This is a genomic window from Cupriavidus phytohabitans, assembly GCF_017815025.1.
In the GTDB taxonomy this organism is placed as follows: domain Bacteria; phylum Pseudomonadota; class Gammaproteobacteria; order Burkholderiales; family Burkholderiaceae; genus Cupriavidus.
The window spans coordinates 57,040-112,653 of the sequence record NZ_JAGIQB010000001.1 but is presented as its reverse complement, the minus strand read 5'-3'; the positions used below and the strand labels follow the sequence as shown (position 1 = coordinate 112,653).

At 66.0% G+C, this 55,614-nt stretch carries 53 protein-coding genes (1 of these 53 only partly in view); 24 read left to right on the top strand and 29 right to left on the bottom strand.

Annotated features, from left to right (window positions below):
* Together J8I34_RS00535 and J8I34_RS00530 are read right to left on the bottom strand one after the other, a co-directional pair.
* On the bottom strand, window positions 1–517 hold the 5' portion of the coding sequence (locus J8I34_RS00535; protein ID WP_035877074.1) for an ABC transporter substrate-binding protein. The gene continues 419 nt to the left of window position 1, outside the view; 517 of the gene's 936 nt are visible here — the first part of the coding sequence; its start codon is at window positions 515–517; its stop codon lies beyond the left edge, outside the window.
* A 368-nt stretch (window positions 518–885) separates the two neighbouring features.
* Window positions 886–1,872, bottom strand: a complete 987-nt coding sequence (locus J8I34_RS00530) for an NAD-dependent epimerase/dehydratase family protein (RefSeq protein ID WP_029046005.1) — start codon at window positions 1,870–1,872, stop codon at window positions 886–888.
* A gap of 9 nt (window positions 1,873–1,881) precedes the next feature.
* Between J8I34_RS00530 and J8I34_RS00525 the strand changes: the two genes are divergently transcribed.
* Both J8I34_RS00525 and J8I34_RS00520 read left to right on the top strand, forming a co-directional pair.
* The gene (locus tag J8I34_RS00525) at window positions 1,882–2,940 is read left to right on the top strand and encodes a CDP-6-deoxy-delta-3,4-glucoseen reductase (protein ID WP_209805118.1); all 1,059 of its coding nucleotides are present in this window, start codon (window positions 1,882–1,884) and stop codon (window positions 2,938–2,940) included.
* A 289-nt stretch (window positions 2,941–3,229) separates the two neighbouring features.
* Window positions 3,230–4,417 carry an acetylornithine transaminase gene (locus tag J8I34_RS00520; RefSeq protein ID WP_029046003.1) on the top strand — a complete coding sequence of 396 codons (1,188 nt, stop codon included), beginning with the start codon at window positions 3,230–3,232 and terminating at the stop codon, window positions 4,415–4,417.
* Window positions 4,418–4,668: 251 nt separating this feature from the next.
* On the opposite strand, the gene J8I34_RS00515 is transcribed toward J8I34_RS00520, so the two are convergent.
* The 7 genes from J8I34_RS00515 to J8I34_RS00485 form a co-directional block, all read right to left on the bottom strand.
* Window positions 4,669–5,385, bottom strand: a complete 717-nt coding sequence (locus tag J8I34_RS00515) for an ABC transporter ATP-binding protein (RefSeq protein ID WP_029046002.1) — start codon at window positions 5,383–5,385, stop codon at window positions 4,669–4,671.
* A 31-nt stretch (window positions 5,386–5,416) separates the two neighbouring features.
* Complete coding sequence (locus J8I34_RS00510; RefSeq protein WP_029046001.1) at window positions 5,417–6,193, bottom strand: ABC transporter ATP-binding protein; 777 nt, start codon at window positions 6,191–6,193, stop codon at window positions 5,417–5,419.
* 13 nt (window positions 6,194–6,206) lie between these two features.
* Window positions 6,207–7,364, bottom strand: coding sequence for an ABC transporter permease subunit (locus J8I34_RS00505; RefSeq protein WP_035877072.1), 1,158 nt, complete (start codon window positions 7,362–7,364; stop codon window positions 6,207–6,209).
* Between the two features lie 13 nt (window positions 7,365–7,377).
* Window positions 7,378–8,313, bottom strand: a complete 936-nt coding sequence (locus tag J8I34_RS00500) for a branched-chain amino acid ABC transporter permease (protein WP_029045999.1) — start codon at window positions 8,311–8,313, stop codon at window positions 7,378–7,380.
* A gap of 215 nt (window positions 8,314–8,528) precedes the next feature.
* Entirely contained in the window at window positions 8,529–9,731 is a 1,203-nt protein-coding gene (locus J8I34_RS00495; RefSeq protein ID WP_029045998.1) for a branched-chain amino acid ABC transporter substrate-binding protein, read from the bottom strand.
* A 586-nt stretch (window positions 9,732–10,317) separates the two neighbouring features.
* Window positions 10,318–11,283 (bottom strand): 4-hydroxy-3-methylbut-2-enyl diphosphate reductase, encoded by a 966-nt coding sequence (gene ispH, locus J8I34_RS00490; RefSeq protein ID WP_209805117.1) that lies wholly within the window; start codon window positions 11,281–11,283, stop codon window positions 10,318–10,320.
* A gap of 37 nt (window positions 11,284–11,320) precedes the next feature.
* Window positions 11,321–11,809: an FKBP-type peptidyl-prolyl cis-trans isomerase gene (locus tag J8I34_RS00485; RefSeq protein WP_029045996.1), complete on the bottom strand. Its 489-nt coding sequence runs from the start codon at window positions 11,807–11,809 to the stop codon at window positions 11,321–11,323.
* A 112-nt stretch (window positions 11,810–11,921) separates the two neighbouring features.
* On the opposite strand from J8I34_RS00485, the gene radC reads away from it, so the two are divergent.
* The 4 genes from radC to nadB all read left to right on the top strand — a co-directional run bounded on the left by radC (window position 11,922) and on the right by nadB (window position 15,073).
* On the top strand, window positions 11,922–12,608 hold the full coding sequence (radC, locus tag J8I34_RS00480; protein ID WP_029045994.1) for a RadC family protein: 687 nt from the start codon (window positions 11,922–11,924) through the stop codon (window positions 12,606–12,608).
* 189 nt (window positions 12,609–12,797) lie between these two features.
* On the top strand, window positions 12,798–13,031 hold the full coding sequence (gene rpmB / locus J8I34_RS00475) for a 50S ribosomal protein L28 (protein ID WP_006575661.1): 234 nt from the start codon (window positions 12,798–12,800) through the stop codon (window positions 13,029–13,031).
* A 13-nt stretch (window positions 13,032–13,044) separates the two neighbouring features.
* Window positions 13,045–13,215 (top strand): 50S ribosomal protein L33, encoded by a 171-nt coding sequence (rpmG, locus tag J8I34_RS00470; protein WP_010814980.1) that lies wholly within the window; start codon window positions 13,045–13,047, stop codon window positions 13,213–13,215.
* Window positions 13,216–13,480: 265 nt separating this feature from the next.
* Window positions 13,481–15,073 (top strand): L-aspartate oxidase, encoded by a 1,593-nt coding sequence (nadB, locus tag J8I34_RS00465; protein ID WP_029045993.1) that lies wholly within the window; start codon window positions 13,481–13,483, stop codon window positions 15,071–15,073.
* 79 nt (window positions 15,074–15,152) lie between these two features.
* Here nadB and nadC read toward each other — a convergent pair whose 3' ends face one another.
* The 6 genes from nadC to purN all read right to left on the bottom strand — a co-directional run bounded on the left by nadC (window position 15,153) and on the right by purN (window position 22,393).
* Window positions 15,153–16,016: a carboxylating nicotinate-nucleotide diphosphorylase gene (nadC, locus tag J8I34_RS00460; RefSeq protein ID WP_209769420.1), complete on the bottom strand. Its 864-nt coding sequence runs from the start codon at window positions 16,014–16,016 to the stop codon at window positions 15,153–15,155.
* Window positions 16,013–17,167: a quinolinate synthase NadA gene (gene nadA, locus J8I34_RS00455; RefSeq protein ID WP_029045991.1), complete on the bottom strand. Its 1,155-nt coding sequence runs from the start codon at window positions 17,165–17,167 to the stop codon at window positions 16,013–16,015. The genes nadC and nadA overlap by 4 nt, the downstream gene beginning before the upstream one ends.
* 126 nt (window positions 17,168–17,293) lie before the next feature.
* On the bottom strand, window positions 17,294–18,484 hold the full coding sequence (locus J8I34_RS00450; protein ID WP_209769416.1) for a DesA family fatty acid desaturase: 1,191 nt from the start codon (window positions 18,482–18,484) through the stop codon (window positions 17,294–17,296).
* Between the two features lie 382 nt (window positions 18,485–18,866).
* The gene (locus J8I34_RS00445) at window positions 18,867–20,258 is read right to left on the bottom strand and encodes a mechanosensitive ion channel family protein (protein WP_209805116.1); all 1,392 of its coding nucleotides are present in this window, start codon (window positions 20,256–20,258) and stop codon (window positions 18,867–18,869) included.
* Window positions 20,259–20,315: 57 nt separating this feature from the next.
* Entirely contained in the window at window positions 20,316–21,728 is a 1,413-nt protein-coding gene (locus tag J8I34_RS00440; RefSeq protein ID WP_029045989.1) for an RsmB/NOP family class I SAM-dependent RNA methyltransferase, read from the bottom strand.
* Window positions 21,725–22,393: a phosphoribosylglycinamide formyltransferase gene (gene purN, locus J8I34_RS00435; protein WP_209805115.1), complete on the bottom strand. Its 669-nt coding sequence runs from the start codon at window positions 22,391–22,393 to the stop codon at window positions 21,725–21,727. Before purN ends, J8I34_RS00440 begins: the two co-directional genes overlap by 4 nt.
* 266 nt (window positions 22,394–22,659) lie before the next feature.
* Here purN and J8I34_RS00430 point away from each other — a divergent pair, with 266 nt between their 5' ends.
* On the top strand, window positions 22,660–23,319 hold the full coding sequence (locus tag J8I34_RS00430) for a response regulator (RefSeq protein ID WP_029045987.1): 660 nt from the start codon (window positions 22,660–22,662) through the stop codon (window positions 23,317–23,319).
* 33 nt (window positions 23,320–23,352) lie between these two features.
* On the opposite strand, the gene J8I34_RS00425 is transcribed toward J8I34_RS00430, so the two are convergent.
* The gene (locus tag J8I34_RS00425) at window positions 23,353–25,167 is read right to left on the bottom strand and encodes an ATP-binding response regulator (protein WP_209805114.1); all 1,815 of its coding nucleotides are present in this window, start codon (window positions 25,165–25,167) and stop codon (window positions 23,353–23,355) included.
* Between the two features lie 254 nt (window positions 25,168–25,421).
* Between J8I34_RS00425 and J8I34_RS00420 the strand changes: the two genes are divergently transcribed.
* The 5 genes from J8I34_RS00420 to dut all read left to right on the top strand — a co-directional run bounded on the left by J8I34_RS00420 (window position 25,422) and on the right by dut (window position 31,823).
* Complete coding sequence (locus tag J8I34_RS00420) at window positions 25,422–26,417, top strand: bifunctional riboflavin kinase/FAD synthetase (protein WP_029045985.1); 996 nt, start codon at window positions 25,422–25,424, stop codon at window positions 26,415–26,417.
* A 114-nt stretch (window positions 26,418–26,531) separates the two neighbouring features.
* On the top strand, window positions 26,532–29,423 hold the full coding sequence (gene ileS / locus J8I34_RS00415) for an isoleucine--tRNA ligase (RefSeq protein WP_209805113.1): 2,892 nt from the start codon (window positions 26,532–26,534) through the stop codon (window positions 29,421–29,423).
* A complete protein-coding gene (gene lspA / locus J8I34_RS00410) occupies window positions 29,423–29,953 on the top strand; it encodes a signal peptidase II (protein WP_029045983.1) in 531 nt (176 codons plus the stop codon). Before ileS ends, lspA begins: the two co-directional genes overlap by 1 nt.
* A 136-nt stretch (window positions 29,954–30,089) precedes the next feature.
* On the top strand, window positions 30,090–31,292 hold the full coding sequence (coaBC, locus tag J8I34_RS00405; RefSeq protein WP_209769378.1) for a bifunctional phosphopantothenoylcysteine decarboxylase/phosphopantothenate--cysteine ligase CoaBC: 1,203 nt from the start codon (window positions 30,090–30,092) through the stop codon (window positions 31,290–31,292).
* A 30-nt stretch (window positions 31,293–31,322) separates the two neighbouring features.
* Window positions 31,323–31,823 (top strand): dUTP diphosphatase, encoded by a 501-nt coding sequence (gene dut, locus J8I34_RS00400; RefSeq protein ID WP_029045981.1) that lies wholly within the window; start codon window positions 31,323–31,325, stop codon window positions 31,821–31,823.
* A 56-nt stretch (window positions 31,824–31,879) separates the two neighbouring features.
* Here the strand turns inward: dut and J8I34_RS00395 are convergent, their stop codons facing one another.
* From J8I34_RS00395 to clpS, 4 genes are all read right to left on the bottom strand, one after another.
* Window positions 31,880–32,728: a VOC family protein gene (locus J8I34_RS00395; protein ID WP_029045980.1), complete on the bottom strand. Its 849-nt coding sequence runs from the start codon at window positions 32,726–32,728 to the stop codon at window positions 31,880–31,882.
* 47 nt (window positions 32,729–32,775) lie between these two features.
* Complete coding sequence (locus J8I34_RS00390; protein WP_209805112.1) at window positions 32,776–33,774, bottom strand: tripartite tricarboxylate transporter substrate binding protein; 999 nt, start codon at window positions 33,772–33,774, stop codon at window positions 32,776–32,778.
* Between the two features lie 160 nt (window positions 33,775–33,934).
* Window positions 33,935–36,229: an ATP-dependent Clp protease ATP-binding subunit ClpA gene (gene clpA, locus J8I34_RS00385; protein ID WP_029045978.1), complete on the bottom strand. Its 2,295-nt coding sequence runs from the start codon at window positions 36,227–36,229 to the stop codon at window positions 33,935–33,937.
* Entirely contained in the window at window positions 36,226–36,552 is a 327-nt protein-coding gene (clpS, locus tag J8I34_RS00380; protein ID WP_010814998.1) for an ATP-dependent Clp protease adapter ClpS, read from the bottom strand. The genes clpA and clpS overlap by 4 nt, the downstream gene beginning before the upstream one ends.
* A gap of 531 nt (window positions 36,553–37,083) precedes the next feature.
* Here clpS and J8I34_RS00375 point away from each other — a divergent pair.
* The gene (locus J8I34_RS00375) at window positions 37,084–37,290 is read left to right on the top strand and encodes a cold-shock protein (protein ID WP_010814999.1); all 207 of its coding nucleotides are present in this window, start codon (window positions 37,084–37,086) and stop codon (window positions 37,288–37,290) included.
* A 218-nt stretch (window positions 37,291–37,508) separates the two neighbouring features.
* Here J8I34_RS00375 and J8I34_RS00370 read toward each other — a convergent pair whose 3' ends face one another.
* Window positions 37,509–37,970, bottom strand: a complete 462-nt coding sequence (locus tag J8I34_RS00370; RefSeq protein ID WP_029045977.1) for a VOC family protein — start codon at window positions 37,968–37,970, stop codon at window positions 37,509–37,511.
* 149 nt (window positions 37,971–38,119) lie between these two features.
* Window positions 38,120–39,370 (bottom strand): NADP-dependent isocitrate dehydrogenase, encoded by a 1,251-nt coding sequence (icd, locus tag J8I34_RS00365; protein ID WP_209805111.1) that lies wholly within the window; start codon window positions 39,368–39,370, stop codon window positions 38,120–38,122.
* Window positions 39,371–39,608: 238 nt separating this feature from the next.
* Here icd and J8I34_RS00360 point away from each other — a divergent pair, with 238 nt between their 5' ends.
* From J8I34_RS00360 to J8I34_RS00350, 3 genes are all read left to right on the top strand, one after another.
* Complete coding sequence (locus tag J8I34_RS00360; RefSeq protein ID WP_209805110.1) at window positions 39,609–40,250, top strand: pseudouridine synthase; 642 nt, start codon at window positions 39,609–39,611, stop codon at window positions 40,248–40,250.
* Between the two features lie 104 nt (window positions 40,251–40,354).
* Window positions 40,355–40,546, top strand: a complete 192-nt coding sequence (locus J8I34_RS00355; protein ID WP_209805109.1) for a hypothetical protein — start codon at window positions 40,355–40,357, stop codon at window positions 40,544–40,546.
* Between the two features lie 153 nt (window positions 40,547–40,699).
* Window positions 40,700–41,161: a DUF192 domain-containing protein gene (locus tag J8I34_RS00350; protein ID WP_029045974.1), complete on the top strand. Its 462-nt coding sequence runs from the start codon at window positions 40,700–40,702 to the stop codon at window positions 41,159–41,161.
* Between the two features lie 54 nt (window positions 41,162–41,215).
* Here the strand turns inward: J8I34_RS00350 and J8I34_RS00345 are convergent, their stop codons facing one another.
* Entirely contained in the window at window positions 41,216–41,701 is a 486-nt protein-coding gene (locus J8I34_RS00345) for a YajQ family cyclic di-GMP-binding protein (RefSeq protein WP_029045973.1), read from the bottom strand.
* Window positions 41,702–41,832: 131 nt separating this feature from the next.
* On the opposite strand from J8I34_RS00345, the gene murB reads away from it, so the two are divergent.
* Window positions 41,833–42,843, top strand: a complete 1,011-nt coding sequence (gene murB / locus J8I34_RS00340) for a UDP-N-acetylmuramate dehydrogenase (protein ID WP_029045972.1) — start codon at window positions 41,833–41,835, stop codon at window positions 42,841–42,843.
* Between the two features lie 27 nt (window positions 42,844–42,870).
* Here murB and ppnP read toward each other — a convergent pair whose 3' ends face one another.
* A complete protein-coding gene (gene ppnP, locus J8I34_RS00335; protein WP_029045971.1) occupies window positions 42,871–43,182 on the bottom strand; it encodes a pyrimidine/purine nucleoside phosphorylase in 312 nt (103 codons plus the stop codon).
* Between the two features lie 79 nt (window positions 43,183–43,261).
* Window positions 43,262–44,185 (bottom strand): ornithine carbamoyltransferase, encoded by a 924-nt coding sequence (argF, locus tag J8I34_RS00330; protein ID WP_209805108.1) that lies wholly within the window; start codon window positions 44,183–44,185, stop codon window positions 43,262–43,264.
* Between the two features lie 428 nt (window positions 44,186–44,613).
* On the opposite strand from argF, the gene J8I34_RS00325 reads away from it, so the two are divergent.
* Window positions 44,614–44,913, top strand: coding sequence for a DUF3579 domain-containing protein (locus J8I34_RS00325; RefSeq protein WP_029045969.1), 300 nt, complete (start codon window positions 44,614–44,616; stop codon window positions 44,911–44,913).
* A gap of 124 nt (window positions 44,914–45,037) precedes the next feature.
* Here the strand turns inward: J8I34_RS00325 and rpsT are convergent, their stop codons facing one another.
* On the bottom strand, window positions 45,038–45,304 hold the full coding sequence (gene rpsT / locus J8I34_RS00320) for a 30S ribosomal protein S20 (RefSeq protein ID WP_029045968.1): 267 nt from the start codon (window positions 45,302–45,304) through the stop codon (window positions 45,038–45,040).
* A 351-nt stretch (window positions 45,305–45,655) separates the two neighbouring features.
* Between rpsT and murJ the strand changes: the two genes are divergently transcribed.
* Both murJ and J8I34_RS00310 read left to right on the top strand, forming a co-directional pair.
* Window positions 45,656–47,206 carry a murein biosynthesis integral membrane protein MurJ gene (gene murJ / locus J8I34_RS00315; protein WP_029045967.1) on the top strand — a complete coding sequence of 517 codons (1,551 nt, stop codon included), beginning with the start codon at window positions 45,656–45,658 and terminating at the stop codon, window positions 47,204–47,206.
* A gap of 52 nt (window positions 47,207–47,258) precedes the next feature.
* On the top strand, window positions 47,259–48,107 hold the full coding sequence (locus tag J8I34_RS00310; RefSeq protein ID WP_209805107.1) for a SirB1 family protein: 849 nt from the start codon (window positions 47,259–47,261) through the stop codon (window positions 48,105–48,107).
* Window positions 48,108–48,135: 28 nt separating this feature from the next.
* On the opposite strand, the gene J8I34_RS00305 is transcribed toward J8I34_RS00310, so the two are convergent.
* Window positions 48,136–48,789 (bottom strand): VTT domain-containing protein, encoded by a 654-nt coding sequence (locus J8I34_RS00305; RefSeq protein WP_029045965.1) that lies wholly within the window; start codon window positions 48,787–48,789, stop codon window positions 48,136–48,138.
* Between the two features lie 164 nt (window positions 48,790–48,953).
* On the opposite strand from J8I34_RS00305, the gene mutL reads away from it, so the two are divergent.
* The 4 genes from mutL (at window position 48,954) to J8I34_RS00285 (ending at window position 53,347) form a co-directional block, all read left to right on the top strand.
* Entirely contained in the window at window positions 48,954–50,918 is a 1,965-nt protein-coding gene (gene mutL / locus J8I34_RS00300) for a DNA mismatch repair endonuclease MutL (protein WP_209805106.1), read from the top strand.
* A 31-nt stretch (window positions 50,919–50,949) separates the two neighbouring features.
* On the top strand, window positions 50,950–51,918 hold the full coding sequence (miaA, locus tag J8I34_RS00295) for a tRNA (adenosine(37)-N6)-dimethylallyltransferase MiaA (protein WP_029045963.1): 969 nt from the start codon (window positions 50,950–50,952) through the stop codon (window positions 51,916–51,918).
* Between the two features lie 57 nt (window positions 51,919–51,975).
* The gene (locus J8I34_RS00290; protein ID WP_051320387.1) at window positions 51,976–52,536 is read left to right on the top strand and encodes a GNAT family N-acetyltransferase; all 561 of its coding nucleotides are present in this window, start codon (window positions 51,976–51,978) and stop codon (window positions 52,534–52,536) included.
* Between the two features lie 64 nt (window positions 52,537–52,600).
* Complete coding sequence (locus J8I34_RS00285; protein ID WP_029045962.1) at window positions 52,601–53,347, top strand: GntR family transcriptional regulator; 747 nt, start codon at window positions 52,601–52,603, stop codon at window positions 53,345–53,347.
* Between the two features lie 61 nt (window positions 53,348–53,408).
* Here J8I34_RS00285 and J8I34_RS00280 read toward each other — a convergent pair whose 3' ends face one another.
* Both J8I34_RS00280 and J8I34_RS00275 read right to left on the bottom strand, forming a co-directional pair.
* Window positions 53,409–54,152 (bottom strand): aspartate/glutamate racemase family protein, encoded by a 744-nt coding sequence (locus J8I34_RS00280; RefSeq protein WP_029045961.1) that lies wholly within the window; start codon window positions 54,150–54,152, stop codon window positions 53,409–53,411.
* Between the two features lie 7 nt (window positions 54,153–54,159).
* Entirely contained in the window at window positions 54,160–55,581 is a 1,422-nt protein-coding gene (locus J8I34_RS00275) for an amidase (RefSeq protein ID WP_209805105.1), read from the bottom strand.
* Window positions 55,582–55,614 lie beyond the last annotated feature (33 nt).

Sequence of the window (55,614 nt, the reverse complement as noted above, 5' to 3'; positions counted from 1 at the left end):
TGGCGCCGTCGTTCTGGCCGGCCACGAAGGCCTGCGCCGCTGCCTGCGGCGACAGCGTCGTCGTCTTGACGTCCTTCAGCGACATGCCGTTCTTCTTCAGCATCCAGGCCAGCCCGAAGTACGGCGCGGTGCCCGGCGCATCGACGCCGATGGTCTTGCCCTTCAGGTCGGCAAAGCTCTTGACGTCGCCGCGCACGGCCAGGCCGTCGGCGCCGTAGGACTTGTCGAGCTGCACGATCTGGGTGATCGGCACGCCGTTGGCGTTCCAGGCCACATGGGTCTCGACGGTCGTGGCCGCGCACTGGATCGCACCGGCGGCCAGCGCCAGGTGGCGATCCTTCTGCGGGATCATCTTGATGTCGACCTCGACGCCGTTCTTCTTGAAGATGCCGGCCTTGTCGGCCAGCGTCAGCGGCGCGAAGCCGGTCCAGCCGCTCATGCCGAGCGTGACCTTGGTGGTCTGCGCGTGGCCGGTGCCGGCCATGGTGACTGCCGCGGCAAATAGCGCGGCCTGCATTGCCTTGCGGCCACGAACCCTGCCTTGAATCCTGCCTTGCATGCGGCTTTCCATCCTCATCGATACGCTCCTTTGGTGTGTCCGTCGACGGCAGGCCATGCTTGTGGCGCGCTCGCTTTCGGGCATTAAACAATGCCTGTATATACAAGTCAATGTAGGGCTTCCACCGAGGGACTGGACGTCACATCACCGCAGGAATCGGCGATACAGAGCGGATGTATCAACGACTACAACCGTGCCTCGGCTTGCCTCGGGTGCCGGAAGCACCGCGTTGGCGCACTGGAAGTGTTGCTGTATAGACAGGATTGACGTGACGGCAGGATGAGCAAACCCCGTGCCATGGGCACGGGATGCGACCGCAGGCGCGGTCAGGCGTCGAAGAAGGAGGCGACCGTGGGAAAGCGCAGCCGCAGCCGCAGCTCGCGCTTCAGGCGGCGGTTGTCGAGCCGGCGCGATTCGCTCATGAAGCTCAGCAGCGTCGGCTCGATCACTTCGCGCGCCTGTCCCCGCGTGATGCGCGGCGGGCGTGGCAGGCCGCGGCGGTCGGCCACCAGGTCGAAGTAGTCGGCCATGCGCAGCTCGGTATCATCGCTGGCATGGACCACCCGCTGCGGGCGGCCGCGGAACAGCGCGGCAACCATGATGCGGGCGAGGTCGTCGGCATGGATATGGCTGGTGTAGACATCGTCCTGCGGCACCAGCGCGGGCGTGCCGCGCTTGAGCCGGGCCACCGGCAGCCGCTCGGCGGCATAGATGCCCGGGATGCGCACGATGCTGGTGCGCCAGCCGGCAGCGCGGCCAAAGGCGCGCACGGCGCCCTCGGCGGCCACGCGGCGGCGCGCGCGCGCCGTCTGCGGGCGCACGGCATGGAATTCCGACACCCGCGCGCCCTGACGGTCGCCGTAGACGCCCGAGGTGCTGGCGTAGACAAACGCAGGGCGGCGAAGGCCCCGGTCGGGTAGAATGGCGGGCTCGCCGCTAAACGTGCCGCCCTGCCGCCAGGCCTTGCGGCGCAAGGCGGCGAGCAAGGCACGCGTACGCGGATCGCCCTCGCCCTGACCGGGCGGCGGCGCCAGGTCCAGCACCTGCGTGGCCAGCCCCCGCAGCCGCGCCAGCGTTGCTGGCCGGTCAAGGTCGGCCACCAGCGGCACCGCACCGGCGGCGTGCAGTTCGGCGCGGCGCGCCGGCTGCGACGTGACGGCGAACACGCGCATGCGCGACGACAGGATTCGCAGGCAGCGCGTCCCCACATCCCCGCACCCGACGATCAACAGGCGCGGACGACCAAGCCTGCGGCTGGGCTTCGGCAGGACCGGGAGGCGCGAGGGCTGCAGCATCGACTGAATTTGGCTCATAGACCGATTATGGCTTATCAAGTAACCGTCATGCCCAGTGGCCACAAGTTCGAAGTGGCCTCGGACGAAACCATCCTCGGCGCGGCCCTGCGCCACAGCATCGGCCTGCCCTACGGCTGCAAGAACGGCGCCTGCGGCTCGTGCAAGGGCCGCGTGCTGGAAGGCACCATCGTGCAGGGCGACCACGCCCCGGCCGCGCTGACCGCGCAGGAAAAAACCGAGGGCCGCGCGCTGTTCTGCTGCGCCAACGCGTCGTCCGACATTACCATTGAATGCCGCGAAGTCCACGGCGCCGGCGATATCCCGATCAAGAAGGTGCCGTGCCGCGTGACCTCGCTGGAGCGCCTGGCCGACGACGTGATCGCCATCAAGCTGCAACTGCCCGCGACCGAACGGATGCAGTACCTGGCCGGCCAGTACGTGGAATTCCTGCTGCGCGACGGCAAGCGCCGCAGCTATTCGATCGCCACGCCGCCGCACGAGGACGGCCCGATCGAACTGCATATCCGCCATATGCCGGGCGGCGCCTTCACCGACTACGTGTTCGGCGCCAAGGAAGGCGCCCCGGCGATGAAGGAACGCGATATCCTGCGCTTCGAAGGCCCGCTGGGCAGCTTCTTCCTGCGCGAGGAATCGAATGCCCCGATCATCCTGCTGGCTTCCGGCACCGGCTTCGCGCCGATCAAGGCCATCGTCGAGCATGCCGCCTACACTGGCATCACGCGCCCGATGACGCTGTACTGGGGCGGCCGCCGGCCCAAGGATTTGTACATGCACGCGCTCGCCGAGCAATGGGCGCGCGACCTGTCCAACTTCAGGTACGTGCCGGTGGTGTCCGACGCGCTGCCGGAAGACAACTGGCAGGGCCGTACCGGTTTCGTCCACCAGGCCGTGATCGCCGACCATCCCGACATGTCAGGCCACGAGGTCTACGCCTGCGGCGCGCCGGTGATGATCAACGCCGCGCGCGGCGACTTCACGCGCCAGTGCAAGCTGCACGAGGACGCCTTCTTCGCCGACTCGTTCACCTCCGAGGCCGACATGCACCCGGCCACGCCGGCAGCCTGACCGCGGCCGGCACGCCGTTCCGTCAGCGCAACAATGCCCGGGTCCGCCAAAATTCGTTTTGACACCCGGGCACATGCGCCTTATATTTGCCCGCATGCATACGACCTTCAACCGACGCCGCAGCTTCCGTACGTCGCTCCCCACCGGGGTGCCACGCGGCTGACCGTCGACTGCGTCTGTTCAGGTCAACGAGCCACGGGCAACCCCCGTGGCTTTTTGCTTTTTGCTGCTTTTTGCTTGCCCCCTCGCCCGTCCGTCCATCGTTTAAAGCCGACCCCTGGAGTCCGCCATGGCATTTGCTGAGTTTCCCGTCCAATCCCTGATGTACATCACCAACCGGCCCGAGCTCGTCTTCACTGAGGGCAAGGGTTCCTGGCTGACGGATCACAACGGCAAGCGATACCTGGACTTCGTGCAGGGCTGGGCGGTCAACTGCCTGGGCCACTCCAACCAGGGCATGATCGACGCGCTGGTCGAGCAATCGAAGAAGATCATCAACCCGAGCCCGGCCTTCTACAACGAGCCGATGCTGCGCCTGGCCAAACAGCTGACCGACCACAGCTGCTTCGACAAGGTCTTCTTCGCCAACAGCGGCGCCGAAGCCAACGAAGGCGCGATCAAGCTGGCGCGCAAATGGGGCCGCAAGCACAAGAACGGCGCCTACGAGATCATCACCATGGACCACAGCTTCCATGGCCGCACGCTCGCCACCATGAGCGCGTCGGGCAAGGCCGGCTGGGACACCATCTTCGCGCCGCAGGTGCCGGGCTTCCCCAAGGCCGAGCTGAACGACCTGGCCTCGGTCGAGAAGCTGATCACCGACAAGACCGTCGGCATCATGCTGGAACCGGTGCAGGGCGAAGGCGGCGTGATCCCCGCCACGCGCGAGTTCATGCAGGGCCTGCGCGCACTGGCCGACAAGCACAAGCTGCTGTTCATCGTCGATGAAGTGCAGGCCGGCTGCGGCCGCTGCGGCACGCTGTTCGCGTACGAGCTGTCCGGCGTCGAGCCGGACATCATGACGCTGGGCAAGGGCATCGGCGGCGGCGTGCCGCTGTCGGCGCTGCTGTGCAAGGCCGAAGTCGCCAGCTTCGAGGCCGGCGACCAGGGCGGCACCTACAACGGCAATCCGCTGATGACCGCGGTGGGCAGCGCAGTGATCGGGCAGCTGACCGCGCCGGGTTTCCTGGACGACGTCAAGGCCAAGGGCGAATACCTGAAGGAACAGCTGCTGGCGCTGTCGGGCGAGTTCGGCCTGGAGGGCGAACGTGGCGAGGGCCTGCTGCGCGCGCTGCTGCTGGGCAAGGACATCGGCCCGCAGCTGGTGGAAGAAGCGCGCGACATGGCGCCGCAGGGCCTGCTGCTGAACGCGCCGCGCGCCAACCTGCTGCGCTTCATGCCGGCGCTGAACGTCACGCGCGAAGAGATCGACCAGATGATCGGCATGCTGCGCACGCTGCTGAAGAAGCTGGCCTGATCCTTCAGGATCTGCAGACGGCAAAAAGCCTCGCATTGCGCGAGGCTTTTTGCTTTGCAGCCTGATCAGCGATCAGCGCCGCAGAGGAGTGAGGGAGAGGGCCAGCACCGCAGAACCCGCGCACACCGGCCTGGCCGGCCCGCGCGGGGCCCCGCGGCAAGGGGAAAGGCCTTGCGCCTGCGAGCGCCCGCCCTCTCCCTCACCCCTCTTGCGGCAGCGGGGTTGTCGGAATGGGAGCGGCGGCGCGCCGCTTACTCGCCCAGGTAGGCCGCCCGCACCTTGGGATCGTCCAGCATCTGCTTGGCTTCCCCGCTCATGGTGATCAGCCCGGACTCCATCACGTAGCCGCGGTGCGCGGCCTGCAACGCCAGGCGCGCGTTCTGCTCGACCAGCAGCACGGTCACGCCCTGCGCCGAGATGTCGCGCACGACCTCGAAGATCTTGTCGACCATGATTGGCGACAGGCCCATCGACGGCTCGTCCAGCAGCAGCACCTTGGGCTGGCTCATCAGCGCGCGCGCCATCGCCAGCATCTGCTGCTCGCCGCCGGACATGGTGCCCGCCAGCTGGTTGGCGCGTTCCTTCAGGCGCGGGAAGATGCCGAACATGCGGTCGACGTCAGCCTTGATGCCGGCCTCGTCGCTGCGCGTGTAGGCGCCCATCTGCAGGTTCTCGGTGATGGTCATGCGCGCGAACACGCCGCGGCCTTCCGGCACCATCGCCAGCCCTTGCTTGAGCAGCGCGTAGCTGGGCACGCCCTTGATCGACTTGCCCATGTACTCCACGTCGCCGCCGGCCCAACCCTGCAGGCCGGTGATGGCCTTCATGGTCGTGGTCTTGCCGGCGCCGTTGGCGCCGATCAGCGTGACCAGTTCACCGTCCTCGATTTCCAGGTCGATGCCCTTGACGGCCTGGATGCCGCCGTACGCGACCTTCAGGCCGGAGATCTTCAGTACTGTCTGTTTCATTGCTGGCTGTTTCATTGCTTTCCTCCCGCCATCAGTGCGCCGAGGTGCCGAGGTAGGCCTCGATCACCGCGGGGTTGTTCTGCACCTCGTGCGGCAGGCCCTGGGCAATCACCTTGCCGTAGTCCAGCACGGTCAGGCGGTTACACAGCCCCATCACCAGCTTTACGTCGTGCTCGATCAGCAGGATGGTCTTGCCGTCGTTCTTGATCTTGTCGAGCAGGCCACGCAGCTCGACCTTCTCGGTCGCGTTCATGCCCGCAGCCGGCTCGTCCAGCGCCAGCAACTTGGGCTCGGTCGCCAGCGCGCGGGCGATTTCCAGCCGGCGCTGGTGGCCGTACGACAGGTTACGCGCGGTGAAGTTGGCGTACTTGCCGATGCCGACGTAGTCGAGCAGGTCATGCGCCATGTCCTCGATGCCCTCTTCTTCGCGGCGCACCGCAGGCGGCCGGAAGATCGCGCCGAACAGGCCGGCCTTGGAGCGCACATGGCGCCCGACCATCACGTTCTCGAGCGCGGTCATCTCGCCGAACAGGCGGATGTTCTGGAACGTGCGCGCGATGCCGGCCTTGGCCACTTCATGCACGGCGGTCGGCTGGTAGGGCTTGCCGCCCAGCATGAACTCGCCCGCATCCGGCGTGTACAGCCCGGTGATCACATTGAAGAACGTGGTCTTGCCGGCGCCGTTGGGGCCGATCAGGCCATAGATCTCGCCCGGCTTGATCTGCAGGCCCACATCCGACAGCGCCTGCAGGCCGCCGAAACGCTTGTTGACCCCCTGTACCGACAGGAGGAAATCGTTGTTGCTCATGTTGTCCTCCTGGTCAGAAACGGCCCACACTGCCCGCACGGCGCACCACCGGGCGGTCTTCCTTGCGTGGCGACGGCCAGATGCCCGCCGGGCGGTACAGCATGACGCCAACCAGGGCCAGGCCGAACAACAGCTGGCGCAGCACTTCGGCATCAACGATCACATGGCCGAACAAACCGGTCTGCATCGGCTCGGCCACCACGCGCAGCAGTTCCTGGAAGCCCACCAGCAGGATGCCGCCCAGGATCACGCCCGGGATATGGCCCATGCCGCCGAGCACCACGATGGCCAGCACGTAGATCGATTCCCACAGCGTGAACGATTCCGGCGACACGAAGCCCTGGAATGCGCCGAACACCGCGCCCGAGGCGCCGCCGAACGATGCGCCCATGGCAAATGCCAGCAGCTTGATGTTGCGGGTGTTGATGCCCATGGCCTTGGCGGCGATCTCGTCCTCACGGATGGCCACGAAGGCCCGGCCGATACGCGAAGTCTGCAGCCGCAGGCACACGAACACGATCACGATGACCAGGAACACCAGCAGGTAGTAGTACATGAACACCGGCGTGAACTTCATCCCGAAAATCTCGTGCGATTTCGAGAAGTCGAAGCCGAAGATATGGACCGGATCCACCGCCGTGATGCCCTTGGGGCCATTGGTGATGTTGACCGGACGGTCCAGGTTGTTCATGAAGATGCGGATGATCTCGCCGAAGCCCAGCGTCACGATGGCAAGGTAGTCGCCGCGCAGCTTGAGCGTTGGCGCTCCCAGCAGCACGCCAAAGGTCGCGGCCACCAGGATCGCGAGCGGCAGCACGAACCACATCGACAGGTGGACGCCGGTGGGGAACAGTTGCTGGATCCACTCGAACTGGTTCGCCAGGTGCGGCGAGCCGAGCAGCGCCATCAGGTAGGCGCCTACTGCGTAGAACGCGATATAGCCCAGGTCAAGCAGGCCGGCAAAGCCCACCACGATGTTCAGGCCCAGCGCCAGCATGATGTACAGCAGCGCAAAGTCCAGCACGCGGACCCAGTAGTTGCCGCCCAGGGTCTGGACGATAAACGGCGCGCACAGCGCGACCACCAAAAAGCCAATGAGTGCGGCCAGGGTCTTGGTCGGCACCTTGGTCGGCGCCGCGACGGCGGCCGTGGATGGAATCGGGGTATTCATGGATTCGCTCTCCTCAGGCGCGGTCCGCCACGCGTTCGCCCATGATGCCGGACGGACGGAAGACGAGCACAGTGATCAGTACGATAAAGGCGAAGACGTCCTGGTAGTTCGAGCCGAACACGCCATTGGTCAGGTCACCGATATAGCCGGCACCCAGCGCCTCGATCAGGCCCAGCAGCATGCCGCCGACCATCGCGCCGGCAAGGTTGCCGATGCCACCCAGCACCGCGGCGGTGAATGCCTTCAGGCCCGGGATAAAGCCCATGTAGAAGTGGGCGTTGCCGTAGTTGGTGGCCATCATCACGCCGGCCAGCGCCGCCAGCGTGGCGCCGATCATGAAGGTGGCGGAGATGACGAAGTTGGGGTTCACGCCCATCAGGCCGGCCACCTTCTGGTTCTCGGCGGTGGCGCGCATGGCGCGGCCGAGCTTGGTGCGGTTGACCAGCGCGAGCAGGCCCGACATGACCATCACGGCCAGGCCGATGATGACCATTTCCTTGCCGGTGATGGTAGCGCCGGTCGTGCCGATGTCGATCGGTTCCGACGGCAGCAGTTGCGGGAAGGTCAGCGGGTTGCGCGACCAGATCAGCATGCCCATCGTCTGCAGGATGATGGACACGCCGATCGCGGTAATCAGCGGGGCCAGCCGTGGCGCATTGCGCAAGGGCCGGTAAGCGATACGCTCGATCGAGTAAGACAGCACTGCGCAGACCGGCATCGCAATCAGCGTCGCGATCACCAGCGTCAGCCATTCGGGCAAGCCGGGGGCAAACTTCTGCAGACCAAGAATCGCTGACAGGGCGGTCAGCGCGCCGATCATCAGGACATCGCCGTGGGCGAAGTTGATGATCCCCAGAATGCCGTAGACCATGGTGTAGCCGAGTGCGATCAGCGCATAGATGCTGCCGAGCACCAGACCGTTCACGATCTGCTGGATAAAGATATCCATGAAAACTCCTGCTTCAGTCCCTTACCTGACGGCATGGTGTGGATGCCGGGGGGGGACGATGATGTGGTGATGGGTAACGTTGCTGCAGTTTGATTGCTGGTAAGCCGCCCGCCATGCTCCATCCAGGGTAAGGATGCTTCTACATTAGGCGAGGCTAAAAAGAACGGCACCGCAAAATACTCACGGTGCCGTTCGGATGGGCCGGTAAGCCCAGATTACATCTTCACGACGTCGAGAACGGACTTCTTCTTGTCCTTGTACTCGTACAGCGTGATGGTGCCTTCCTTCATGTCGCCCTTCTCGTCGAAGGCGATGTTGCCGATCACGCCCTTGTAGTTGGTCTTGGGCATTTCGGCCAGGATGGCAGCCGGTTCGGTCGAGTTGGCGCGCTTCATGGCGTCGACGATGACCATCACCGCGTCATAGGTGAACGGCGCGTAGATCTGCACCGGCGCGTTGAAGCGTGCCTGGTAGCGCTTGGAGAAGTCCGCGCCCTGCTCCATCTTCGACAGGGCCAGGCCGGCCTCGGAGCAGATGATGTTGGTCACGGCATCGCCGGCCAGCTCGGCCACCTTGTCGGTACAGACACCGTCGCCGCCAACGATCTTGGCGCCGATGCCCAGCTCCTTGGCCTGCTTGGCGAACGGGCCGCCGGTGGCATCCATGCCGCCGTACATGATCACGTCCGGCTTCTTGCCCTTGATCTTGGTCAGAATGGCCTTGAAGTCGGTGGCCTTGTCGTTGGTGGCTTCGCGCGCCACCACGTTCACGCCAGCCGCCTTGGCGGTCTTCTCGAACTCGTCGGCCAGGCCCTTGCCATAGGCGGTGGCGTCGTCGACGATCGCCACGCTCTTGGCGTGCAGGGTCTTGGCGGCGTAATTGGCCAGTGCCGGGCCCTGCTGGGCGTCGGTGGCCACCACGCGGTAGGTGGTCTTGAAGCCTTGCTTGGTGTAGTCCGGGTTGGTGGACGAGGGCGAGATCTGGACGATGCCGGCATCGCTGTAGATCTTCGAGGCCGGGATCGACGTGCCCGAGTTCAGGTGGCCGACCACGGCGACGACCTTGGCGTCGACCAGCTTCTGTGCCACGGAGGTGCCGGTCTTCGGATCGGCGGCATCGTCTTCGCCGACCAGTTCCAGCTTGATCTTCTTGCCACCGACTTCAAGGCCGGCCTTGTTGACTTCTTCCACGGCCAGGCGGGCGCCGTTTTCGTTGTCCTTGCCAAGGTGCGCGATACCGCCGGTCAGCGGGGCCGCGTGGCCGATCTTGACGACGGTCTCGCCACCGCCCGCTGCAGGGGCTGCTGCGGCCGGCGCCGAAGAGGCCGCATCCGCCGGCTTCTCTTCCTTCTTGCCGCAAGCTGCTACCAGCGCCACTGCGGCCGCGATCGGCAGAATCTTGGCAAACGTGATTTGCATGAGTGATCTCCTAGGATTCACAAAAACAGGGATTTGCAACGCCTCCCGGACGTTTCCCTGGACCGCCTTTGTTTAGTTTCAATTTGAAACGCGCGCATTGTATCCCCTTTCTTTGCAGATGCAATACGCGACGCAACAACTCGACCGATTTACCCTTCAAATGAGCTAGGGAATTTCCCCAATGCACAGATTGGGGCAATTCCCGCTCACATGGCGGGACTGCGGCACATACTTACAAGAATCGTGCCTGCGCCGCCCCGGCGGCAGGACCAGGCGCGCGGTGCGCCACCTATAATAGGTCTTAATTAATTAGGCATTTCATTTCAAATGCGAGGCACCGATCTCTAATGTGCAGAATGTAGCGCCGCACCATAATAGGGAAAACCCCAGTTACGGGGATTACCCCTATTTTGTCGGATTCACCAGGCACGCAGTCATTCATGCATCCTGGCATTGCACTGATAATGTGCATTGCGCGTCATAAGCCGGCAAATCGTCACCGCGCGGGCATGCGCGAAAAAAAAGCGCCGCATTGCGCGGCGCTCTTGTCATGAACCAGTGCGGTGCGGGCCCGGCCCGCGGTCGCTCAGGCGGCGACGCTGGTTGGCATCAACCCCCGCGGCAGGGGAAACGCCATGTTTTCCTCGATGCCCTCCAGCCCCCGCACCTGGCGTGCACCGAGCGCGCGCAGGCGGTCTACGATCGACTGCGCCAGCGCCTCGGGCGCCGAGGCCCCGGCGGTCAGCCCGATACGGCGCTTGCCGGCGATCCATTCCGGGCGCACCTGCTCCGGCGCATCGACCATGTAGGCCGGCACGCCCAGGCGCTGCGCCAGTTCGCGCAGGCGGTTGGAATTGGAACTGTTGGGGCTGCCGACCACGATCACCACCTCGACCTGCGGCGCCATGAACTTGACAGCGTCCTGGCGGTTCTGCGTGGCATAGCAGATATCCTGCTTCTTCGGTTCGCGGATCTGCGGATAGCGCGCCTTCAGCGCGGCAACGATTTCGCGGGTTTCATCCACCGACAGCGTGGTCTGGGTCACGTAGGCAAGCCGCTCGGGGTCCGCGATCTGCAGGGTGGCGACGTCGTCGACCGTCTCGACCAGCACCATGCCGCTGTTGGCCTGGCCCATGGTGCCTTCGACCTCGGGGTGGCCGCGATGGCCGATCATCACGATCTCGCAACCCTCCGCGCGCATCTTGCCGACTTCGACATGCACCTTGGTCACCAGCGGGCAGGTTGCGTCGAACACGTGCAGGCCGCGCGCGGCGGCGTCCTCGCGCACTTCGCGCGACACGCCATGCGCGCTGAAGATGACGGTGGCGCCGGCAGGCACCTCGTCCAGCTCACGCACGAACACCGCGCCCTTGCTGCGCAGGTCGGCCACCACGTAGGCGTTGTGTACGATTTCATGGCGCACGTAGATCGGCGCGCCGAAGCGCGCGAGCGCGCGCTCGACGATCTCGATGGCGCGATCCACGCCGGCGCAGAAGCCGCGCGGCTGGGCCATCAGGATTTCGGCGTCGGGTGCGGTGGTCAGGTCAGGCATGCTGCGTATCTGGACAGGAGTCGGCACGTTGGCGTAATCAGAGGATGCCGATCAGCTGCACGTCGAACAGGATGGTCTGTCCGGCCAGCGGATGATTGAAGTCGAACAGCGCCGCGGTCTCGCCGATTTCCTTCAGCACGCCCGCGTACTTGCCGCCGCCGGGGGCGTTGAACTCGACCAGGTCGCCCGGGTTGTAGTCTTCCTCGAACGAGCTGTTCTCACGCAGCGTTGCCAGCGACACCCATTGCAGTAATTCGGGATTGCGTGGCCCGAACGCGTGCTCCGGCGCGAGCCGGTAAGTCATGCGCTCGCCTTCCGGCATGCCCAGCAGCGCCTGCTCCAGCGTGGGCGCGAGCTGGCCCTGGCCGAGCAGCAGCGTGGCGGGCTTGTCGTCGAAGGTGCTGACGACCTCGGTGCCATTCTCCAGCGAGATGCTGTAGTGCAGGGTCAGGAAAGAGTCGGCCAGGACAGTCTTGCGGCCAGCCGTGCCGCCGTCGGCTTCCGACGCGAAAGTTTGCAAATTCATGGGTGATCAACCGAGGAACAACCCGTATTGTATTCGACTGGCCCATCGCCCGCCGCGCCGGAGCCGTATACCCCTTCTAGCTCTCGGGGCGGCGGTCCAACCCCGACCGCCCATGACCATTGCCAACTGGCCCGCCTGCGAGCGGCCGCGCGAGAAACTGCTGGAATGCGGCGCCGCCGCCCTGTCCGACGCCGAACTGCTGGCTGTCTTCCTGCGCGTCGGCGCGGCCGGCAAAAGTGCCGTCGACCTCGCCCGCGAGCTGATGCACCGCTTTGGCTCGCTGACCGCCTTGTTCGCGTCCGAACCCGGTGCGCTGACGGGCATCAAGGGCATGGGCGCGGCCAAGTACGCACAATTGCAGGCGATTCCCGAACTGGCGCGGCGCGCGCTGGCTGAATCGCTGCGGCTGCCGACCGGTTTCGACTCGCGCGCGGCGGTGCACAGCTACCTGCGCCTGACGCTGGCATCGCTGCCGCATGAAGTATTCCTGTGCCTGTTCCTCGATCCGCGCAACCGCATGATTGCCAGCGAGGAACTGTTCCGGGGCACCCTGACGCGCACTGCCGTCTATCCGCGCGAGGTCGCGCGCCAGGCACTGGTGCATAATGCGGCCGGCGTGATCGTGGCGCACAACCATCCCTCCGGCACGACCGCGCCGAGCCAAAGCGACGTCCACCTGACCCGCGAGCTGGCACGAACGCTCGAACTCATCGACGTGCATCTGCTCGACCATTTCATCGTGGCGGGCCAGGAAATCCGTTCGCTGGCCGACGGTTGCGAATGCCTGCCTGGGCTGTGACGTCTGCAGCACAGTGCCGGACGAGACACAACACCCGATTCCGTCAACGCAGGGAAGGCATTGATTCACCGGCGGATTCCGGTCTATAATTTACGTTTCATTGAAGTCCCATCCGCTGCAGTCCGGGCCCGCGCGCCTTTTGTTGATCTGTTGCGAACATTGTCCACGAATAAGATTTAGGAGTGCTTCATGGCACGCGTCTGTCAAGTGACCGGGAAAGCGCCGATGGTCGGCAACAACGTTTCCCACGCAAACAACAAGACCAAGCGCCGTTTTCTGCCCAACCTGCAGAATCGTCGTTTCTTCGTTGAATCCGAAAACCGCTGGGTGAGCCTGCGCGTCTCGAACGCCGGCCTGCGCCTGATCGACAAGAAAGGCATCGACTCCGTGCTCGCCGATCTGCGCGCACGTGGCGAAGTCTAATTAGGAGCACATCATGGCAAGCAAGGGCGGCCGCGACAAGATCAAGCTGGAATCGACCGCAGGTACCGGTCACTTCTACACCACCACCAAGAACAAGCGCACGATGCCGGAAAAGATGGAGATCATGAAGTTCGATCCCGTCGCTCGCAAGCACGTCGCTTACAAGGAAACCAAGATCAAGTAATTGATCCGGTATCCCGCCAGAAAGCCCCGCCATGTTGCGGGGCTTTTTGTTGCCCGCTCGTTTCCCGCGCGACGGCGCAGGCGCGACGTTGGTCCCCGCAGGCCGCAAGAAGCGCGCCGTTCGGCACACCAGCAAGCACACGGCAACTTTCCGGCGCGATCACCGCCCAGTCGGGCCGGTTCACCGCTGCACGGCATGCCGCGCACGGTGTAGACTTTCCCGTTTCCCCCATCCGCCCGGCGCCTTCCGGCGCTCTCTCCGCACCATGAATTTCGACGTCGCCATCGTCGGCAGCGGGCTGGCCGGCCTTACGGTCGCGCTGCAACTGGCCGACACCCACCGGGTTGTCATCCTCAGCAAGCGCGCCATGACGCAGGGCGCCAGCGACTGGGCGCAGGGCGGCATCGCCGCCGTGCTTGATTCCGGCGACAGCCATGACGAGCACACGCAGGACACGCTCGTTGCCGGCGCAGGACTCTGCGACGAAGAGGCAACCCGCTTTATCGTGGAGCACGGGCGCGAAGCGATCCAGTGGCTGATCGACCGCGGCGTGCCGTTCACGCGCGACGAGCAGGCCGAACTGGGCTTCCACCTGACCCGCGAAGGCGGCCACAGCCGCCGGCGCATCATCCACGCGGCCGATGCCACCGGACACGCGGTGGTCAGCACGCTGCTGCAGCAGGCCACGCAGCATCCGAACATCACCATCCTGGAAGACCATTTCGCGATCGACCTGATCACCTCGCGCAAGATGGGACTGCCTGGCAACCGGTGCTATGGCCTTTACGTTCTCGACGACAGCACCGGCGCGGTGCACACCCTCACCGCCACGCACACGGTGCTGGCCGCGGGCGGCGCTGGCAAGGTCTACCTGTACACCACCAACCCTGACACCGCCACCGGCGACGGCATCGCGATGGCGTGGCGCGCGGGCTGCCGGGTGTCGAACATGGAGTTCATCCAGTTCCACCCCACCTGCCTGTACCACCCCTATGCCAAATCGTTCCTGATTTCCGAGGCGGTGCGCGGCGAAGGCGGGCTGCTCAAGCTGCCCGACGGCACCCGCTTCATGCCCGAACACGATGAGCGCGCCGAACTGGCACCGCGCGACGTGGTCGCGCGCGCGATCGACTTCGAGATGAAGAAGCGCGGCCTGGACTGCGTCTACCTGGACATCAGCCACCAGCCCGAAGCCTTCCTGAAAGAACACTTCCCGACGATCTACGCGCGCTGCCTGGAACTGGGCATCGACATCACGCGCGAGCCGATCCCGGTCGTCCCGGCTGCGCACTACACCTGCGGCGGCGTGGTCACCGATACCGCGGGCCGCACCGATATCGGCAACCTGTACGCAGTGGGCGAGTCTGCCTGCACCGGCCTGCATGGCGCCAACCGGCTGGCCTCCAATTCGCTGCTCGAATGCATGGTGATCGGCCGCGCCGCGGCGGAAGACATCGCCTCGAAGGACAAGGCCGGCGCGCCCAACATCACGCTGCCGGCGTGGGACGAGAGCCGCGTGTCCGATGCCGACGAGGAAGTCGTGGTGTCCCACAACTGGGATGAACTGCGCCGCATGATGTGGAACTACGTCGGCATCGTGCGCACCAGCAAGCGGCTGGAACGCGCGCAGCACCGCATCGGCCTGCTGCGCGAGGAAATCGCCGAGTACTACGCCAACTTCCGGGTCACGCGCGACCTGCTGGAACTGCGCAACCTGGTGGAGGTGGCCTCGCTGATCGTGGACAGCGCGTACTCGCGGCATGAAAGCCGCGGGCTGCATTTCAGCCGCGACTATCCGGACTCGCTGCCGAAGGCACTGCCTACGGTGATGCAGCCCTCGGCCGGCCGCAAGCGCTGAGCGCCGTCCAGCAATAAAAAAACGGGGTGCGAGCCAGAGGGCTCCACCCCGTTTTTTTTGACTTCGCGCTGGCGATGCGTCAGCGGATGATACGCAGCGAGTAATCCGTCGCGCGCACGTCCTTGGTCAATGCGCCCACCGAGATGCGGTCCACGCCGGTCTCGGCAAACGTGCGGATGGTCTCGGCATTGACGCCGCCCGACACTTCCAGCAGCGCCCTGCCCTGGTTGATCTTCACCGCGTCCTGCATCATCGGCACGGTGAAGTTGTCGATCAGCACCGACTTCGCGCCCGCGGCCAGCGCCTCTTCCAGTTCCGCCAGCGACTCCACTTCGACCTGCACCGGCGCATCGGTATCGAGCGCCTGCGCCGCCTGCATCGCGGCGGTGATGCTGCCGGCCGCGGCGATATGGTTTTCCTTGATCAGGATGCCATCGTACAGCGCCAGCCGCTGGTTCTCGCCGCCACCGACGCGCACCGCGTACTTCTGCGCCAGGCGCAAGCCTGGCAGCGTCTTGCGCGTATCCAGCACGCGCGCGCGGGTGCCGGCGATCAGGTCGGCATAGCGGCGCGTCACCGTGGCCACGCCGGACAGCAGTTGCAGGAAGTTCAGCGACGGACGTTCCGCGGTCAGCAGCGAGCGCGCCGGGCCGGTGATCTCGCACACCACGGAATCCGGCGCCATGCGGGCGCCCTCTTCCTGCAGCCAGCGCACTTCCAGCGCCGGATCGACCGCGCGCATGCAGGCGTCGAACCACGGCCGTCCGCACAGCACCGCCGCTTCGCGCACGATCACGCGCGCATGCGCGGGCTTGCCTGCCGGCACCAGCAGGCCGGTCAGGTCTCCGCTGCCGACATCCTCGGCGATGGCGGCCTGTACATTGGCTTGCAGCGCCGCCTGCAGCGCTGCGCCGTAGCTGTCGAAAATCGGATTCACGCTCATGCCGGACCGATCCCCTGGAACAGCGCCTGTTCCTGCGCCAGGTCGGACGACGGACGCACATTGCGCTTCTGCGCCGCGGCAAAATCGAGCATGCGGTTGATGCAGGTCACCGCCTTGACGCCGATGGCCGGGTCGACATGGATCTCATTGCGCCCGGTCTCCAGCACGTCGGCCAGGTTAGTCAGCGCATTCATCGCCATCCACGGGCAGTGCGCGCAACTCTTGCAGGTCGCGCTGTTGCCGGCAGTCGGCGCTTCGATGAAATGCTTGCCGGGCGCGGCCATGCGCATCTTGTGCAGGATGCCGTTGTCGGTGGCGACAATAAACTCGGTCGCGTCCAGCTTCTGCGCCGCCTCGATCAGCTGCGAGGTGGAGCCGACCACATCGGCCTGCGCTACCACATTCTCAGGCGATTCCGGGTGCACCAGGATCTTGGCGTTGGGGAATTCACGGCGCAGCAGGTCCAGCTCGATGCCCTTGAACTCATCGTGCACCAGGCACGAGCCCTGCCACAGCAGCATGTCGGCGCCGGTCTGCTTCTGGATATAGCTGCCCAGGTGCTTGTCGGGTGCCCACAGGATCTTCTTGCCCTGCGCGTGCAGGTGCTCGACGATCTTCAGCCCGATGCTCGAGGTCACCATCCAGTCCGCGCGCGCCTTCACGGCGGCACTGGTGTTGGCGTAGACCACCACGGTGCGATCCGGATGCGCGTCGCAGAAGGCGGCGAATTCGTCGGCCGGGCAGCCCAGGTCGAGCGAACAGGTCGCATCCAGGTCCGGCATCAGCACGGTCTTCTCGGGGCTGAGGATCTTGGCGGTCTCGCCCATGAAGCGCACACCCGCCACCACGAGGGTCTTGGCCTCGTGGTCGCGGCCGAAGCGGGCCATTTCGAGGGAGTCGGAGACGCAGCCCCCGGTTTCTTCGGCAAGGTCCTGCAGGTCGGCGTCGACGTAATAGTGCGCCACCAGCACCGCGTTGCGTTCCTTCAGCAAGCGGCGGATACGCGCCTTCAGCGACTGCCGCTCGTCGGGCGACAGCACCGGCGGCACCTTGGCCCAGGCATGGGCCACGCAGCTGCCGCCAGTGGCGTTTTCGGCATCCGCGAGGTTCGGCTTCTCGAACTCGACGGTCTTGATCGATTGTGGGGTCATCTCCGGGTACTCCTCTAGACCTCCGCCAACAGGGTGCGGCCGGCCAGAACATGGGGGAGTTTATCTAAAACAAAAGCCCCGCCATGGGCGGGGCTTTGTCAAACCATACGGCGCGGCCGAATTGTATCAGGCGTAGCGGCGCAGGCGCAGCGAGAAATCATGCAGCGCCTGGATACCGCTGGCCTCGGCACGGTGGCACCAGGCCTGCAGCTGCTGCAGCAGCTGCTCGCGCGTCAGGTTGGAACGGCCCCAGATGGCGGCCAGTTCACGTCGCATTTCGACGAAGGTCTGCAGCGCCTTGTTCTGCTCGACGATGCTCGCCAGTTGTTCGCGCTGCTGCGCGGCCAGCTTGGTCTCCTCGCGGTGGAACCACTTGCTGGCGGGCTTGAAGCTGCGGTACTCGGCAACACGGCCTTCCTTGAGCTTTTCCAGTTCCTGGCGGAACGCACCCTTGACGGCCTTGGCGTAGCGCGCCATCACGTCATAGCGGTTGGCGATGATGGCTTCCAGCGTATTGTGGTCGACCGGGCGGGCTTCCACCAGGCGCGCCTTGGGCGGGGTCTTCTTGACCTTGGCCAGGCCGACCGCCTGCATCGCGCGGATATAGCCCCAGCCCACGTCGAACTCATACCACTTGATCGAGAACTTGGCCGAGGTCGGGTAGGTGTGGTGGTTGTTGTGCAGCTCTTCGCCGCCGATGATCAGGCCCCACGGCGATACGTTGGTCGACGCGTCTTCGCAATCGTAGTTGCGATAGCCCCACCAGTGGCCCAGGCCATTGATGATGCCGGCGGCATGGATCGGAATCCACAGCATTTGCACAGCCCACACCGACATGCCGATCACGCCGAACAGCGCCAGGTCGATGATCAGCATCAGGCCGACGCCCTGCCAGGTGAAGCGCGAGTAGAGATTGCGCTCGATCCAGTCATTCGGGCAGCCATGGCTGAACTTGGCAATGGTTTCCTTGTTCTTGGCCTCGGCACGGTACAGCTCGGCGCCTTCCAGCAGCACCTTGCGGATGCCGCGGGTCTGCGGGCTGTGCGGATCGTCTTCCGTCTCGCACTTGGCGTGGTGCTTGCGGTGGATGGCAGTCCACTCGCGCGTGACCATGCCGGTGGTCAGCCACAGCCAGAAGCGGAAGAAATGCTGGGCGATCGGGTGCAGGTCCAGCGACCGGTGCGCCATGCAGCGGTGCAGGAAGATGGTGACGCCTGCGATGGTGATGTGCGTCATCACCAGGGTGTAGATGACGATCTCCCACCAGGCCCAATTGGCAAGGCCGTTCGCGGCCCAGTCAAGAATAGTGTCGAACAAACTGTTCTCCGTCGGTTAAACAGGGACTTTCCCGTGCAAGCCGGCTGGGCCGGTACACACAACGCGCAGAAAAAATAGCTGCGAATCCATTGATTGCGATAGCTGTCTGGCGCTCGCCATGGAACCCGAAGTCGCTCCGGGCTCCCTGGAACGCTAGTCTGGCGCCGGCCTCGGGCTGGCGGGACAAGGTACGAGCCGCTGCAATCTGGCGGCTGTCTGATGTGGGAGCGGGATGTCTCACCCCGTGACAACCCGGCATTCTACCGGATTGCCGAGGGCGCCGGCATACGCTATTTCCCGGATTTCGACGGCGAGCAACGGTTTTCGTTCCATGGGTGCCGAATTCGCCGCCCGGCGCAGCCGCCGCCCTTCCGTGAGGCCGTCAGGTGGCGTTGGCAGCCTCGGGCAAGGTGTTCGGCTTGGGCGCGCCAGGCCCCGGCATGGGCGTCTCGTGCATCACACGAAGCTCGCGCTGCGGGTACGGGATCGAAATGCCATGCTCGCGCAGCGCGCGCCAGATGGCGCGGTTCATCGCGGATTGCACCCCAAGCTTGCCGTTTTGCGGATCGGCGATGTAGACCGCGACTTCATACTCGATGCCGCTGTCGGCGAACAGCGCCAGGAAGGCAGCCGGCTCCGGGTCCTTCAGCACGCGCGGCAGTTCGCGCACGCATTCTGTCAGCAGTGCGATCACGGTCTCGGGATCGGCGCTGTAGTCGGCCTGCACGCGCGTCGCCACGCGCACATTTGTATTCGAGAACGAATGGTTCTGCACCGACTGCGCCACCAGCTGCTCGTTCGGCACCAGCGTCTCGCCGTCGCCGTTGCGCACCACCGTGTAGCGGGTGCGGATCTGCGACACGATGCCGGTGTACTTGTCCACCGTGATCTGGTCGCCCAGCTTGACCGAGCGGTCCAGCAGGATGATGAAGCCCGAGATGTAGTTGCTGGCGATCTTCTGCAAACCCAGGCCCAGGCCCACACCCAGCGCACCGCCGAACACCGACAGCACGGTCAGGTCGATGCCGACCAGCGACAGGCTCAGCAGCAGCGACACCAGCAGCAGCACGGCCTTGGAGATGCGGGTCAGAACCACCTTGAGGCTGACGTCGAGGTTGGCCGAGCGCATCAGCCGCTCCTCCAGCCAGGACCCGAACCACAACGCCACCAGCACCGTCAGCAGGATCCAGACCACTGCCAACAGCGTGTCGGCGAGACTGATCTGCTGCTTGCCGCCGATCGAGAAGCGCATGTCCTGCATCCACCCGACCACGTCCGACAGCACCCCCAGTACATAGAGGGCCATGCCGACCCACACCAGTGTGGTCAGCACTTTCTCCACCAGCAGCAGCATGCCGTGCAGTTGTCCGCTGCCTGACATCACCCGCCGCAGGATATAGAAGACGACGTTCAGCGCGGTGATGCCGAACAGCGGCACCAGCGCCAGCCGCAGCACGCTGATCGGGATCAGCGGCTCCAGCGCGAAGCGCGCGATCATCACCAGCACCCACCCTGCCAGCGGGAACATGGCCCGCTCCAGGCTGGCCGCGGCAAAGCGCAGCGAGAAGCTGGAACTGGAATAGCGCGCCTCGAGCCGGCGCACAACGTAGCGCCCCAGCGGCCACGCCACCGCGAGGCAGCCGGCGAGCACCAGCAGCTGCCAGAAAAATCCCGGGCCACCGGCATCGCGGATCAGGTCGCCCAGCATCCTGCCGAACATCGAATGGGAGGCCTTCAGCTCGCCGCCGAGGCCGGACAGGGTTTCACCGTTCATCGGGGAGACTCAGGTTGAGGGCCGCCGCCCGCTGCAAAGGGGCGGCGGCCACAGGCGTCAGCTGGTGCGTTCCAGCACCGCGGCGAAGAAGCCGTCGGTCTGGTGCAGATGCGGATACAGCGCGAACATGCCGCTATCCGCCGGCAGCGCGGGCACTTCGATCTTCTGGTCTGCCAGCACCTCGCTGGCCGGGACCAGGCGGAAGTTGGGATGCGCGGCGAGGAAATCGCGCACGATAGCTTCGTTCTCGGCCTCGAGCACGGAACAGGTGGCGTAGACTACGCGGCCGCCGCCCTTGACCAGGCGCGCCGCCGATTCAAGGATCGCGCTCTGCTTGGCGGTCAGCTCGAGCACAGCTTCTGGCGTCTGGCGCCACTTCAGGTCGGGATTGCGCCGCAGCGTTCCCAGCCCGCTGCACGGCGCATCCACCAGCACCCGGTCGACCTTGCCGGCCAGGCGCTTGATCTTGGCGTCGCGCTCGGAGTCGATCAGGACCGGATGGACGTTGGACAGGCCGCTGCGCGCCAGGCGAGGCTTCAGGTTGGCCAGGCGCTTTTCCGACACGTCGAAGGCGTACAACCGGCCGGTGGAACGCATTGCGGCACCCAGCGCCAGCGTCTTGCCGCCCGCGCCGGCACAAAAGTCGACCACCATCTCGCCACGCTTCGGTGCAACCAGGTTACACAGCAGCTGACTGCCTTCATCCTGCACCTCGACCAGTCCGTTGACGAAGATCGGCAGCTGGTTCAGTGCGGGCTTGCCGGCCATGCGGATGCCGGCGGGCGCCATCGGCGTCGGCTCGGCGCCCAGGCCTGCGGTCTGCAGCTCGGCCAGCGCCGCATCGCGGCTGGTCTTGCCCAGATTGACGCGCAGGTCAAGCGGCGCCGGGCGCAGCCAGGCATCGCCCAGCGCCGCGGTAAATGCTTCGCCATGGCGACGCACCAGTTCGTCGTACAGCCATTCGGGCAGATTGGTGCGTACCCGCGGGGCCAGGCTGGAACGTTCGATCGTGGTCAGGCGGTCGAGCCATTCGGCCTCTTCGGGGTGCAGGAACGGCGTCAGCACGTCGCGTCCCAGCGTGGCCGCCAGGCCCAGCAGCGCCAGGCGGCGCGAGCTGGCGCCGGTGCCGCTTTCGGCAAACTGCGCGAACTCCACGCGCCGGCGCAGCACCGCGTAGATGGCCTCGGCAATGATGCCGCGCTCGCGATGGCCCAGCTTGCTGTTCTCGCGGAAGTAATAGCTCACCACGGCGTCGGCCGGGCGCGCAAACAGCATGACCTTGCCGAGCAGGCGGTCGATATGCTGGATATGCGAGGCATGCAGCCCACCGTGCACGCGCGGCGCGCCTTCGCGGCCGGCATTGCCATTGGCGGGCTTGCGGATGGGGCTGCCCTTTCCCTTGCTCTTGCCGCGCGGCGGCGCATGGCCCTCACTGCGGTTGGGACGGGTTCCTGCCTGGTTGCGGCTCATGCCTTGACTCCTGCCGCCGGGGTATGGGCGGAGATGGCCATCAGCAATTGCGGCTCGGCCGGGTTGATAACGTTGACCACGCCGTCCTGCAGTTGCAGGCGGTCTTCGACGAACCAGCGAACGGCGCGGGAATAGATCTGGTGCTCGCACCCGAGCAGGCGCTCGGCCAGGCTTTCGGGCGTGTCGGTCGACAGCACGTCTAGGGCCGCCTGGATCACGATCGGACCATGGTCGAGTTCGGGGGTAACAAAGTGCACGGTGGCGCCGTGCAGCTTGACGCCGGCGTCCAGCGCCTGCTTGTGGGTATTCAGCCCGGGAAAGCACGGCAGCAGCGACGGGTGGATATTCAGCAGCCGGCCCGCATAGCGGTCGACAAAAGCCGGCGTCAGGATGCGCATGAAGCCGGCCAGCACCACCAGGTCGGGGGCGTGGGCATCGATGGCCTCGGCCATCGCGGCGTCAAACGAGGCGCGATCCGGGAACTGGCGATGGTCGACCACACCGGTGGCAATGCCTTGCTGCTGCGCGAACTGCAGCCCGGCGGCATCGGGCCGGTTCGACAGTACTGCTGCCACGCGGGCCGGCCAGCCGTCGCCCGCGCAGGCCCGGACAATGGCTTCCATGTTCGAGCCTCGCCCGGAAATCAAGATGACAATTTTTTTCATCGCGCAATTCTACCAAGCCGAGGCGCTAAACTCAGGTAAAGCGAACTCATTAGGTGCTTAATTCACCAGATCCGGACAGGCCGCAAGGTCTCTAACATGTGACGGTGGGGTCGGATACCCCCGATTGATGGATTGTGACGCTTCGCCCCCTCTGCTAGAGTGGGCGCTACGTCCACGCGCCAATCCTGTGCATGTTTTAACGACACAGTGCTCTGAACGAGCGGGGTGACAACAAGGACGAAACGGGAAATTAGACGGGAATTCGCATGTCGAACGCTGCACCGACGTTGTTGGTGGTCGATGATCATCCTATGGCCTTGTCAGGCACTACGGCTTTCCTTGCTGAAGTCATGCCGGATGTCGCGGTACACGCCGCCGGCAGTGCCCGCGAAGCGCTGACAAGCCTGCAGCAGGGGCTGCGCCCGGATATCGTGCTGCTCGATATCTGGCTGAACGACGGCACCGGCTTCGATGCCATGCAGTCGTTCAAGACCGTCATTCCGGGGGCACGCTTTATCTTCATGTCGGCGGAAGCCACGCCCGAAATCGTGGGCCGCGCCCGCGCGCTGTCGGCATGCGGCTTCGTCGGCAAGCATCTCGATGCCAATGCCTTCACCGCCGCGGTGCGCAAGGTGTTGGCGGGCGATACCGCGTTCCCTACCGATGAGGCCCTGAACGGGCGGGCCCAGTCGTTCGGCCCCGCGCACGGCATACCGGTCACGCCGGCCGAGCTGGGCCTGACGCCGCGCCAGGGGTCCGTGCTGGCCCTGGTGCTCGAAGGCCTGCCGAACAAGGTGATCGCGCGCCGGTTGGGGCTGACCGAGAACACGGTCAAGGAGCATGTCTCGGCGATCCTGCAACGCCTGGGCGTGCGAACCCGCATGCAGGTGATGTCGCGGATGGAACGGTTCCGGCTGCGCCAGTAAGGCGCGCCGCGCGACTCCAGGCCTGAGCCGGGCCTAAGCCGGACGCAGCCAGCGCCGCAGCAGCATCCGCAGCGACGCCGGGTCGACCGGCTTGGGCAACACGAAATACCCCGCCTCTTCCGCCGCCGCCAGCGCGGCCGATTTCAGGTCGCCGGTCAGCAGCGCGCTGCGCGCCTGCGGCTGCGTGTTCTGCCAGCGCTCCAGCAGGTCCAGCCCGTTCTCGCTGCCCGGCAGCCGCAGGTCGCAGAAGATGATGTCCGGGCGCAGGCCCTTGGCAAACAGCTTGTCGGCCTCGGCGCCGTGCGCGGCGCAGGCCACGTGGATGCCCCACGCTTCCATCAGCGCGATCCATGCCTTGCGGATCTGGCTGTCATCGTCGACCACCAGCACCGTGCCCTGCAGCCGGTCGGGCTTGGCTTCCTGGGCCTGCGCCATGGCGCGCATCTCACGCACGCTGGCGACCGTCTCGGCCGGCACCGGAGCCAGGGCAAACCAGAACACCGAACCCTTGCCCGGCACCGAGCGCACGCCATAGGTGCCGCGCATCAGCCGCACGCATTCCTTGAAGATCGCCAGGCCAAGGCCGAGGCCCTGAGACGGGTCGCGCTGCGGGTTGTTGACCTGGTAGTACGGCGAGAAGATTTCGGGCAAGTGCTCGGGCGTGACACCGGCGCCGGTGTCCCACACCTCCAGCCGCACGTGCTTGCGGCGCTGGCGCGCGGTCACCAGCACGCCGCCGCGCTGGGTATAGCGCAGCGCGTTCTGCACCAGGTTGAACAGCGCGCGGCGCAGCAGCACCGGTTCGGCCATCGCATACAGCTCGTCGGGCACGCGCGGCGTCAGCATCAGGCCGCTTTCGCGTGCGTCGGCGGCGAACTGGCTCATCACGTCGCGGATCAGCGCGCCCAGTTCGCACGGCTCCAGCGTCGGCAGGACCTTGCGGCCTTCCAGCTTGGACAGGTCCAGCAGAGAGCGGAACAGCAGGTCGATGGTCTGCGTGCCGGCCGCCACCTGCTCTACCAGCGGATGCAGCGACGACGACTGGTTGCGCGCGCGCAGTGCCTCCACCAGCATCACCAGCGCATGCACCGGCTGGCGTAGGTCATGGCTGGCGGCGGCCAGAAAACGCGATTTCTCTTCGCTGGCATGCAGCGCGCGCTCCTTTTCTTCCTGGAACTGCTTGGCCAGGCGGCGGCTGTCACCCTCGAGCTGGATCGCGCGCACCAGCGTGACCTGCAGGTTGAAGGCATGGCGCGACAGCATCAGCGCATAGATCACCAGCAGGCCCTGTACATAAGCGCCATGGCCGGGGAAGGCGAACTCCGCCATCAGGATGCTGGGCACCAGGATCGGCACGCCCGCGTACACCAGGTTGGACGGCACCGGCGCCTGCGAGACCGCCTCCCCTGCCAGCACGCCCAGCGTCAGCAGGTACAGCACGCTGGAGAAGACCACCGAATCCGTATACAAATGCAGCAGCGCCGAACTGCCCCAGGTCACCCCGGTCAGCAGCGCCAGCACGCGCATGTTGTTCCACCATTTGCGCGTATGCGCGGAACGGCTCATCGAGGCGCCGTCGCGCTGGTAGCCGACATGGAACCACAGCCCGCCCATGGTCAGCAGCAGCATGATCGCGCACCAGCCCAGCAGCGCTGCGTGGCTGACATCGTCCCGGAATCCCAGCGCGGTCAGTGCCGGCAGCAGCACGGAGGCGACGATGGCGGTCGGCGCATTCTTGTGCACGATGGCCATCAGCTTGGCGCGGGTCTCGACGTCAAGCTCACCGCTGGATTGCGGCAGGAAGCGGGGCAGAAGCCGGGACAGGAACCGGTTGGGCAGCGCGTTCAAATGTGGCTGGCTTGAGATGGCGGAGACAAAAAGCGGCAAGAAATGTCGCATCCCGGGCGTTTCAGCTTCATGTGACGCCGACGTGACAGCGAAGTGGTGCATATCATGCCGCCTTTTACCGCAACGCGCCATGCCGGGCTGGCCCGTTGCGGCACAAAAACAGCAGCTTAAGGCACATGGCGGCGCCAGCAGCGGCAAGCCGACCCATTCGCCTTATAATGCTCGCTTTACCCGAAACATTTCCCGCCGTCCCCGTGAAAGTCTTCCGCGGCCTGCCCAACGCCGAGAGCCGGGCGCCCTGCGCGCTCACCATCGGCAATTTCGACGGTGTGCATCGCGGCCACCAGTCGCTGCTCGCGCGTGCGCGTGCGGCGGCCGACGCGCGCGGCCTGCCGCTGTGCGTGATGACCTTCGAGCCGCACCCGCGCGAGTTCTTCACCCCGGACAAGGCGCCCACCCGCATCGCGCTGCTGCGAGACAAGCTGGAAAGCCTGCGCCGCAACGGCGTGGACCGCGTCGTGGTCGAGCACTTCAACGCCCACTTTGCCGGCCAGTCTCCGCAGGAATTCGTTGAGAACGTGCTGTGGCACGGCCTGCACACGCGCTGGCTGCTGGTCGGCGACGACTTCCGTTTCGGCGCCAGGCGCGCGGGCGACTTTGCCTACCTGCAGGATGCCGGGCACCGCTATGGCTTCGACGTCGAGCAGATGGGCTCGGTCTCCGAAGGCGGCATCCGCATCTCCAGCTCGGCGGTGCGCCAGGCCCTGGCTGATGGCGACCTCGAGCACGCGCGGCGCCTGCTGGGCCACGGCTATGCCATCAGCGGCCACGTGATCCACGGCCGCAAGCTGGGCCGCGATCTGGGCTTCCCGACGCTGAACCTGCGCATCTCGCACAAGCGCCCGGCGGTCAACGGCATCTTTGTCGTGCAGGTGCACGGCATTGCCGACCACCCGCTGCCCGGCGTGGCCAGCATCGGCGTGCGCCCGACCATCGAGGACGCGGGCCGCGTGCTGCTGGAAGTCCACCTCTTTGACTTCAACGAAAACCTGTACGGCAAGCTGATACGGGTTGAGTTCATGAAGAAGCTGCGCGACGAGGCGCGCTTCGACAACCTGGAAGACCTGACCGCCGCGATCGCCAAGGACAGCGCCGACGCGCGCGGGTTCTTCGGCCTGACCGCGCCTGGCGCTGCCGAGGGCACCGGTGGCCGCGACTTCGCCACCTCCGCCACCGACCGAATTAGCTAGCGGCCGGTGCCCGCCAGCGTGCGCGGGCCCGGTTCGCATGCCCCGCCCAGTCTTCCCGCGCGCGCCCCGGCCTGCTGCCGGCCGCGCGCCAAACGAATTGCTCCGAGAATCGAAATGTCCGACGACAAACGCGCCAAGCCCGAGAAAAACAAGTATCCCGTCAACCTGCTCGACACGCCCTTCCCGATGCGTGGCGACCTGCCCAAGCGCGAGCCGCAGTGGGTCAAGCAGTGGCAGGAGAAGCAGCTCTACAAGAAGATCCGCGCGGCGCGCAAGGGCGCGAAGAAGTTCGTGCTGCATGACGGCCCGCCGTATGCCAACGGCGACATCCACATCGGCCACGCCGTCAACAAGGTGCTCAAGGACATGATCATCAAGGCGCGTGGCCTGAGCGGGCTCGACGCCGTCTACGTGCCGGGCTGGGACTGCCACGGCATGCCGATCGAGATCCAGATCGAGAAGAAGTTCGGCAAGGGCCTGCCGGTGCAGGAAGTCCAGGCCAAGGCGCGCGCGTACGCCACCGAGCAGATCAAGCGCCAGATGGTGGACTTCGAGCGCCTCGGCGTGCTGGGCGACTGGGACCATCCCTATCTGACCATGAACTACAGCAACGAGGCGGACGAACTGCGCGCGCTCGGCAAGATCATGGAAAAGGGCTATGTGTTCCGCGGCCTGAAGCCGGTGAACTGGTGCTTCGACTGCGGCTCGGCGCTGGCCGAGGCGGAAGTCGAGTACAAGGACAAGGTTGACCTGTCGATCGACGTCGGCTTCCCGTTCGCCGAGACCGACAAGCTGGCGCACGCCTTCAAGGTGCCGTTCGAGCAGATCAGCGCGAAGCCGGGCTGGATCGTGATCTGGACCACCACGCCGTGGACCATCCCGAGCAACCAGGCGCTGAACGTCCACCCCGAGGTGGAATACGCGCTGGTCGACACGCCGCGCGGCTACCTGATCCTGGCCACCGAGCGCGTCGAGGAGCAGCTGAAGGTCTACGCCCTGGAAGGCAAGGTGGTCGCCACTGCCACCGGTGCCGCGCTGTCGGAAGTCCGCTTCCACCACCCCCTGGCCAAGATGGATGCCGGCTATGACCGCCTGTCGCCGGTCTATCTGGGCGACTACGTCACCACCGACACCGGCTCAGGCATCGTGCACTCCGCGCCGGCGTACGGCGTGGAAGACTTCCAGTCGTGCAAGGCGCACGGCATGCCCGACAGCGACATCATCAGCCCGGTGATGGGCAACGGCGTCTATGCCGGCACGCTGCCGCTGTTCGGCGGGCTGTCGATCTGGGATGCCAACCCCAAGATCGTCGACGCGCTGCAGGAATCGGGCAACCTGTTCAATTCGCACAAGTACACCCACAGCTACATGCACTGCTGGCGTCACAAGACGCCGATCATCTACCGCGCTACCTCGCAGTGGTTCGCGGGCATGGACGTGGATCCGGCCGAGGAGAACGGCAAGCCTGTGCCGACGTTGCGCGAGACCGCGCTTGCCGGTATCGAGGCGACCGAGTTCTACCCCTCGTGGGGCAAGCAGCGGCTGCACAACATGATCGCCCACCGGCCGGACTGGACGCTGTCGCGCCAGCGCCAGTGGGGCGTGCCGATGGCGTTCTTCGTGCACAAGGAAACCGGCGCGCTGCATCCGCGCACGCCCGAACTGCTGGAGGAGATCGCCAGGCGCGTCGAGCAGCAAGGCATCGAGGCGTGGCAGACGCTGGACCCGGCCGAACTGCTGGGCGACGAAGCCAGCCAGTACGAGAAGAACCGCGACACGCTCGATGTGTGGTTCGACTCCGGCACCACGCACTGGACCGTGATCCGCGGCTCGCACCGCGACGACCTGTACGACCACGCCGCCGATGAGACCGAGGGCCGCCTGGCCGACCTGTACCTGGAAGGCTCCGACCAGCACCGCGGCTGGTTCCACTCGTCGCTGCTGACCGCGTCGATGCTGTATGGCAAGCCGCCCTACAAGGCGCTGCTGACGCACGGCTTCACCGTCGACGGCGAGGGCCGCAAGATGTCAAAGTCGGTCGGCAACACCGTGTCGCCGCAGGACATCTCCAACAAGATGGGCGCCGAGATCATCCGCCTGTGGGTGGCCTCGACCGACTACTCGGGCGAGCTGTCGATCTCGGACGAGATCCTCAAGCGCGTGGTGGAAAGCTACCGCCGCATCCGCAACACGCTGCGCTTCCTGCTGTCGAACCTGTCCGACTACGACCATGGCAAGCACGCGCTGCCGGCATCGGAATGGCTGGAGATCGACCGCTACGCCGTGGCGCTGACCGACCGGCTGCAGAAGGAAGTGCTGTCGCACTACGAAGCCTACGAATTCCACCCGGTGGTGGCCAAGCTGCAGACCTTCTGCTCGGAAGACCTGGGCGGCTTCTACCTGGACGTGCTGAAGGACCGCCTCTACACCACGGCGGCGGACTCCAAGGCTCGACGCGGGGCGCAGAACGCGCTGTACCACATCACCCAGGCGATGCTGCACTGGATGGCGCCGTTCCTGTCGTTCACCGCCGAGGAAGCGTGGCAGATCTTCGCCCACGGCACCGAACATGCCGACACCATCTTCACCAGCACCTACTACGCGGTGCCGGAGGTGGACGACGCCGACGACCTGCTGCAGAAATGGCATACGCTGCGCGAAGTGCGCGCCGAAGTCACCAAGCAGCTGGAAGCCGTGCGCGTGGAAGGCGAGATCGGCTCGTCGCTGCAGGCAGAGCTGACCATCCAGGCCGGCGGACCGGTACTGCAGGCACTGCAGAGCCTGGGCGACGACCTGCGCTTTGTGCTGCTGACTTCGTCGGCCAAGGTCGCCGCCGCGCCCGAAGCCGGCGACCTGCTGGTAACGGTAACGCCGTCGGCGCATGCCAAGTGCGAGCGCTGCTGGCACTACCGCGCCGATGTCGGCCACAACCCGGACCATCCCACCCTCTGCGGCCGCTGCGACAGCAACCTGTTCGGCGCCGGTGAACACAGGAGCCACGCCTGATGGCATCGTCCACGTCCCGGTCCGCGCGGCCGGCGCGCCGCGGCAGCAAGGCCGCCGGCAACACCACGCCGCTGTTGTGGCTGGCGTTCGCGCTGCTGGTGGTGCTGCTTGACCAGTTCTTCAAGATCGTCATCGTACGCAGCTTCACCTACGGTGAATCGCGCCCGGTCACGGGCTTCTTCAACCTGGTGCTGGTCTACAACAAGGGCGCGGCGTTCAGCTTCCTGGCCGACGCCGGCGGCTGGCAGCGCTGGTTCTTCACCGGACTGGGCATAGTGGTCGGGGCGTTCATCGTGTGGCTGCTGTATCGCCATACCGGGCAGCGGCTGTTCTGCTTTGCGGTGTCGCTGATCCTGGGAGGCGCGGTCGGCAACGTGATCGACCGCGTGGTCTACGGGCACGTGGTCGACTTCCTGGATTTCTACGTGGGCCGGTATCACTGGCCGGCTTTCAATGTCGCGGACTGCGCGATCACGGTCGGCGCGGTGCTGCTGATCGTGGATGAGTTGCGGCGGGTACGGAAGCACTGAGCATAGCGACTAGGCTAAGCAAACCGATGGTGTTCCCCTCTCCCGCGAGCGGGAGAGGGAGCAACCCTCAGGGGAGCAAACCCCCAGCCGGCATCCCCGGTATCATTTCCCTTTCTCCCCAGCCAGATTCCCCACCATGGATTTGCGCGGCAAGCACATCGTTCTCGGCCTCACCGGCGGCATCGCCTGCTACAAGTCGGCCGAGCTGGTTCGCCTGCTGACCAAGGCCGGCGCCACCGTGCAGGTGGCCATGACCGAGGCGGCGACCCACTTCATTACCCCGGTGACGATGCAGGCGCTGTCCGGCCGCCCGGTGTTCCTGTCGCAGTGGGACGCCCGCATCGACAACAACATGGCGCATATCGACCTCTCGCGCGAGGCCGACGCCATCGTCATCGCCCCGGCTTCCACCGATTTCATGGCGCGCCTGGCCAACGGCCTGTGCGACGACCTGCTTAGCACGCTGTGCATCGCGCGCGACTGCCCGCTGCTGGTGGCGCCGGCGATGAACCGCCAGATGTGGGCCGCGCCGGCAACGCAGCGCAACGCCGCGCAGCTGCGCGCCGACGGCGTAACGATCCTTGGGCCCGGCAGCGGCGACCAGGCCTGCGGCGAGGTCGGCGACGGCCGCATGCTCGAACCGGAAGAACTGCTCGACGACATCATCGCCTTCTTCCAGCCCAAGCCGCTGCAAGGCAAGCGCGTGCTGATCACCGCCGGGCCGACCTTCGAGGCAATCGATCCCGTGCGCGGCATCACCAACCTGTCGTCCGGCAAGATGGGCTTCTCGATCGCGCGTGCGGCGCGCGAGGCCGGCGCCGAAGTCCTGCTGGTGGCGGGGCCAACCAGCCTGCCGACGCCGCGCGGCGTGATGCGCACCGACGTGCGCAGTGCGCAGCAGATGCATGACGCAGTGCTGGCGCAGTTGCCCGGCGCCGATGTGTTCGTCGCGGTGGCCGCGGTGGCCGACTGGCGCCCCGCCGAGGTGGCCCAGCAGAAGCTGAAGAAGGCCAACGACACCGACACGCCCACGCTGCAGTTCGTGCAGAACCCTGACATCCTCGCCACCGTGGCGGCGCGCGCGGATGCGCCCTACTGCGTCGGCTTCGCCGCGGAGAGCGAGAACCTGGAGCAGTACGGCGAACAGAAGCGCCAGCGCAAGGGCGTGCCGCTGCTGGTCGGCAATATCGGCCACCATACCTTTGGCCTGGACGACAACGAGATCGTGCTGTTCGATGCCGCCGGCATGACGCGGCTGCCGCGCGCCGACAAGCTGTCGCTGGCGCGCCAGCTCGTTGCCGCCATCGGCCAGCGCCTGCCCGGGCGGGCACGTCCCTGATTGTTGAAACGAATTTCCCCGAGATTGTTTATGACCCAGCCTCTGAACCCCGCCGTCGAAATCAAGGTGCTCGATGCCCGCCTGAACGAGTGGGGCCTGCCTGCCTATCAAAGCGAAATGGCCGCCGCCATCGACCTGCATGCCTGCGTCGACACGCCGGTGTCGATCGCCCCGGGCACGCCCGCGCAATTGGTCCCGGCCGGCATCGCCGTTCACATGGGCAACCCCTACATGGCCGCGACCATCGTGCCGCGCTCGGGCCTGGGCCACAAGAAGGGCCTGGTGCTGGGCAACTCGATCGGCGTGATCGATGCCGACTATCAGGGCCAGATCATGGTCAGCGTGTGGAACCGCAACGCGCCGGGCACCGAGCCGATCGTGATCCAGCCGGGCGAGCGCATCGCGCAGATGATGTTCGTGCCGGTGCTGCGGCCGGTGTTCACGACGGTAGACGAGTTCAGCGAAGACAGCGAGCGCGGCGCCGGTGGCTTCGGCTCGACCGGCGTGCATCACGCCAAGGCCAGCGCCTGAGGCCCAGGCACGCTGTCAAAGCAAGACTGGCGCCCCCTGCGGCGCCAGTTTGCATTTCAGCCGCGCTGCTCGAACAGCAACGCCACGCCGCCGGCCGCTTCGGCCGGCACCAGTGTCTCGCGCAGGCCCAGGTCCTGGACCGGCACGCCGGCGTTGCGCCAGAGCGTGCGCGCCGCGGCGAGGTCGCCGGTGCGCAGGCGCATCGCGGCGTAGCCCGGCACATCCCTGCGCACATGCGCGGTCCCGGTCGCCGAGGCCAGCGCCTGCGGCGTGCTGACCACCAGCGTGGCGTCATCCAGCGCCAGGCTGCTGACATGCTCGCTCAGCTGCGTCAGCTCACCGCCGGTCAGTTCCGCGTAGGCCCGCGCGGCGGCATCGACCAGCGCGGGCGCCACCACCAGGAACATGGTCGCGATGCTGTCGGCGCCGTTGGCGTGCGACATCCATTCCGGTCGCCACAGCAGCTCGGGCGTGCGATGCTCGCAGAAGAAATAGCGTGCACCCGGCGCATCATCGAGCGCGGTCACGCGGAACGTGGCGGGATGTTCGCTGCCGTCGTCAAGCCGTACCGGGCGCGAGAACTCGATCGGATCCGAGGTGTACCAACCCGACGCACGCAGCCGCGCGGCCGTGCCGAATGCGTCGTCGCTCTTGCATGACATCGCCGCGCAGCCGCCGCCGCGCGCCTGCGCGTCCCAGTAGTACTGGCGGCTTGGCGTGGGCGCGGTGACGTGCAGCAGCTCGACGTAGTCGTGCCGCAGCATGATGCAATGGTTCTGTGAACCCAGCGTGTGATAGCCGCGCGGCGTCAGCGTAAAGCCGAGCCGTTGCCAGGCCTGCGCCCCCGCATCGAGGTCGGGACACACCACCACCGCGTGGTCGAACATTTCCGCTTGGCTTGCCATCGACATCACCTCAGTCTGTGCGGCGGGCGCGCCTGCGCCGGCCGCCGTCATTCGAACTGGATATTGGCTTTGCGCGCCACGGCCTGCCACTTGTCGTGCTCCTGGCGCACCAGCTTGCCGAGGTCGGCCGGGCTACCGCCGACGACCTCGAAGCCCTGGGCTGCCAGCGCATCGACCACGCGCGGCTGGCGCAGCGATTCGACCAGCGCCTGGTGGATCCGCGTGATCGTTGCCGCGGGCAGGCCGGCGGGCCCGAACACGCCGATCCAGGAATAGGCTTCAAAGCCCTTGAGCCCCTGCTCGGCCACGGTCAGCACCTGCGGCAACTGACGCAGGCGGCTGGTACCGGTCACGCCCAGCACCTTGATGGTCCGGGCGGCCACATGCGCCTGTACCGCGGCATAGCTGCTGAAGAACAGATCGACCTCGTTGGCCAGCACCGCCTGCACGGCCGGGCCACCCCCCTTGTAGGGCACGTGGAGCATGTGCATGCCGGCTTCGGTCGCCAGCGCCTCGGCTGCAAGCTGGTTCAGGCTGCCGATGCCGGACGAGGCATAACGCACGCTATCGGGCCTAGCCTTGGCCAGCGCCACCAGCTCGCGCACGTTGGCCGCCGGCAACGAGGGATTGGCCGCGATCACCAGCGGAAAGCGCACCAGCTGCGAGATCGGCGTGAAATCTTGGAAGGTGTCGTAGGGCAGCTGCTTGTAGGCGAACGGGTTGATGGCGTGCGTATCGAAGGCCATCAGCAGCGTGCTGCCGTCCGGCTTGGCGCGCGCCACGGCGCTGGACGCGATCAGGCCTCCGGCACCCGGCTTGTTGTCGACCACCACGGTCTGCCCCAGTGCCGCCTTCAGCCCCGGCTGCAGCTGCCGCGCGACGATATCGACACTGCCGCCCGGCGGGAACGGCAGCACCAGCGCCAGTGGACGGTTGCCTGCCGGCGCGTCGGCTGCAGCGGCATGCATCATCGGGACGGGCATGGCGCCCAGCGGCAGGATCTTGAGCAGCAGGCGGCGGCGCCGCGTGCGTTCGGCAGAGGACATCGGGTATTCGGGCGTTGGCGGCCGGGACAAAAAAGAGGGGGCGGCATCACTGCCGCCCCCTGTATTTTGCCCGATGATCGGCCACGTTGCAGGCAACCCCGGCCAAGCCGCGCCCGGATCGCCACGATCCGGTGCGATTTTCGGCCGGATCGGTTGCCGCTCAGGCCTCGGCGCGCTGCTCTTCCGGCGCCTCTGGCGGTTCCGGCTCGATCTCGGAGAAATCGAGCTTGATCTGGTCCTGCTCGTCCAGGTCGACCACCACCTTGCCGCCGGACACCAGCCTGCCAAACAGCAACTCGTCAGCCAGCGCCTTGCGGATCATGTCCTGGATCAGGCGTTGCATCGGACGCGCGCCCATCAGCGGGTCGAAGCCCTTGTGCGCCAGGAACTTGCGCAGCTTCTCGCTGAAGCTGGCTTCCACCTTCTTCTCGTGCAGCTGCTCTTCCAGCTGCATCAGGAACTTGTCGACCACGCGCAGGATGATTTCCTCATCCAGCGAGCGGAAGCTGATGGTGGCATCCAGCCGGTTGCGGAACTCCGGCGTGAACATGCGCTTGATGTCGGCCATCTCGTCGCCCTGCTCGCGTGAGCTGGTGAAGCCGATGGTGGCGCGGTTCATGGTTTCCGCCCCCGCATTGGTGGTCATGATGATGATCACGTTGCGGAAGTCGGCGCGCCGGCCGTTGTTGTCGGTCAGCGATCCATGATCCATCACCTGCAGCAGGATATTGAAGATATCCGGATGCGCTTTCTCGATTTCATCCAGCAGCAGCACGCAGTGCGGCTTCTTGGTGACGGCCTCGGTCAGCAGGCCGCCCTGGTCGAAGCCGACGTATCCCGGCGGCGCGCCGATCAGGCGGCTGACCGCATGGCGTTCCATATATTCGGACATGTCGAAGCGCAGCAGCTCGATGCCCATGATGAAGGCCAGCTGCTTGGCGACCTCGGTCTTGCCCACGCCGGTGGGACCCGAGAACAGGAACGAGCCGATTGGCTTGTCGGTCTTGCCCAGGCCGGCGCGCGACATCTTGATCGCAGAGGCCAGCGCCTCGATCGCCGGATCCTGGCCGAACACCACCGACTTCAGGTCGCGTTCCAGCGTCTGCAGCTTGCTGCGGTCGTCCTGGTTCACGCTCTGCGGCGGGATGCGCGCGATGCGCGAGACGATGTCCTCGATCTCGCCCTTGCCGATGGTCTTCTTCTGCTTGGACTTCGGCAGGATGCGCTGCGCCGCGCCGGCCTCGTCGATCACGTCGATCGCCTTGTCCGGCAGGTGGCGGTCGGTGATGAAGCGGGCCGACAGCTCGGCCGCGGCGGTCAGCGCCGAAGCCGCGTACTTGACGCCATGGTGCTCCTCGAAGCGCGACTTCAGGCCGCGCAGGATCTGCACGGTCTGGTCGACCGAGGGCTCGACCACATCGATCTTCTGGAAGCGCCGCGACAGTGCCGCGTCCTTCTCGAAGATACCGCGGTACTCGGTGAAGGTGGTCGCGCCGATGCACTTGAGCTGGCCCGACGACAGCGCCGGCTTGAGCAGGTTGCTGGCGTCCAGCGTCCCGCCCGACGCGGCGCCCGCGCCGATCAGCGTGTGGATTTCGTCGATGAACAGGATCGCGTTGGGATTGTCCTTGAGCGACTTGAGCACGCCCTTCAGGCGCTGCTCGAAGTCACCGCGGTACTTGGTGCCGGCCAGCAGCGCGCCCATGTCGAGCGAGTAGACGGTGGCCTTTTCCAGGATGTCCGGCACTTCGTTCTTGGTAATGCGCCAGGCCAGGCCCTCCGCAATGGCGGTCTTGCCGACGCCGGCCTCGCCCACCAGCAGCGGGTTGTTCTTGCGCCGGCGGCACAGCACCTGCACCACGCGCTCGACTTCGCTTTCGCGGCCGATCAATGGATCGATCTTGCCGGCCTTGGCCAGCGCGTTCAGATTCTGGGTGTACTGCTCGAGCGGGCTTTCCTTGCCGTCGCCGCCTTCGCCTTCGCCGGCATTGTCGCCGTGCTTGGCGGGCTCGGACTGGTCCTTGCGGATGCCGTGGCTGATGAAATTGACCACGTCCAGACGCGTCACGCCCTGCTGCTGCAGGTAGTAGACCGCGTGCGAATCCTTCTCGCCGAAGATGGCGACCAGCACGTTGGCACCGGTCACTTCCTTCTTGCCGTTGGAAGTGGACTGGACGTGCATGATCGCGCGCTGGATCACGCGCTGGAAGCCGAGCGTGGGCTGGGTATCGACTTCGTCGGTCCCCGGCACCACCGGCGTGTTATCCGCAATGAAGTTCTTAAGGCTGGTGCGCAGGTCCTCGATATTGGCCGCGCAGGCGCGCAAGACTTCAGCTGCCGTGGGATTGTCGAGCAATGCCAGCAGCAGATGCTCCACGGTAATGAACTCGTGGCGTGCCTGCCGGGCTTCGACGAAAGCCATGTGCAGGCTCACTTCCAATTCTTGCGCAATCATGCTTCCTCCATCACGCACTGCAAGGGGTGCCCCGCCTGCCGCGCGTGCGTTGACACCAGCTCGACTTTTGTCGCCGCGATATCTCTGGTGTAGATACCGCAGACGCCCTTTCCTTCCCGGTGCACGGTCAGCATGATCTGCGTCGCCGTTTCCCGGTCCCTGCTGAAATACTGCTGCAGGATCATCACGACAAACTCCATCGGAGTGTAGTCGTCGTTAAGCAGCACCACCTTGAACATGGCAGGCGGTTTAAGCGCCTGCTCTTTCCGCTCCAGGATGGTGCCCGCTTCGCGTTGTGGGACATTCGCAAGCCGTGTAGCCATGGCTTTATTCTAACCCTTACTCGCAACTCTGCAATTTGGGGAAAAGGCGCCGGATTCAAGGGCCGGGCTACCTGTTTCCGGTTATGGAAAAGCGCGGAACCGCGCGCCAGAGGCATTGCAATGCACGTGACGGAAACCGCCGGGACTGATCCGGACAATACCCGATGCTTGCCGCCAAGGTACCATCCCGCGCCGTCCGTTTCCCACCACACCCTGCCCGCAGTGGGGATTCCGCCAGCTTGACAGTATGTTTGTTTGACAGAAAAATCGGTCGCACACCCGCCTGAAGCCAGCGAGCCAAAGCAAAAGGCCAATGAGCGGGTGATCCGTGAGCAGGGAGGCCCACGGCCGGGCGGCGGCGAGTCAGCATCGAGACTGGCCGCCACGCGATTGCACCTCGCCGCGCGTCATCGCCGGCCGCACCTCAGGACGCGGCCGGTCATGGCGTCGCAGTGCGTGCACCGCGGTCCGTATCATCCGGCTGGTACCGGCTTCCCCGCTTTGAAATCTGCTATTTCGTTGGGGGAGTATATGGCAAGCGGTATCGTCAAATGGTTCAATGACGCCAAGGGTTTCGGTTTTATCAAGCCGGACGAGGGCGAAGAAGAACTGTTTGCGCACTTTTCGGCTATCCAGATGTCGGGCTTCAAGACGCTGAAGGAAGGCCAGCGCGTCTCGTTCGAGGTGGTCCAGGGCCCCAAGGGCAAGCAGGCCACCAATATCCAGGACGCCAGCTAAGCTGCGCCGCGACCGTATCCCGGCCGACAGAGCCGTGGAGCGGTCTGGAGGGTGCGGGGGGAGCTCCCCCGGGACGGGATCGGCGCCGGTGCCTGCCAGGCTGCCTCAGGCGGCCGGGAAGGCGCTGGCGCATATCAGCTGCACGCACCGCATCCGACGGAAAGCCCGGCCTCGTGCCGGGCTTTCTGCTTTCTCAGGCCGCCGTGGGGCTGGTCAGCTCAGGCCCAGCCGTCGATCTTCAACCCGCTGGCTTGCTCGGCCTCTTCCTTTGTGACCTGCCGCACAGTCTGCCCGAAGGTCCAGACATGGCCTTCCGGGTCCCGGGCCGTGTAGGAGCGGTCGCCATAGAACTCGTCCTGCGGCTCGCGCAAGATCACGGCCCCGGCGGCGCGGGCCCGCTCGCAGTGCTGGTCAAGCCCGTCCCGCAGGTGCACATGCACCGTCTGCGTATTCTTGCCGCCGATCGACGCCGGGCTGGCGGTAAAGTCCGCCCACTCGCTGCCGACCATCAGGTAGCTGTCGCCGAAGCGCATTTCCGAGTGCACCAGCTGGTCCTGCTGGTCTCGTATCACCATGACCCGCTGGAAGCCGAAAGCGCGTTCCAGCCAGTCCAGCGCGGCCAGCGGGTCCTTGTAGAAGATGGCCGCGCCGAAGGCGGTGCGGCGGAAGGGATCGTCCATGGCAGTCTCCCCGGGCCACCGGCCCGTCCATTGCAATCCCTGACGTTCTAGGCAACGGTGCTGGCCGGCGCAAGGAAAAAACCCCGCGGCCGGGGCACGGCTGCGGGGTTTTTCCAAGGCAGGGTGCCCGCCGCAGCGGGAGTCCTTGCTTACATATTTTCGATCATCACCTGGCCGAACCCCGAGCACGAGACCTGGGTCGCGCCTTCGAGCAGGCGGGCGAAATCGTACGTGACCTTTTTGGACAGGATCGACTTTTCCATCGACGCGATGATCAGGTCCGCGGCCTCGGTCCAGCCCATGTGGCGCAGCATCATTTCCGCCGACAGGATTTCCGAGCCCGGGTTGACGTAGTCCTTGCCGGCGTACTTGGGCGCGGTGCCGTGGGTGGCTTCGAACATGGCGACCGAGTCCGACATGTTGGCGCCCGGGGCAATGCCGATGCCGCCGACCTGCGCGGCCAGGGCGTCCGAAACGTAGTCTCCGTTCAGGTTCAGCGTGGCGATCACCGAGTATTCGGCCGGACGCAGCAGGATCTGCTGCAGGAAGGCGTCGGCAATGGCGTCCTTGATGACGATGTCCTTGCCGGTCTTCGGGTTCTTGAACTTGCACCACGGGCCACCGTCGACCAGCTCGGCGCCGAATTCCTTTTGCGCCAGCTCGTAGCCCCAGTCACGGAAGCCACCCTCGGTGAACTTCATGATGTTGCCCTTGTGCACCAGCGTCACCGACGGCTTGTCGTTGTCAATGGCGTACTGGATCGCCTTGCGCACCAGGCGCTCGGTGCCCTCGCGCGAAACCGGCTTGATGCCGATGCCCGAGGTGGCCGGGAAGCGGATCTTCTTCACGCCCATCTCGTCCTGCAGGAACTTGATGAGTTTCTTCGCCTGTTCGCTTTCCGCCGCCCATTCAATGCCGGCATAGATGTCTTCCGAGTTCTCGCGGAAGATCACCATGTCGGTCTTTTCCGGCTCGCGCACCGGCGAAGGCACGCCCTTGAAGTAACGCACCGGGCGCAGGCAGACGTACAGGTCCAGCTGCTGGCGCAGCGCCACGTTGAGCGAGCGGATGCCGCCGCCCACCGGCGTGGTCAGCGGGCCCTTGATCGAGACCACGTATTCCTTGAGCACATCCAGGGTTTCGTCCGGCAGCCACACGTCCGGGCCGTAGACCTTGGTCGACTTCTCGCCGGCGTAGATCTCCATCCAGGCGATCTTGCGCTTGCCGCCGTAGGCCTTGGCCACGGCCGCATCAACCACCTTGATCATCACCGGCGTGATATCGACGCCCGTACCGTCGCCTTCGATATAGGGAATGATGGGGTTGTCCGGGACATTCAGCGAAAAATCCTGGTTGACCGTGATCTTTTCGCCGGCCGGAACCTTGATGTGTTGATACATGACGTCTCCAGTACGAAACGGTTTAGACGGCCGCCGGTGCTTGGCCGACGGCGAGAGTCGGGAGATGGCGCTGGCATTGTAGCGGGCATCGCCGCCCGCCCCGTACTGCATTGCACCACCCAAGCCTACATTCAAGCAAGTCTTGGTCTTATATAAGACACAAGACTGATTTCGTATTATGCAGTAATTTTTCATCATCCGCCAACCACGGTGCGCGGCTGCGGCATACTTGCGCCCCATGACCCTGATTGCCCTGAACAAGCCGTTCGGCACCATGAGCCAGTTCTCGGAACACCCAACGCGGCCCACTCTCGCCGCGTACGTGGACATGCCGGGCGTATACCCCGCCGGCCGGCTTGATGCGGACAGCGAAGGCCTGCTGCTGCTGACAGATGACGGCGCGCTGCAGGCGCGCATTGCCGATCCGCGCCACAAGCTGGAAAAGACTTACCTCGCCCAGGTCGAAGGCATTCCCGATGCGGCCGCGCTGGCGCGGCTGCGCGCCGGTGTCGACCTTGGCGACTTCGTCACGCAGCCGGCGCGGGCGCGCGCGATCGGTGAGCCCGAGTGGCTCTGGGCTCGCGATCCGCCGGTGCGTTATCGAGCCGCGATCCCGACCTCGTGGCTCGAGCTGAAGATTCGCGAGGGCAAGAACCGGCAGGTGCGGCGCATGACCGCGGCCGTCGGCTTCCCCACGCTGCGGCTGGTCCGCGTGGGCATTGGGCCGCTCGACCTGCGCGCGCTCGGTCTCGCACCTGGCGAATCCCGCGAGGTCGAGCCCGGTGCACTGGGCTTGCCGGCGGCACGTGCGCCGGCCACCCATGTCTCAAAGCCCAGACAGGCGAACGACGCCAAGCGGCGTTCTCGTTACAAAAGCTAACAAATGGCGCGTCAACGCGCCATCCAGACGCCTCGTTCTTGTCGGTGACACGTCCAATCACGCGTCACGACTTCCGACTGTTCTTATCCTTCGAGGTAATCGCCATGAAAAAACTGATCGCTGCTCTGGTTGTCGGCCTGTTCGCCACCGGCGCCTTCGCCCAGGCTTCGGCACCTGCCGACGCCGCAGCGCCCGCGGCCACCAAGGAAGCCCCGAAGGCCGCAAAGAAGAAGACCACCCACAAGAAGACCACCCACAAGAAGGCCGCCACGGCTTCGGCCCCGGCCGCGCAGTAAGCCGCCGGCGCTCGCTGCCGGCCATGCGCCGGCGGAAAATAGGCAGGCAGCCGCCAGGCGCCTGCCTTTGTTGTTTTGGCCGTCGCCAATCCATCGGCGCGGCGCGTGCGCTATGCTTGCGGCTGCCGTCCGCGCCCTTCCAGACCGAACACCATGTCCCTCCTGTCCAAGACGCCGTTGACACGCCGCATCCGTACCGCCACTGTGCTGGCCATGCTGGTTGCCGGCCAGGCCCAGGCGCAAGCCGCGCTGCCGGTGGTGCCTCTGACCGCAGGCATGTACGCGATCCGGGCCGAGGTCGCCGCCACGCCGGCGGCGCGCGAACAGGGGCTGATGTACCGCAAGAGCATGCCGGCCAACGGCGGCATGCTGTTCGTGTTCGAGCAGAAGGCCGGGCACTGCTTCTGGATGCGCAATACCGAGCTGCCGCTTTCGATCGCTTTCCTGGCCGACGACGGAACCATCGTCAATATCGAGGACATGGCGCCGCGCACCGAGAACAATCACTGCCCGAAGACGGCGATCCGCTATGCGCTGGAAATGAACCAGGGCTGGTTCGCGCAGAAGGGCATCCGCGCCGGCGCGAAGATCAGCGGGCTGCCGCAGGCGCGCTGAGCGCCGCGGCGGCAGGCGGGGCCGGCATGGGCGCCGGCCCGGGGTGGATTCCGCTCAGTCGCGGAAGTTGTTGAAGTCCAGCGGCGCTTCCGAGACGTCCTTGCGCAGCATGGCGATCACGTTCTGCAGGTCGTCGCGCTTGGTACCCGAGACGCGCACCGCGTCGCCCTGGATGCTGGCCTGCACCTTGATCTTGCTGTCCTTGATCATGCGCACGATCTTCTTGGCCAGGTCGCCGGTCACGCCCTTCTTGATGGTGATGACCTGCTTGACCTTGTCGCCGCTGATCTTTTCGGTCTTGCCGTAGTCCAGGAAGCGCACATCGACATTGCGCTTGGCCATCTTGTTGATCAGCACATCCTTCACCTGGTCCAGCTTGAAATCGTCGTCGGCAAAGGCGGTCAGTTCGTTTTCCTTCTGCTCGACCCGGGCGTCCGAGCCCTTGAAATCGAAGCGGGTCGAGATTTCCTTGTTGGATTGCTCGACGGCGTTCTTCACCTCGACCATGTTCGCTTCGCACACTACGTCAAACGACGGCATTGCATTCTCCTTGTGATCCATATGCCCGGAAGGCGGCCATCGGCATCGCCTTCCGTATAATTCAAGCCTACCTCGCAGCCAGGGGCCGCAACGCTCACCACCAGCGGCGGCCGCGTCACCTATCCCCTTGCATGGCAGATTTCCACGAATTTTATCCCCTGCGCCGCCACAATACATTCGGATTCGATGCGCGCGCACGCTTCGCCGTGCATGTGCGCAGCGAAGCCGACCTCGTCGAGGCCCTCGCGGACCCGCGCGCCAATGGACTGCCGCTGGTGGTGCTGGGCGGCGGCAGCAACGTGGTGCTGACGCGCGACCTCGATGCGCTGGTGCTGCTGATGGAGATCCAGGGCTACCAGGTCGAGGATGCCGATGACGCCTGGCTGGTCACTGCCGGCGCCGGCGAGAACTGGAATGCGCTGGTCAACCGCACCATCGCCGACAGCATGCCTGGGCTGGAGAACCTGGCGCTGATCCCCGGCACCGCGGGCGCCGCGCCGATCCAGAATATCGGCGCCTACGGAGTTGAACTGCGCGACCGCTTCGAAGGCGTGCGCGCCTATGACCGCCATGCCGGCGTGTTCGTCTGGCTGGACCAGCGCGCATGCGGCTTCGGCTACCGTGACAGCCTGTTCAAGCAGGCCGGCGCCGGCCGCTACATCATTACCGCGGTGACGCTGCGCTTGCCCAAGGCATGGCAGCCGGTACTGTCCTACGGCGAACTGGCGCGCGAGCTGACCGGCAAATTTGCCCTGGATGCCGCCACGGTCCGCGACGCGGTGGTGGCGATCCGCACGCGCAAGCTGCCCGATCCCGCGCAGATCGGTAACGCCGGCAGCTTCTTCAAGAACCCGCTGGTCAGCGCCGCGCAACGCGATACGCTGCTGCAAGCCAATTCCGACCTGGTCAGCTATCCCCAGCCGGATGGCAGCTACAAGCTGGCCGCGGGCTGGCTGATCGACCGCTGCGGCTTCAAGGGCGTCAACGACGGCCCGGTGGGTGTCTATGGCAAGCAGGCGCTGGTGCTGGTGCACCATGGCGGCGGCACCGGGGCGATGCTGCTGGCGCTGGCCAACCGCATCGCGGATTCCGTCGAAGCCCGCTTCGGCGTGCGGATCGAGCCCGAGCCGGTGGTGCTGTAGCGCGGGTAGCGCCTGCTGGCCCGCCGATCAGCCGAAGTGGCAGACGTAGTCCAGCGTCTCCAGCACCTCGATGTCGAAGCTGCTGTTGCCCGGCACGCTGAACTGCTGGCCAGCGCCGTAGGTCTGCCAGTCTTCCGCGCCAGCCAGGCGCACGCGGCAGCTGCCGCCGTTGATTTCCATGATTTCCGGCGCGCCGGTGTTGAACGTCAGCGAAGCCGGGAAAATCACGCCCAGCGTCTTGCGGGTGCCATCCGGGAACAGCACGGTATGGCTCACGCACTTGCCGTCGAAATACAGGTTGGCTTTCTTGACGACCGATACGTTGTCGAACTGGCTCACTTCCATCTCCTTCACTGTCTTGAATCAGACGTAAAAAGAGGGGCCATCGCGGCCCCTCCCTTGTTCACTCCGCGCGCGCTCAGTAGCGGCCGCAGAGCAGGTATTCCATCAGCGCCTTCTGCACGTGCAGGCGGTTTTCCGCCTCGTCCCAGACCACGCTCTTGGGGCCGTCGATCACGGCGGCCTCGACTTCCTCGCCGCGGTGCGCCGGCAGGCAGTGCATGAACAGCGCGTCGGGCTCGGCGCGATCCATCATCGCGGTGGTGACCATCCAGTCCTTGAAGGCGCGCTTGCGGGCTTCGTTCTCGGCCTCGAAACCCATGCTGGTCCAGACGTCGGTGGTAACCAGGCTCGCGCCCAGGCAGGCTGCGAGGGGATCTTCGAAAACCTTGACCAGGCTGGCGGCGGACGGCGGCACCATGGCCGGATCGAGCTGGTATCCCGGCGGCGCCGAGAAATGGAAGGTGAAGCCCAGCCGTTCGGCCGCCTGGATCCAGGTATAGGCCATGTTGTTGGCATCGCCGATCCACGCCACGGTCTTGCCGCGGATGCTGCCGCGCTGCTCGATGTAGGTGAAGATGTCGGCCAGCACCTGGCACGGGTGGTATTCGTTGGTCAGCCCGTTGATCACCGGCACGCGCGAGTGCGCGGCGAAGCGGTCGAGGATGTCCTGGCCGAAGGTTCGGATCATGATGATGTCGACCATGCGCGAGATCACCTGCGCCGCATCCTCGATCGGCTCGCCGCGGCCCAGCTGCGAGTCGCGCGTATTCAGGAACACGGCATGGCCGCCGAGCTGGTGGATGCCAGCTTCGAACGACAGGCGCGTACGCGTGGAATTCTTCTCGAAGATCATGGCCAGCGTGCGGTCATGCAGCGGGTGCCAGGTCTCGTAGTTCTTGAACTTGGCCTTCAGGATCCGCGCGCGGTCCAGCAGGTACTCGTACTCGTCGGGAGTGAAGTCGCTGAACTGGAGGTAATGCTTGATCGGGGTTGGGCTCATAAAACAAAGAAGGCGGCTCGGTGGGGACGCGCCGTCATGAGGTGCTCATGACCTGAGCGCGCCGCGGAGCCGCCTTTCGCGTCGCATACGCAATTTAACTGCAGGAATCATAAGGGATTATTTCTGCTTTGCCCAGCCCGGGACAACCCGTGACAGGCGCCGCGCAACCCGCGTTGACAGGTTCCTGACAGGATTCCGCCCTTATGCGCAAGTCTTATATAAGATATAATACTCGCTGATTCACGCGGGGCCCCGGCATACCTTGCCGCTGCGCGCCGCCGGCATCAAAAGTGCCCCCGCAGACACCGACGCCCCGCCTTCCCGGCCGGAAAAAGCGCGAACCAAACGCGCACCAGCCGCGTCAAACGGGCGCCCGTTTCCGCGGGTTTAACCGTCGAGTCGTCGCCTCACCCGCAGTGTCCAGCCTCATGAACCCCAACGTTCGCGAATACTTTATCCAAGGCATTACCAAGGAAGGCAAGACCTTCCGACCGAGCGACTGGGCCGAACGACTGTGCGGCGTAATGGCGCAGTTCCGCCCCGAAGGCGACACCGGCGATCCCCGCCTGACCTATTCCCCCTACGTGCGCCCCATCTTCGCCGGCAACGTCAAATGCGTGGTGGTGGATGCGCGGCTGCGCGACATCGAACCCAAGGCGCTGGATTTCGTGCTGAATTTCGCGCGCGACAACAACCTGCAGCTGGTCGAGGCCTGCTCGCTCGAATGACATCGCGATAAGGCACCAAAAGTGCGGCGCCGGAAAAGCAAAAAGCTCGTCGGATGACGAGCTTTTTTGTTTGGCGGAACCGAAGCTCCGCCGCTGCAGGGCCGCCGCAGCGGCCTGGCAACTATCAGGCAGCCATGGCCTTGATAGCTGCCGACAGGCGCGACTTGTGACGTGCAGCCTTGTTCTTGTGCACGATCTTCTTGTCGGCGATGCTGTCGATCACAGCTTGCGAGTTCTTGAACACTTCAGCGGCGGCAGCCTTGTCGCCGGCGTCGATGGCCTTGCGGACGGCCTTGACGGCGGTGCGCAGACGCGAGCGCAGGCTGGAGTTGTGGGCGTTCTGGGCAACGGCCTGGCGGGCGCGCTTGCGAGCTTGTGCGGAATTTGCCATTTCGAAAATATCCTGAATTCAGATGCGTGCCGCGGGGGACACAACAATTAAGTCATATCGAGCGACCCGGGATGCACTGACACACGAATCCGGAACGCAACTGTCCTTGTGAATCGATGATTATACACAGATGCCGACCCGCGGCGCAAGGCTGCTGGGACTTTGCCGGCGCGTGGAAGGGCTTGCGGCGGGCGATCCGTATAATATGCGCCACATCGCGCCGGTACGCGTGGCGAGCCGGCAACTTTACCGCGTTGCCCGCGCCTGAAAGGCGTTCCGGGCGCCACGCCCGGTGCACGCCGCCCGGCGTGCACGCATCCGCACCAATCCACCGTCCCGCCGATCCACACCTTGAACCTGCTCAAAGCGCTCGCCACCATCAGCAGCCTGACGATGCTGTCGCGCATCACCGGACTCGTGCGCGAGATCCTGATCGCCCGCGCCTTCGGCGCGTCGGAGATGACCGATGCGTTCAACGTCGCCTTCCGCATCCCCAACCTGCTGCGCCGCATCTTCGGCGAGGGCGCGTTCTCGCAGGCGTTCGTGCCGATCCTCGGCGAATACCACAGCAAGCGTGGCGAGGAGCAGACCAAGGCGCTGATCGACGCCGTCGCCACGGTGATGACCTGGGTGCTGATGGGCGTGTCGCTGCTGGGCGTGATCGGCGCGCCGCTGGTGATGACGGCGGTGGCGACCGGCTTCCGCGGGCAGAGCGAGACTTATACCGCCGCGGTCTTCATGACGCGGGTGATGTTCCCGTACATCGGACTGATCTCCCTGGTGGCGCTGGCCTCGGGCATCCTGAACACCTGGCGCAAGTTTGCCGTGCCGGCGTTCACGCCGGTGCTGCTGAATCTGTGCCTGATCGTGGCCGCCCTGTTCGTCGGCCCGCACATGGACCAGCCGATCTACGCGCAGGCGTGGGGCGTGCTGGTCGGCGGCGTGCTGCAGCTGGCGATCCAGGTGCCGGCGCTGCGCCGCCTGGGCGTGATGCCGCGCCTTGGCTTCAATGTGCGCGCCGCCTGGTCCGATCCCGGCGTGCGCCGCATCCTGCGCCAGATGGGGCCGGCGCTGCTGGCGGTGTCGGTCGCGCAAATCAGCCTGATCATCAATACGAACATCGCCTCGCATCTTGCCGCGGGCAGCGTCTCGTACCTGACTTATGCCGACCGGCTGATGGAATTCCCGACCGCGCTGCTGGGCGTGGCGCTCGGCACGATCCTGCTGCCGAGCCTGTCGAAAGCGAGCGCCAAGGAAGACCATGCCGAGTATTCCGGCCTGCTCGACTGGGGCCTCCGACTGACCTTCCTGCTGGCGGTACCCTGCGCGGTGGGGCTGTTCGTGTTCGGCGCGCCGCTGACCGCGGTGCTGTTCCACTATGGCAAGTTCGACGCCCACGCCGTCGAGATGACGCGCCAGGCGCTGGTGTCGTACGGCACCGGCCTGCTGGGGCTGATCGCCATCAAGATCCTGGCGCCGGGTTTCTATGCGCGCCAGGACATCCGCACCCCGGTCAAGATCGCGCTGCTGGTGCTGGTGATCACGCAGGCATGCAACGTCGTGTTCGTGCCCTGGCTCGGCCATGCGGGCCTGGCGCTGTCGATCAGTGCCGGCGCCACCATCAATGCGCTGCTGCTGTGCTTCGGCCTGCGCCGGCGCGGCCTGTACAAGCCGGCGCCGGGCTGGTGGCTGTTCCTGGCGCAGCTGGGCACCGCGGTGTTGCTGTTGTCGGGCATGCTGCTCTGGTTCGCGCGCAATTTCGACTGGATCGGCCTGGGAGCCACGCCGCTGCTGCGCATCGCGCTGCTCGCGTCGTGCCTGGTACTTGCAGCGGTGGTCTACTTCGGTACACTGTGGCTCATGGGACTGCGCTATTCCGCCTTCAAGCGGCGCGCCGCCTAAGCGTGGTGACCCACGCTGCGCGCGGCGCCCCTGGCCGCACCGGGAATCCGATATGACATCCACCAAAGTCCTGGATTACTTCGCCAGCCTCGTGGCCGACGAAAACGGCATCCCGCTGACCGAGACCGCACTGTCCATCGCGCAGGATGCCTATCCGGACCTGGACCTGCAGGCCGAGCTGGCCTCACTCGACGTGCTGGCGCTGCGCCTGAAGCGGCGGATCGCCGAAGGCACGCCGGCAATCCAGCGACTGCGACTGCTGAATCATTTCTTCTACCGCGACCTGGGCTTTGGCCCGAACGCCAACGACTACTACGATCCGGACAATTCGTACCTGAACGTGGTGGTACGGCAGCGGCGCGGCATACCGATCTCGCTGGCGGTGCTGTTCATGGAGCTGGGCCAGCAGATCGGCCTGCCCCTCAAGGGGGTGTCGTTTCCCAATCATTTCCTGCTGCGCATGACCATCCCGGCGGGCGAGGTGATCCTGGACCCGCTGACGGGCGAAACCCTGTCGAAGGAGCAGCTGCAGGAAATGCTGGACCCGTACCTGGAGCGCGAAGGCATTACCGACTCCGGCCAGGTGCCGCTGGGCCTGTTCCTGCGCGCGGCCAGCCATCGCGAGATCATCGCGCGCATGCTGCGCAACCTGAAGGCGATCTACCTGCAGGAGTCACGCTGGCAGCGGCTGCTGGCGGTGCAGAACCGGCTGGTGATCCTGCTGCCGGGTTCGATCGAGGAAGTGCGTGACCGCGGGCTGGCGTATGCCAACCTGGAGTGCTTCCGGCCGGCGCTGGCCGACCTGGAAGCCTATGTGCAGGCACGCCCCGATGCCGCCGATATCGGCCAGATCCGCGAGCGCATGCCGGCACTGCGCATGATGAGCCGCAGCCTCAACTGACGAGGCTGCGTCAGGTCAGGCAGGCGCTTCAGCGCTCCACGCGCGAGGGCCGGCGGCGATTGCCGCGCACCAGCTTCCACAGCCCGCCGAGCACCAGCGGCACCACCGCCGCGCCGATCCCCGCCAGCACGATCAGGTTCAGGTACTGCTTGATGAACGGCAGGTTGCCGAAGAAGTAGCCGGCAAAGACCAGTCCGACCACCCAGGCCAGCGCGCCAAACACATTGAACATCTGGAAGCGCGCGAAGGTCATCTGCGACACGCCGGCAACGAACGGCGCGAAGGTGCGCACGATCGGCACGAAACGCGCCATCACCAGGGTCTTGCCGCCGTGCCGCTCATAGAAATCATGGGTGCGGCGCAGCGCATCCTGATCCAGGAAGCGCCACTTGTGGTCGAATACCTTGGGCCCGATCCAGCTGCCCACCCAGTAGTTGACGGTATTGCCGGTGATGGCCGCCACCAGCAGCAGACCCACCAGCGCCCATTCGTTCATGGCACCGGTGGCGCAGAAGGCGCCGGCGATAAACAGCAGCGAGTCGCCCGGCAGGAACGGCAGGACCACCAGCCCGGTTTCGGCGAACACGATCAGGAACAGGATGGCATAGACCCAGTGGCCATACTGGTCGATGACGGTGCCGAGGTATTTGTCGACATGAACCAGCATGTCGATGAGCTGCAAAGCGAATTCCAAGTCGTTCCCCGATATGGTTTGGTTGACTGTACAGAGTTCCACGCGGCGCATGCCGCCTTGGCCTGAATCATACAAGAGCCGGCGCGCTCTTCCGCCACTTGTCGCGGGCCGGTGGCGCCGACTCTGCGTGGACGGCCACGTATAATCGCCGGATGCCCGATTCCGCCAGCCAAAGCCCCCTTCGCACCACCCAGCTGCCGCGTCCGATCCGTCCGCTGCCCGACCAGCTCATCAGCCAGATCGCCGCCGGCGAAGTGGTGGAGCGCCCGGCCTCGGTGGTCAAGGAGCTGCTGGAAAACGCGCTGGACGCCGGGGCCACGCAGCTGGGCATCCGGCTGGAAGAAGGCGGCGTGCGGCGCATCGTCATCACGGACAACGGCTGCGGCATCCCCGCCGCCGAGCTGCCGGTGGCGCTGATGCGCAACGCCACCAGCAAGATTGCGTCGCTCGACGAACTGGAATCGGTACTGACGCTGGGCTTCCGCGGCGAGGCGCTGGCCTCGATCGCTTCGGTTTCCCAGCTTGCGCTGACCAGCCGCACCGCGGCCGATGCCCATGCCACGCAGGTCAGTGCCGATACCGGCACCGTGCAGCCGGCGTCTGGCGGGGTCGGCACCACGGTCGACGTGCAGCATCTCTACTTCAACACGCCGGCGCGCCGAAAGTTCCTGAAATCGGAGCAAACCGAGCTCGGGCATTGCCTGGAGATGGTGCGCCGGGCGGCACTGGCACGGCCCGACGTGGCCATCTCGGTCCACCACAACGGCAAGCCGCTGGAACACTGGAACGCCGGCGACGTCGCCAGCCGCACCGCGCAGGTGCTGGGCGCGGACTTCGCGCGGGCGCGGCTGCCGCTGGACGAACAGGCCGACACGCTGCACGTGTACGGTTTTGCCGGCCTGCCCACCGCGTCGCGCGGGCGGCCCGACCAGCAGTACTTCTTCGTCAACGGCCGCTTCGTGCGCGACAAGCTGCTCAACCACGCGGTGCGCAGCGCCTACCAGGACGTGCTGCACGGCGACCGTTTCCCGTCGTACGTGCTGTGCCTGGACCTGCCGCCGGAAATGGTCGACGTCAACGTGCATCCGTCCAAGATTGAGGTGCGCTTCCGCGAATCGCGCGCGGTGCACCAGTTCATCTATCACGCCGTGCAGCGCAGCCTGGCACGCCAGGCCGGCGAGAACGGCGACAGCCTGCATACCAATGACGACGGCGAGATCCGGCTGCCGCCCGCGGCGCCCTCGGGCGCACGCCCGTCGTTCGGCGGCGGCAGCGGTGGTGGTGGCAGCCAGTGGGTCAACTACTCCGCGGCGCGGCAGACCGAGCTCGGGATAGCACAGCCGCGCCAGGCCTACCTCGGCATGGTGCGCGACGCGACCGCGCCGACGCCGCGTCCGTACGGCGCTTTTCCGGGCACTTCGGCGCAGCCGCCCGCCTGGCTTTCCGACGCTCAAGCGGCGCGCGCCGACGAGCCGCCAGGCCTGCTCGATCGCCTGCCGCCGGCCTCCGCCGACGCGGCAGACGCCACCGACGACCATCCGCTCGGCTACGCCATCGCCCAGCTGCACGGCATCTATGTGCTGGCGCAGAATGCGCGCGGACTGGTGCTGGTGGACATGCACGCCGCCCACGAGCGCATCCTCTACGAACAGATCAAGGCCGGCCTGGATGCGCGGGACCTGGCCGTGCAGCCGCTGCTGATCCCGGTCACGCTGCCAGCCAGCCCGGTGGAGATCGGCGCGGCAGAGGAGCACCAGGAAACGCTGACGCTGCTCGGCTTCGACATCACGCCGGTATCGCCGACCACGCTGGCAGTGCGCGCGGTGCCAGTGCTGCTGCAGCAGGCCGACGCCGAAGCGCTGGCGCGCGACGTGCTGCGCGACCTGCACGCCTACGGCGGCTCGCGCGTGCTGGCCGAGCGCCGCAACGAACTGCTGGCCACGCTGGCCTGCCACAGCGCGGTGCGCGCCAACCGCAAGCTCACCGTCGAGGAAATGAACGCACTGCTGCGCCAGATGGAACAGACCGAGCGCGCCGACCAGTGCAACCACGGCCGCCCGACCTGGGTGCAACTGACCGTGACCGAGCTGGACCGGCTGTTCCTACGCGGCCAGTAAGCACCCCCGCCCCTTCACGCCTTTGCTGACGATGTCCGACGTACCTGACGATTCCGCCGTGCACCCGCCCGTGGTCTGCCTGCTCGGGCCCACCGCCTCGGGCAAGACCGCCGCAGCGCTGGCGCTGGCGGCCGATGCGCCGGTGGAGATCATCAGCCTGGACTCCGCGCTGGTGTACCGCGAGATGGACATCGGTACGGCCAAACCCACGCCCGAAGAACTGGCCGCGGCCCCGCACCACCTGATCGACATCATCGACCCGGTCGAGAGCTATTCCGCCGCGCAGTTCGTCACCGATGCCGAGCGGCTGATCGGCGAGATCCGCGCGCGCGGCAACGTGCCGCTGATCGTGGGCGGCACCATGCTTTACTACAAGGCGCTGACGCAGGGGCTGAACGACCTGCCACAGGCCAACCCCGCCGTGCGTGCCGAGCTGGACCAGCTTGCCGCCGAGCGCGGCTGGCCGGCGCTGCATGCGATGCTGGCGCAAGTCGACCCCGTCACCGCGGCGCGCCTGGCCGCCAACGATGCCCAGCGCATCCAGCGCGCGCTCGAGATCCACCGGCTTTCGGGCCAGCCGATGTCAGCACTGCTGGCCCGCCAGGCCGAGGGCCGCACCTTTGCCGGCGCCGCCGACCAGCGCTACCGCGTGATCGCGCTCGAGCCTTCGGACCGGCTGGCACTGCATGCGCGCATCGCGCAGCGCTACGACGCCATGCTGGCCAACGGCTTTATCGACGAAGTCCGCCGCCTGCGCACGCGCGAGGACCTGCATCCTGGGCTGCCGTCGATCCGCTGCGTCGGCTACCGGCAGGTGTGGGAATACCTCGACGGCGAGTGCGATTTCGACACCATGCGCGAGCGCGGCATCGCCGCCACGCGCCAGCTGTGCAAGCGCCAGCTGACCTGGCTGCGCAGCACGCCGGAGCGGCTGGTGGTGGACTGCCTGGCGCCTGGCTATGTCGACGAGGTACGCAGGCTGGCGGACTTCGGCCGCTGACGGCAATGTGATGCACGGGCGATAATCGCGGGATCCTGTTCTTTGCTATCGACGGACATGTCCAAACCCGCGTTCACCCTGCGCCCCGCCACCGCTGCCGACAGCGAAACCCTGTTCAACCTGATCCTGGCGCTGGCCGAGTACGAGAAGCTGACGCATATCGTCGAAGCCACGCCGCAAAAGATCCAGGAAGCCCTGTTCGGCGCCAAGCCGCACGCCGAAGCGGTGCTGGTTGAAGTCGAACCTGAAGTCGAACCCAACGGCGCGCCCAAGGCGGTCGGCTTCGCGCTGTTCTTCCACAACTTTTCCACCTTCCTCGCCAAACCCGGCCTGTACCTGGAAGACCTTTACGTCGACCCGGCCTGGCGTGGCCATGGCCTGGGCAAGGCCTTGCTGCAGCACCTGGCCGCGCTGGCGGTCGCGCGCGGTTGCGGCCGTTTCGAGTGGTCGGTGCTGGACTGGAACCAGCCGTCGATCGATTTCTACAAGGCCATGGGCGCCGATGTGCTGCCCGACTGGCGCATTTGCCGCGTTACCGGCGACGCGCTGGCCAGGCTGGGCCAATCGAAGTCAATCTGCGGTGCGGCAACCGGCCCACTGCCGGTGTTATACACTTAAGAGCAAACCGCCATACAATGGTGGTGCCGAATGTCTTTTTTTGGCCCATCCGCGCCGACCCGCCATGCCACGAACCAAAGCCGACCAGCCTGCCGCGCCCGCCCCGGGCAATGCCAACGAATATGATGCGGACAGCGCACGCGGTGCGTCGGTGGAGGAAATCGCCGACCGCATCCTGACCGCGATCTGGGAACACCGGCTGCCACCCGGCACCAAGCTGGTCGAGGAAAAACTGGGCGGCGTGTTCGGCGTCAGCCGCACCAAGGTGCGGCTCGCCTTCGGCAAGCTGGCCCACGAAGGCGTGCTGACGGTGCACCCGAACCGCGGCACCTTCGTGTCGAGCCCGAGCGTGGCCGAAGCGCGGCAGGTATTGCATTCGCGCCGCCTGCTCGAACCGGCGCTGGTGCGCGACCTTGCCGGCGCGATCGGCCCGGCCGGGCTGGAGGCGCTGCGAGCGACCACGCGCGAGGAAGCCCAAGCGCGCGACAGCAACGACCGGCGCGCCATCATCCGGCTGTCAGGCGAATTCCACTGCAGGCTGGCCGAGCTGACCGGCAACCAGTACCTGGGCAAGTACATGCGCGAGCTGTGCTCGCTGACCTGCCTGATCATCGCGCTGTATGACGCGCCGGGCGTGCCATCGTGCCCGCATCACGAGCATGACGATATCGTCGACGCGCTGGAAGCCGGCGATGGCGAGCGCGTGGCGCGGCTGATGGACGAGCACCTCGAGCATGTCGAGAGCACGCTGCGGCTGGAATTGCCGGCTGAAGAGAAAGTGGACCTGGAAGCGGTGTTCGCCGCGGTGTAAGGCCGGCGGTCATTCCCGCAGGCGCGGGAATGACGCGGTGGTAATGAGGTGGTGCTAGTGCTCAGCGGTGCTCGATGCGTGCCGCCAGCGCCTGCGCCAGGCCGATGGTCGGCTTGGCATCCGGACGCCGGAACGTGCCCGCGGTGGCCTTGCGCGGCTGCAGCGCGACCAGCGCCTCGGCCTGCTTGACCGCGGCGGCCATCTGGTCGACCACCGGCACCGGGATGCGGTCGCGCACGCGCGCGGCAAGGCCTGCCAGCGGCGCGCCGGCCAGGATCACCACGTCGGCCTCGTCTTCCACCACGGCACGGTTGGCCAGCTCCACCAGCACCGCTTCCTTTTCTTCCTGCACGTCCGAGACCGAGGCAAAGCTGCCGTCGAGCATGCGGATGCCGGCCAGCCGGCCGCGCAGGCCATGCATGTCCACGCATTCCTCGTACCACGGCCCGAGCGCGCGCGCGAAGGTAACGATCGAGAAGCGCCGGCCCAGCATGCAGGCCGACAGCATGGCCGCCTCGGCCATGCCCACCACCGGCAGGTCGAACAGCTCGCGCGCGCCCATCAGGCCCGGATCGCCAAAGGCGGCGATGATCGCGGCATCGAATTCCGTGTGGCGTTCCGCCAGCATCTCCAGCGCAATGGCGCCGCCGATCTGCGCCTCGGCGCGCGTGGCGATATAGGGCACGCCACGGCTGGCGGTCAGCGGCACCAGCTCGGTGCCGGGCGATGCCACCGGCGTGGCCGCGGCCATCAGCCGCGCGGTGATGCCTTCGCTGGTATTGGGATTGAGGACAAGGATTCGCATATCGTTGTTATCCGTAGTTGGCCGTAGTCAGCCGTTGGCGGTGGCGGGCCGCGAGCACGCGTTCGGCGAGCCGGGCCGCGGCCAGCACGGTGCGGTCGGCGCCGCGCGGGCCGGCAATCTGCAGGCCCACCGGCAGGCCGTCGCGGCCGCTGCCGCAGGGCACCGAGATCGCCGGTGCCAGCGCATGGTTGAAGAAAGGGGTGAAGACCGCATGGGCGCGCGGCTCGACGGCAACGCCGCCGATCCGTTCGGGCCCGAGCCGGTCATTGCGCCACGCCACGCATGGCGTGGTCGGGCACAGCAGCAAGTCGTAGCGGGTGAAGAACTCCGCCATGGCCAGCGCGATCTGGTGGCTGGCTTCGCGCGCGCGCGCCACGTCGGCGCCGGTCCACGCCAGCCCGCGCTCGATCTGGCGCGCGATATCCGGATCGAATACGTCGGGGTCGCGGCGCCACGCTTCGCCGTAGAGATTGGCCAGCCCCACATGCTGCAGCGGCATCAGCGCTGCCTCGTCGGCGCCCCGAGGCCAGGCCGGGTCGGCCAGCTCGATGCTCAGGCCTGCAGCCTGCAGCCGCGCCACGGCCTGCGCGCAGGCTTCGGCGACGTCGTCGTCGACCGGCGTGTCGAGTCCCAGCCGCGGGCTCAGCGCAATCCTGAGCGTATGCAGCGGGCGCTCGGCCGCCAGGCTGAAGCCCAGCGTATCGGGATCGCGCGCATCGGCGCCAGCCAGCGCCTCGAACATCAGCGCCGCATCGCTCACGGTGCGCGTGATCGGCGCGATCACCTGGATGCCGTTGAAGGCATGGGCAAAGCCGATCGAATCGGGAATCGCGCCGTACGACGGCTTGAAGCCGACCACGCCGGCATGCGCAGGCGGGCGCCGGCTGGAGCCGCCGCCGTCGGTGCCCAGCGCCAGCGGCGCCATGCCAGCAGCCACCGCCACTGCGCAGCCACCGGACGACCCGCCGGCGGTCAGCGTGGCGTCGAGCGGATGGCGCGTCAGGCCGTAGACCTTGTTGGTGGTCAGGCCCTTGCAGGCGAACTCCGAGGTATTGCCCATGCCGAGGACGATCGCGCCGGCGCGGCGCAGGCGCTCGACGGCAATTGCATCGGCCGGGGCGATGAAGTCGCGGTACAGCTGCGAGCCCTGCGTGACGCGGCGGCCCTGGCTCCAGATCACGTCCTTGACGATCACCGGCACGCCCGCCAGCAGCGGGCGCTCGCCCTGCGCCAGCCGTGCGCGCAGCTGCGCCAGGTCGGCGTCGACCAGCTCCTGGCGTTGTTCGAAGACGGCGTTGAGCTGGTCGTTGCGCGCCGCGATGCGGGCCTGGAACGCGGCCACCACCTCGGCGGGATCGAGGCGGCCGGCGGCCACGCGGCCGGCGATGGTGGCGGCGTCCAGGCTCTTGGTCAGTTCCGTCAGTTCCATATCGGCAGTGTCGGTCAATTCATCGAAAAAACC

What these genes read in the sequence shown, in the direction of transcription:
- J8I34_RS00360 (WP_209805110.1), top strand. Translation starts at nt 39,609, where the DNA reads ATGACCCTGATTGCCCTGAACAAGCCGTTCGGCACCATGAGCCAGTTC.
- radC (WP_029045994.1), top strand. Translation starts at nt 11,922, where the DNA reads ATGACCATTGCCAACTGGCCCGCCTGCGAGCGGCCGCGCGAGAAACTG.
- J8I34_RS00495 (WP_029045998.1), bottom strand. Translation starts at nt 9,731, where the DNA reads ATGCAAATCACGTTTGCCAAGATTCTGCCGATCGCGGCCGCAGTGGCG.
- J8I34_RS00510 (WP_029046001.1), bottom strand. Translation starts at nt 6,193, where the DNA reads ATGAGCAACAACGATTTCCTCCTGTCGGTACAGGGGGTCAACAAGCGT.
- J8I34_RS00395 (WP_029045980.1), bottom strand. Translation starts at nt 32,728, where the DNA reads ATGGCAAGCCAAGCGGAAATGTTCGACCACGCGGTGGTGGTGTGTCCC.
- argF (WP_209805108.1), bottom strand. Translation starts at nt 44,185, where the DNA reads ATGAGCCCAACCCCGATCAAGCATTACCTCCAGTTCAGCGACTTCACT.
- J8I34_RS00430 (WP_029045987.1), top strand. Translation starts at nt 22,660, where the DNA reads ATGTCGAACGCTGCACCGACGTTGTTGGTGGTCGATGATCATCCTATG.
- J8I34_RS00375 (WP_010814999.1), top strand. Translation starts at nt 37,084, where the DNA reads ATGGCAAGCGGTATCGTCAAATGGTTCAATGACGCCAAGGGTTTCGGT.
- J8I34_RS00355 (WP_209805109.1), top strand. Translation starts at nt 40,355, where the DNA reads ATGAAAAAACTGATCGCTGCTCTGGTTGTCGGCCTGTTCGCCACCGGC.
- ileS (WP_209805113.1), top strand. Translation starts at nt 26,532, where the DNA reads ATGTCCGACGACAAACGCGCCAAGCCCGAGAAAAACAAGTATCCCGTC.
- J8I34_RS00310 (WP_209805107.1), top strand. Translation starts at nt 47,259, where the DNA reads ATGACATCCACCAAAGTCCTGGATTACTTCGCCAGCCTCGTGGCCGAC.
- J8I34_RS00390 (WP_209805112.1), bottom strand. Translation starts at nt 33,774, where the DNA reads ATGTCCTCTGCCGAACGCACGCGGCGCCGCCGCCTGCTGCTCAAGATC.
- J8I34_RS00525 (WP_209805118.1), top strand. Translation starts at nt 1,882, where the DNA reads ATGGCTTATCAAGTAACCGTCATGCCCAGTGGCCACAAGTTCGAAGTG.
- rpmB (WP_006575661.1), top strand. Translation starts at nt 12,798, where the DNA reads ATGGCACGCGTCTGTCAAGTGACCGGGAAAGCGCCGATGGTCGGCAAC.
- J8I34_RS00345 (WP_029045973.1), bottom strand. Translation starts at nt 41,701, where the DNA reads ATGCCGTCGTTTGACGTAGTGTGCGAAGCGAACATGGTCGAGGTGAAG.
- ispH (WP_209805117.1), bottom strand. Translation starts at nt 11,283, where the DNA reads ATGCCTGACCTGACCACCGCACCCGACGCCGAAATCCTGATGGCCCAG.
- rpmG (WP_010814980.1), top strand. Translation starts at nt 13,045, where the DNA reads ATGGCAAGCAAGGGCGGCCGCGACAAGATCAAGCTGGAATCGACCGCA.
- J8I34_RS00485 (WP_029045996.1), bottom strand. Translation starts at nt 11,809, where the DNA reads ATGAATTTGCAAACTTTCGCGTCGGAAGCCGACGGCGGCACGGCTGGC.
- nadB (WP_029045993.1), top strand. Translation starts at nt 13,481, where the DNA reads ATGAATTTCGACGTCGCCATCGTCGGCAGCGGGCTGGCCGGCCTTACG.
- nadC (WP_209769420.1), bottom strand. Translation starts at nt 16,016, where the DNA reads ATGAGCGTGAATCCGATTTTCGACAGCTACGGCGCAGCGCTGCAGGCG.
- J8I34_RS00505 (WP_035877072.1), bottom strand. Translation starts at nt 7,364, where the DNA reads ATGAATACCCCGATTCCATCCACGGCCGCCGTCGCGGCGCCGACCAAG.
- J8I34_RS00285 (WP_029045962.1), top strand. Translation starts at nt 52,601, where the DNA reads ATGCCACGAACCAAAGCCGACCAGCCTGCCGCGCCCGCCCCGGGCAAT.
- J8I34_RS00515 (WP_029046002.1), bottom strand. Translation starts at nt 5,385, where the DNA reads ATGAAACAGACAGTACTGAAGATCTCCGGCCTGAAGGTCGCGTACGGC.
- rpsT (WP_029045968.1), bottom strand. Translation starts at nt 45,304, where the DNA reads ATGGCAAATTCCGCACAAGCTCGCAAGCGCGCCCGCCAGGCCGTTGCC.
- J8I34_RS00370 (WP_029045977.1), bottom strand. Translation starts at nt 37,970, where the DNA reads ATGGACGATCCCTTCCGCCGCACCGCCTTCGGCGCGGCCATCTTCTAC.
- J8I34_RS00440 (WP_029045989.1), bottom strand. Translation starts at nt 21,728, where the DNA reads ATGAGCCGCAACCAGGCAGGAACCCGTCCCAACCGCAGTGAGGGCCAT.
- J8I34_RS00350 (WP_029045974.1), top strand. Translation starts at nt 40,700, where the DNA reads ATGTCCCTCCTGTCCAAGACGCCGTTGACACGCCGCATCCGTACCGCC.
- nadA (WP_029045991.1), bottom strand. Translation starts at nt 17,167, where the DNA reads ATGACCCCACAATCGATCAAGACCGTCGAGTTCGAGAAGCCGAACCTC.
- lspA (WP_029045983.1), top strand. Translation starts at nt 29,423, where the DNA reads ATGGCATCGTCCACGTCCCGGTCCGCGCGGCCGGCGCGCCGCGGCAGC.
- mutL (WP_209805106.1), top strand. Translation starts at nt 48,954, where the DNA reads ATGCCCGATTCCGCCAGCCAAAGCCCCCTTCGCACCACCCAGCTGCCG.
- J8I34_RS00500 (WP_029045999.1), bottom strand. Translation starts at nt 8,313, where the DNA reads ATGGATATCTTTATCCAGCAGATCGTGAACGGTCTGGTGCTCGGCAGC.
- J8I34_RS00290 (WP_051320387.1), top strand. Translation starts at nt 51,976, where the DNA reads ATGTCCAAACCCGCGTTCACCCTGCGCCCCGCCACCGCTGCCGACAGC.
- miaA (WP_029045963.1), top strand. Translation starts at nt 50,950, where the DNA reads ATGTCCGACGTACCTGACGATTCCGCCGTGCACCCGCCCGTGGTCTGC.
- J8I34_RS00325 (WP_029045969.1), top strand. Translation starts at nt 44,614, where the DNA reads ATGAACCCCAACGTTCGCGAATACTTTATCCAAGGCATTACCAAGGAA.
- J8I34_RS00445 (WP_209805116.1), bottom strand. Translation starts at nt 20,258, where the DNA reads ATGAACGGTGAAACCCTGTCCGGCCTCGGCGGCGAGCTGAAGGCCTCC.
- icd (WP_209805111.1), bottom strand. Translation starts at nt 39,370, where the DNA reads ATGTATCAACACATCAAGGTTCCGGCCGGCGAAAAGATCACGGTCAAC.
- J8I34_RS00275 (WP_209805105.1), bottom strand. Translation starts at nt 55,581, where the DNA reads ATGGAACTGACGGAACTGACCAAGAGCCTGGACGCCGCCACCATCGCC.
- dut (WP_029045981.1), top strand. Translation starts at nt 31,323, where the DNA reads ATGACCCAGCCTCTGAACCCCGCCGTCGAAATCAAGGTGCTCGATGCC.
- clpS (WP_010814998.1), bottom strand. Translation starts at nt 36,552, where the DNA reads ATGGCTACACGGCTTGCGAATGTCCCACAACGCGAAGCGGGCACCATC.
- murB (WP_029045972.1), top strand. Translation starts at nt 41,833, where the DNA reads ATGGCAGATTTCCACGAATTTTATCCCCTGCGCCGCCACAATACATTC.
- coaBC (WP_209769378.1), top strand. Translation starts at nt 30,090, where the DNA reads ATGGATTTGCGCGGCAAGCACATCGTTCTCGGCCTCACCGGCGGCATC.
- J8I34_RS00530 (WP_029046005.1), bottom strand. Translation starts at nt 1,872, where the DNA reads ATGAGCCAAATTCAGTCGATGCTGCAGCCCTCGCGCCTCCCGGTCCTG.
- J8I34_RS00520 (WP_029046003.1), top strand. Translation starts at nt 3,230, where the DNA reads ATGGCATTTGCTGAGTTTCCCGTCCAATCCCTGATGTACATCACCAAC.
- J8I34_RS00280 (WP_029045961.1), bottom strand. Translation starts at nt 54,152, where the DNA reads ATGCGAATCCTTGTCCTCAATCCCAATACCAGCGAAGGCATCACCGCG.
- clpA (WP_029045978.1), bottom strand. Translation starts at nt 36,229, where the DNA reads ATGATTGCGCAAGAATTGGAAGTGAGCCTGCACATGGCTTTCGTCGAA.
- purN (WP_209805115.1), bottom strand. Translation starts at nt 22,393, where the DNA reads ATGAAAAAAATTGTCATCTTGATTTCCGGGCGAGGCTCGAACATGGAA.